The organism is Puia dinghuensis, assembly GCF_014642875.1.
In the GTDB taxonomy this organism is placed as follows: Bacteria; Bacteroidota; Bacteroidia; order Chitinophagales; family Chitinophagaceae; genus Puia; species Puia dinghuensis.
This window is the reverse complement of record NZ_BMJC01000002.1, coordinates 1089301-1146971: the sequence shown is the minus strand read 5'-3', so window position 1 is coordinate 1146971 and position 57671 is coordinate 1089301. Positions and strand designations below refer to the sequence as shown.

The 57671-nt window shown below is 54.3% G+C and carries 44 protein-coding genes (1 of these 44 running past the window's edge); 13 read left to right on the top strand and 31 right to left on the bottom strand.

What is annotated here, in order from left to right; translation table 11 throughout:
- The 3 genes in view from IEY39_RS12865 to IEY39_RS12855 are tightly spaced (at most 12 nt apart) and all read left to right on the top strand, a layout consistent with a single transcriptional unit that may run on beyond the window.
- Positions 1 to 1025, top strand: partial view of a SusC/RagA family TonB-linked outer membrane protein gene (locus IEY39_RS12865; RefSeq protein ID WP_229688892.1) — the 3' end only. 2365 nt of this gene lie to the left of the window's left edge; 1025 of the gene's 3390 nt are visible here — the last part of the coding sequence; the start codon falls outside the window, past its left edge; the stop codon is at positions 1023 to 1025.
- A gap of 12 nt (positions 1026 to 1037) precedes the next feature.
- Entirely contained in the window at positions 1038 to 2468 is a 1431-nt protein-coding gene (locus IEY39_RS12860) for a RagB/SusD family nutrient uptake outer membrane protein (protein WP_188932065.1), read from the top strand.
- A gap of 6 nt (positions 2469 to 2474) precedes the next feature.
- Positions 2475 to 3617: a TlpA disulfide reductase family protein gene (locus IEY39_RS12855; RefSeq protein ID WP_188932063.1), complete on the top strand. Its 1143-nt coding sequence runs from the start codon at positions 2475 to 2477 to the stop codon at positions 3615 to 3617.
- 132 nt (positions 3618 to 3749) lie between these two features.
- Here IEY39_RS12855 and IEY39_RS12850 read toward each other — a convergent pair whose 3' ends face one another.
- From IEY39_RS12850 to IEY39_RS12795, 12 genes are all read right to left on the bottom strand, one after another.
- A complete protein-coding gene (locus IEY39_RS12850; protein WP_188932061.1) occupies positions 3750 to 4523 on the bottom strand; it encodes a polysaccharide deacetylase family protein in 774 nt (257 codons plus the stop codon).
- A complete protein-coding gene (locus IEY39_RS12845; protein WP_188932060.1) occupies positions 4471 to 5322 on the bottom strand; it encodes a glycosyltransferase family 2 protein in 852 nt (283 codons plus the stop codon). Before IEY39_RS12845 ends, IEY39_RS12850 begins: the two co-directional genes overlap by 53 nt.
- 99 nt (positions 5323 to 5421) lie before the next feature.
- On the bottom strand, positions 5422 to 6483 hold the full coding sequence (locus IEY39_RS12840; RefSeq protein WP_188932058.1) for a DUF4249 domain-containing protein: 1062 nt from the start codon (positions 6481 to 6483) through the stop codon (positions 5422 to 5424).
- The gene (locus tag IEY39_RS12835; RefSeq protein WP_188932056.1) at positions 6473 to 9172 is read right to left on the bottom strand and encodes a TonB-dependent receptor; all 2700 of its coding nucleotides are present in this window, start codon (positions 9170 to 9172) and stop codon (positions 6473 to 6475) included. The genes IEY39_RS12840 and IEY39_RS12835 overlap by 11 nt, the downstream gene beginning before the upstream one ends.
- The gene (locus IEY39_RS12830; protein WP_188932054.1) at positions 9169 to 10212 is read right to left on the bottom strand and encodes a FecR family protein; all 1044 of its coding nucleotides are present in this window, start codon (positions 10210 to 10212) and stop codon (positions 9169 to 9171) included. The genes IEY39_RS12835 and IEY39_RS12830 overlap by 4 nt, the downstream gene beginning before the upstream one ends.
- Before the next feature lie 98 nt (positions 10213 to 10310).
- Complete coding sequence (locus IEY39_RS12825) at positions 10311 to 10895, bottom strand: RNA polymerase sigma-70 factor (protein ID WP_188932052.1); 585 nt, start codon at positions 10893 to 10895, stop codon at positions 10311 to 10313.
- A 3-nt stretch (positions 10896 to 10898) separates the two neighbouring features.
- A complete protein-coding gene (locus IEY39_RS12820; protein WP_188932050.1) occupies positions 10899 to 12134 on the bottom strand; it encodes an RNA polymerase sigma factor in 1236 nt (411 codons plus the stop codon).
- Positions 12135 to 12140: 6 nt separating this feature from the next.
- Positions 12141 to 12500, bottom strand: coding sequence for a YciI family protein (locus IEY39_RS12815; RefSeq protein WP_188932048.1), 360 nt, complete (start codon positions 12498 to 12500; stop codon positions 12141 to 12143).
- A gap of 131 nt (positions 12501 to 12631) precedes the next feature.
- Positions 12632 to 17359 (bottom strand): PKD domain-containing protein, encoded by a 4728-nt coding sequence (locus IEY39_RS12810; RefSeq protein WP_188932046.1) that lies wholly within the window; start codon positions 17357 to 17359, stop codon positions 12632 to 12634.
- Positions 17360 to 17496: 137 nt separating this feature from the next.
- Positions 17497 to 18870 (bottom strand): efflux transporter outer membrane subunit, encoded by a 1374-nt coding sequence (locus IEY39_RS12805; protein ID WP_229688891.1) that lies wholly within the window; start codon positions 18868 to 18870, stop codon positions 17497 to 17499.
- Positions 18857 to 21994, bottom strand: a complete 3138-nt coding sequence (locus tag IEY39_RS12800; RefSeq protein ID WP_188932042.1) for an efflux RND transporter permease subunit — start codon at positions 21992 to 21994, stop codon at positions 18857 to 18859. The genes IEY39_RS12805 and IEY39_RS12800 overlap by 14 nt, the downstream gene beginning before the upstream one ends.
- Positions 21995 to 22014: 20 nt before the next feature.
- Positions 22015 to 23166, bottom strand: coding sequence for an efflux RND transporter periplasmic adaptor subunit (locus IEY39_RS12795; protein WP_188932041.1), 1152 nt, complete (start codon positions 23164 to 23166; stop codon positions 22015 to 22017).
- 76 nt (positions 23167 to 23242) lie between these two features.
- On the opposite strand from IEY39_RS12795, the gene IEY39_RS12790 reads away from it, so the two are divergent.
- Together IEY39_RS12790 and IEY39_RS12785 are read left to right on the top strand one after the other, a co-directional pair.
- On the top strand, positions 23243 to 23947 hold the full coding sequence (locus tag IEY39_RS12790; RefSeq protein ID WP_188932040.1) for an START domain-containing protein: 705 nt from the start codon (positions 23243 to 23245) through the stop codon (positions 23945 to 23947).
- 45 nt (positions 23948 to 23992) lie between these two features.
- The gene (locus IEY39_RS12785; RefSeq protein ID WP_188932039.1) at positions 23993 to 25936 is read left to right on the top strand and encodes a KUP/HAK/KT family potassium transporter; all 1944 of its coding nucleotides are present in this window, start codon (positions 23993 to 23995) and stop codon (positions 25934 to 25936) included.
- A 13-nt stretch (positions 25937 to 25949) separates the two neighbouring features.
- Here the strand turns inward: IEY39_RS12785 and IEY39_RS12780 are convergent, their stop codons facing one another.
- The 16 genes from IEY39_RS12780 to IEY39_RS12705 all read right to left on the bottom strand — a co-directional run bounded on the left by IEY39_RS12780 (position 25950) and on the right by IEY39_RS12705 (position 46286).
- Positions 25950 to 27359 carry a hypothetical protein gene (locus IEY39_RS12780; protein WP_188932038.1) on the bottom strand — a complete coding sequence of 470 codons (1410 nt, stop codon included), beginning with the start codon at positions 27357 to 27359 and terminating at the stop codon, positions 25950 to 25952.
- Positions 27343 to 27963 carry a DUF8184 family protein gene (locus IEY39_RS12775; RefSeq protein ID WP_188932037.1) on the bottom strand — a complete coding sequence of 207 codons (621 nt, stop codon included), beginning with the start codon at positions 27961 to 27963 and terminating at the stop codon, positions 27343 to 27345. The genes IEY39_RS12780 and IEY39_RS12775 overlap by 17 nt, the downstream gene beginning before the upstream one ends.
- Positions 27954 to 32054 carry an RHS repeat-associated core domain-containing protein gene (locus IEY39_RS12770; protein ID WP_188932036.1) on the bottom strand — a complete coding sequence of 1367 codons (4101 nt, stop codon included), beginning with the start codon at positions 32052 to 32054 and terminating at the stop codon, positions 27954 to 27956. Before IEY39_RS12770 ends, IEY39_RS12775 begins: the two co-directional genes overlap by 10 nt.
- A gap of 12 nt (positions 32055 to 32066) precedes the next feature.
- A complete protein-coding gene (locus tag IEY39_RS12765) occupies positions 32067 to 33884 on the bottom strand; it encodes a type VI secretion system Vgr family protein (RefSeq protein WP_188932034.1) in 1818 nt (605 codons plus the stop codon).
- A gap of 52 nt (positions 33885 to 33936) precedes the next feature.
- On the bottom strand, positions 33937 to 34326 hold the full coding sequence (gene tssD / locus IEY39_RS12760; protein WP_188932032.1) for a type VI secretion system tube protein TssD: 390 nt from the start codon (positions 34324 to 34326) through the stop codon (positions 33937 to 33939).
- A 47-nt stretch (positions 34327 to 34373) separates the two neighbouring features.
- The gene (gene tssD / locus IEY39_RS12755) at positions 34374 to 34766 is read right to left on the bottom strand and encodes a type VI secretion system tube protein TssD (RefSeq protein ID WP_188932030.1); all 393 of its coding nucleotides are present in this window, start codon (positions 34764 to 34766) and stop codon (positions 34374 to 34376) included.
- A gap of 436 nt (positions 34767 to 35202) precedes the next feature.
- Positions 35203 to 36579, bottom strand: coding sequence for a DUF5458 family protein (locus IEY39_RS12750; RefSeq protein ID WP_188932028.1), 1377 nt, complete (start codon positions 36577 to 36579; stop codon positions 35203 to 35205).
- A 57-nt stretch (positions 36580 to 36636) separates the two neighbouring features.
- On the bottom strand, positions 36637 to 37083 hold the full coding sequence (locus IEY39_RS12745; protein ID WP_188932026.1) for a type VI secretion system contractile sheath small subunit: 447 nt from the start codon (positions 37081 to 37083) through the stop codon (positions 36637 to 36639).
- Positions 37084 to 37115: 32 nt separating this feature from the next.
- Complete coding sequence (locus tag IEY39_RS12740) at positions 37116 to 39392, bottom strand: ATP-dependent Clp protease ATP-binding subunit (RefSeq protein WP_188932021.1); 2277 nt, start codon at positions 39390 to 39392, stop codon at positions 37116 to 37118.
- Between the two features lies 1 nt (position 39393).
- Complete coding sequence (locus IEY39_RS12735) at positions 39394 to 40416, bottom strand: PKD domain-containing protein (protein ID WP_188932018.1); 1023 nt, start codon at positions 40414 to 40416, stop codon at positions 39394 to 39396.
- A 9-nt stretch (positions 40417 to 40425) separates the two neighbouring features.
- Positions 40426 to 40956 carry a type VI secretion system TssO gene (gene tssO / locus IEY39_RS12730; RefSeq protein WP_188932015.1) on the bottom strand — a complete coding sequence of 177 codons (531 nt, stop codon included), beginning with the start codon at positions 40954 to 40956 and terminating at the stop codon, positions 40426 to 40428.
- Positions 40957 to 40971: 15 nt separating this feature from the next.
- On the bottom strand, positions 40972 to 42207 hold the full coding sequence (gene tssK, locus IEY39_RS12725; protein WP_188932013.1) for a type VI secretion system baseplate subunit TssK: 1236 nt from the start codon (positions 42205 to 42207) through the stop codon (positions 40972 to 40974).
- A complete protein-coding gene (locus tag IEY39_RS12720; RefSeq protein ID WP_188932005.1) occupies positions 42176 to 43051 on the bottom strand; it encodes a TssN family type VI secretion system protein in 876 nt (291 codons plus the stop codon). Before IEY39_RS12720 ends, tssK begins: the two co-directional genes overlap by 32 nt.
- Positions 43052 to 43077: 26 nt before the next feature.
- Positions 43078 to 44013, bottom strand: coding sequence for a type VI secretion system baseplate subunit TssG (locus tag IEY39_RS12715; RefSeq protein ID WP_188932004.1), 936 nt, complete (start codon positions 44011 to 44013; stop codon positions 43078 to 43080).
- Positions 44000 to 45817 carry a type VI secretion system baseplate subunit TssF gene (locus tag IEY39_RS12710; RefSeq protein ID WP_188932001.1) on the bottom strand — a complete coding sequence of 606 codons (1818 nt, stop codon included), beginning with the start codon at positions 45815 to 45817 and terminating at the stop codon, positions 44000 to 44002. Before IEY39_RS12710 ends, IEY39_RS12715 begins: the two co-directional genes overlap by 14 nt.
- A gap of 34 nt (positions 45818 to 45851) precedes the next feature.
- The gene (locus IEY39_RS12705; RefSeq protein ID WP_188931993.1) at positions 45852 to 46286 is read right to left on the bottom strand and encodes a GPW/gp25 family protein; all 435 of its coding nucleotides are present in this window, start codon (positions 46284 to 46286) and stop codon (positions 45852 to 45854) included.
- Positions 46287 to 46509: 223 nt separating this feature from the next.
- Between IEY39_RS12705 and IEY39_RS12700 the strand changes: the two genes are divergently transcribed.
- Entirely contained in the window at positions 46510 to 47469 is a 960-nt protein-coding gene (locus IEY39_RS12700; protein WP_188931991.1) for a hypothetical protein, read from the top strand.
- Here IEY39_RS12700 and IEY39_RS12695 read toward each other — a convergent pair whose 3' ends face one another.
- Positions 47470 to 48420 (bottom strand): phosphotransferase, encoded by a 951-nt coding sequence (locus IEY39_RS12695; protein ID WP_188931989.1) that lies wholly within the window; start codon positions 48418 to 48420, stop codon positions 47470 to 47472. It lies immediately after the preceding gene.
- Positions 48421 to 48461: 41 nt separating this feature from the next.
- Complete coding sequence (locus IEY39_RS12690) at positions 48462 to 48893, bottom strand: MarR family winged helix-turn-helix transcriptional regulator (protein ID WP_229688890.1); 432 nt, start codon at positions 48891 to 48893, stop codon at positions 48462 to 48464.
- Positions 48894 to 49061: 168 nt separating this feature from the next.
- Here IEY39_RS12690 and IEY39_RS12685 point away from each other — a divergent pair, with 168 nt between their 5' ends.
- The 5 genes from IEY39_RS12685 to IEY39_RS12665 all read left to right on the top strand — a co-directional run bounded on the left by IEY39_RS12685 (position 49062) and on the right by IEY39_RS12665 (position 51379).
- A complete protein-coding gene (locus IEY39_RS12685; RefSeq protein WP_188931981.1) occupies positions 49062 to 49217 on the top strand; it encodes a hypothetical protein in 156 nt (51 codons plus the stop codon).
- Positions 49218 to 49832 carry a hypothetical protein gene (locus IEY39_RS12680; protein ID WP_188931979.1) on the top strand — a complete coding sequence of 205 codons (615 nt, stop codon included), beginning with the start codon at positions 49218 to 49220 and terminating at the stop codon, positions 49830 to 49832.
- Positions 49833 to 49973: 141 nt separating this feature from the next.
- Positions 49974 to 50501 carry a hypothetical protein gene (locus IEY39_RS12675; protein ID WP_188931977.1) on the top strand — a complete coding sequence of 176 codons (528 nt, stop codon included), beginning with the start codon at positions 49974 to 49976 and terminating at the stop codon, positions 50499 to 50501.
- 107 nt (positions 50502 to 50608) lie between these two features.
- Positions 50609 to 50764, top strand: coding sequence for a hypothetical protein (locus tag IEY39_RS12670; RefSeq protein WP_188931975.1), 156 nt, complete (start codon positions 50609 to 50611; stop codon positions 50762 to 50764).
- Entirely contained in the window at positions 50765 to 51379 is a 615-nt protein-coding gene (locus IEY39_RS12665; RefSeq protein WP_188931973.1) for a hypothetical protein, read from the top strand.
- An 84-nt stretch (positions 51380 to 51463) separates the two neighbouring features.
- Here the strand turns inward: IEY39_RS12665 and IEY39_RS12660 are convergent, their stop codons facing one another.
- On the bottom strand, positions 51464 to 54676 hold the full coding sequence (locus tag IEY39_RS12660) for a TonB-dependent receptor (protein ID WP_188931971.1): 3213 nt from the start codon (positions 54674 to 54676) through the stop codon (positions 51464 to 51466).
- Positions 54677 to 54775: 99 nt separating this feature from the next.
- Here IEY39_RS12660 and allE point away from each other — a divergent pair, with 99 nt between their 5' ends.
- Positions 54776 to 55516 carry a (S)-ureidoglycine aminohydrolase gene (gene allE, locus IEY39_RS12655; RefSeq protein ID WP_188931969.1) on the top strand — a complete coding sequence of 247 codons (741 nt, stop codon included), beginning with the start codon at positions 54776 to 54778 and terminating at the stop codon, positions 55514 to 55516.
- Positions 55517 to 55687: 171 nt separating this feature from the next.
- Positions 55688 to 57529, top strand: coding sequence for a glycoside hydrolase family protein (locus IEY39_RS12650; RefSeq protein ID WP_188931967.1), 1842 nt, complete (start codon positions 55688 to 55690; stop codon positions 57527 to 57529).
- Positions 57530 to 57671: the final 142 nt, after the last annotated feature.

Genomic DNA, 57671 nt, shown 5'->3' with positions numbered 1-57671 from the left:
GTCCCATCTCCGGCACCTACGATGGTAAGCTCGGGCTCGACCCCACCGCCAACGCCAACCCCAACCTGAAATGGGAGCTCGACCATGATAAGGAGATCGGGCTCGAACTCGGGTTCTTCAAGGACAGAGTCATCATGGAAGGCAGCTATTATCACAACGAGTCCGGCAATCAATTGGTAAACCGACCCATTGCCAGCACGACGGGTTCTACTGCTATTACCCTCAATTCGGATGCGGTGATCCGCAACAGCGGTTGGGAAATGTCACTCAGCACCACCAACGTAAAGACCAAAAACTTCACCTGGTCCACCCGGTTCAATATGACAATCCCCACCAGCAAACTCATCAAATTGCCTACGATGGCCAACCAGAATACCAGCTACATGGTAGGCAAACCCCTCACCGGAATTCTGCTATACAATTATGCCGGCGTGGATCCTGCCACTGGCACTTTCAGCTATACCAATGCCAAAGGCGTCACCAAGGATTTCACCTACGGCAGCCTCACGCAGACCGATAAGACCCAGTTCGTCGATCTGGCGCCCAGGTATTATGGGGGATTCTCGAATTCCTTCAGCTATAAGCAGTTCACACTGGACGTGTACTTCACCTATATCAGCAGGAAAGGGTATAACTCCTTGGCGCAATCGGGTTTTCTCTTCGGGTCTTTCGATATCAACAGCACTACGCAATGGCTTCGCCGCTGGCAGAAACCGGGCGACAGGACGGATATTCCCAAGGTTACCAGCAGCCTCCTTAACAATTACTTCGGCATCATGAACTTCAAGGCCAGCACAGGCGCCTACACCGACGCCACCTATGCTCGCCTGCAAAACCTCAGCTTCCGCTACAAGCTTTCACCCGGCGTGCTGAAGAAGATGCACCTGCGTGAATGCACGATCTATCTCCAGGGGCAAAACCTGCTGACGATCTCCAAATTCGGCGGACTCGACCCCGAAAACCTCAATGCCACCGTTATACCTCCATTGCGCACTTATACGGCCGGCATCAACCTCACACTTTAAAAGATGATAACAATGAGAAAAAAGATCAACTTCCTCCTTATACTGCCCCTTGTGCTGGCGCTGCCCGCCTGCAACAAGTACCTCGATAAACCCTTACCCGCAGGCAATATCAACCAGCAGAACGCCTTTATCTCCGACAATGCGGTTTCCGCTGTCGTCACCGGCAATTTCCTCAATCTCGTCAATGGGGGTATATTCGGGAGTGGGTCGGGCGATATGCCCTGCGAGACCGGGCTCTATATGGACGAGCTGCAAAGCCTCGGTACCAGCAGCAGCAATAACGTGGCCTTCTATGGAGACGCCATTCAATACAATAATGTCAGCACGTGGACCGATACTTATAGTAAATTGTATGACGTCAATTCCACGCTCGAAGGTATTCGCAATACCACCGCCGTTCTCTACTATAAGGACCAGTGGCTGGGAGAATGCTATTTCACCCGGGCCTTCCTGTATTTCTATCTCACCAATTTCTATGGCGACGTCCCCCTGGCCCTCACTTCCGATTACACCATCAACGACAAGCTGAGCCGGACGCTCCAGGCCCAGGTCTACCAGCAGATAATCGCCGATCTGTGGCAGGCGCAGGCTCTGCTCAACTCCAGCTACACCGATGCCTACGGCGCAACCACTAAGCACCGTAACCGGCCTGACCGCTATACGGCAAGCGCCCTCCTGTCCAAGGTATATTGCTACACCCAGCGGTGGGACAGCGCGGAGATATGGGCGGACACGGTGATTGCGCACTCCGACTATGCCCTCGTACCCACCAGCCAGGTCTTCACCCTCAACAACAAGGAGATCATCTGGTCGCTGGCTATGGCGTCTACCAATCCCAGCCCCATCCAATACGGTCTTTATTACGGCGGTATGCCGGCCCCCATCCCTTCGGGCAATTCACCACTCACCTATAATGTGCTGGTGAGCATGGACACTGCGCTGGTCCATGCCTTCGAACCCAATGATAACCGCTATACTAATTGGGTGCGGCTCGATTCGATAGCCGGCGCAAAACCTTCGATCACCTATTATTTTCCTAATAAATATACCTCCTCGACATCCAGCGGGGAAAATGACGTCGTCCTTCGCCTCGCCGAACTCTATCTCATCCGGGCCGAAGCAAGGGCCCATCAGAACAACATCGCCGGCGCCCAGGCCGATCTCAACGCCGTAAGAACAAGGGCCGGTCTTCCCAATACCACTGCCGCTGACCAGGCCTCCCTGCTTGCCGCCGTTGCAAAAGAACGTAGGGTCGAACTGTTCACGGAATGCTGCAACCGCTTCTTCGATCTCAAGCGCACCGGTACTATCGACTCGGTGATGACGGTCTTTGCGCCGCAAAAACATGCGACCTGGAGTCATTATATGCAATTGTTCCCCCTCCCGGACAACGATCTGATCCAGGACCCTAACCTAACTCCTAATCCCGGTTACCAACAATAAATCAAGATGAAGACTCTCCTTTATACATCGCTCGCTATTGCACCTGTGCTGGCCCAGGCCCAACAGGCAAGCTATCATTTGACAGTCAAACTGTCCGCGGCAAAAACCCCGGCCAAGGCCTGGCTCGTCAGTGGCTACCGCATGACCAACCAACAGGTGCTGGATTCCGCCAGTCTGCACCATGGCGTTTTCTCTTTCAGCGGCGCCGCCGATGAATCCCCGGTGAAGGCCACCATCGTCATCGATCGGGAAGGCGAGGGACTCGACCACCTGGGCAAAAAGGCCGATAGCCGCGTAGTCTGGCTCGTCAGGGGCCATACGCGCGTACGTGCAATGGATTCCCTATGTCATGCCATGGTGACGGGCACCCCGCTTAATGTCGAATACGCTGCTTACGATAACACCGTGCTCGCTTCGGTAGCAAAAGCAGAGAACGACATCAATGCAGACTTTGCCGCGGCGCCGGAAGACAAAAAGAAGGATACCGCCTTCCAGCATAGTCTGATGACGAGGTATAAAGCCATCGTAAAACACCGGGACTCCCTGACCCGCGCCTATATCCCGCAGCACCCGGACTCTTATCTGTCCCTGTCCCTGCTGAAAGAACTGGCCGGTAAGGATATCGACGTCAGTACCATCGAACCGATGTTCAAAAACCTTTCCCCCCGTGTACGCAGCACGCCGGAAGGCATCGCCTTCGCCAAAACCATGGACGAGGTGCGGAATACTTCCATCGGTGGTATGGCACCCGACTTCGTGCAGAATGATGTGAACGACCAGCCGGTGCGGCTTTCCGATTTCCGGGGCAAATTTGTCCTACTCGACTTCTGGGCCTCCTGGTGTGGCCCCTGTCGCGCGGAAAATCCCAATGTGGTCAAGGCTTACGAAAAATACAAGGACAGGAATTTCACCGTCCTGAGCGTGTCGCTGGATCAGTCCGGCAGGAAAGCGGCATGGCTCGCCGCTATTAAGGCCGATGGATTAAGCTGGACACAGGTATCCGATCTGAAGTTCTGGAACAATGCCGCCGCCAGGCAATATGCCATAAGGGCGATTCCCCAGAATTTCCTTGTCGATCCATCGGGCCGTATCATCGCGAAGAACCTCCGGGGCGATGCACTGGAGAAAAAACTCGAGGAGGTGCTGTAGGTCTTTGGCCGAAGCCTCTATGGTTCTCCTTCGAGCGCCTACGCCCCCGCGGCTGTATGCAAAGGCCTCTGGCTCGATCGCCGGGGGCTTTTTGTTTTGGAACCAGGCCTCCGGCTCAGCTGCCATGCGTTTTTACGCCAGGCCCTTCATGCGAGCGGCCAGCCCCTGCATCCCAAACAGCTTCTTCCCAAATGCCACGCTCATGCGAAACCGGAGGAAAGATTCATTTCCCCGGATATCCAATCGCTGGATCAGGAATTTCTGTCGGAAGGGGAGGGGATTGATGCGGTTGCCGATGCGGAAGGCGAGACGGATGCCTTTTTGCTCCAGGAGTTTGAAGAACCCATCCTGTGCTTCGTCCTTGCGCCTGGGCCAGGCGCCAAAAGGATAGGCAAGACAGGGTTGATAAGGAATGCCCATCTGCTGCAGGCTGTACAGGCAACGCTCGAGATCGGCTGCTATCTCGGCAGGCACGAGGTCGGTATAATTGGAATGGGCGTAGGAATGCAGTCCTATCTCCACCAACGCCGGATCGAGTCCCTCGATATCTTCCGGCTGAAGACAGGGCTCTTCCCGATATCTTCCCTGTTTCATGAAAACCGGGACGACAAAGAGATTGATCTTGATGCCATATTTCTTCGCCAGGGGATAGGCGATGCGGACATTATTCAGCAACCCGTCATCGAAGGTGATGAGCACCGGGTTGGGTGGAAGCGGTTTTTTCCCATCGCAGTAGGCAATGAGATCGCTGAGCAGAATGGCCGTATATCCTTTACGCCGGAGATATTCAAACTGCTGCTCCAATTGCCGGCGGCTGACGGTAAGGCGATCTCTTTGCCCGTCGGCCGAGATGCTATGATATAGTAAAACGCGGAGGCCGCGCATGTAATTCTCTGATCTTTGCATATTTTATAAAATGATAATAAGAACATAACACGGCCCAGTAAAAACCCTCCAGGCCATTGAGGAAATTTCTTTCCATAAAGTAGTAACGCAAAAAATAATAGGGTACGGACAAAAACAGGGCAAATACGGATTTACACTTACCTCTTTTTACGGCTTCTTCCGCGCCCAGGGTAGAATACCGGTCCATTTTGGCAATCCAGTGGCCGAGATTGTCATAGCTGAAATGTTGCAGGGCGTTTTTCATTTTGCCCGTGTCACCCCGCAGCTCGATGCGCTCATGCACTTTCGCCTCATTAAACCTCCCCCTGGTCTTGCGGAAAAGCCGGAGAAAATATCGGCGGCTTTCCTTCCCGTAGCGGAATTCCCGGCCCAGAAAGACCAGATTCATCGGAAATTGATAGCCGGAAAAAGCGGGCCCCCGTTGGAATTCCTGATCGATCTCCACGATAAGCGCCTCGGAAAGCACTTCGTCGGCATCCAGGCAAAGGACCCAGTCATTTTTAGCCAGCGTCACGGCATGTCTTTTCTGCGCGCCATACCCTTCGAAATGCTTGAAATAGACCCGGCATCCGAATTCCCGGCAGATGTCCACCGTATCGTCCGTACTAAAGCTGTCCAGGATGACGATCTCGTCACACCAGTAAAGGCGGGAGAGGGTTCGCCTGATATTCCTGGCCTCGTTATAGGTGATGATGACGGCGCTGATCTTAACTCTGCCTGGTCCCGGATAAGTAAAAAGGTCCCTCCTTCCCAACGGATGTTCCGGAGGGACCCTGGGTGTTTCCCGTATGGTTAGCATATTTCGGCCTTCGCTCTTTTTAAGGTAAAACGCAGGATGCCACCGGCACCCCTATGGCGGGAGGAAAAAAATTCCCCTTCTCCCGGCGGGGGCGGGCCCTCAGTTGAGATCGTCAAAATAATACGTCCATTGGCGTTTGCTGCTGCCGCCAAAGATGCCCAGGCCGTTTTGGATATTCCCGGGTGGTGAATAGAGCTGGTCGGGGGGAAGAGTGGCTATATTCGCCTTGTATTGTTCATACCAGAACAGGTAGTTGTATAATTCGGGGCTGACGGATTTTACCATCAGCAGCACCCTGCCGGGACCCTGTCCGCCGGCCGCGCGGAAATAGGTGCGGTCGACATAGATGGTCTCCGTATAGGCCTGACCGTTAAATACCTTGTCAGGCAGGAAGATGCGCGCAAAGGGGCTGTCCAGGGTGCTCACCTGGGCATTGTCCACATTCCGGTCGTCGGTATAAAGCGAAAGCCGCAGAAATTTATTGGTGGATAAGGTATCAGTGCGCAACCGGACACCGGGCTCATTCTTCACCTGTTCGTAAAGGTTTTTCCCCGCCTGGGTGCTGTAATCGTAGGTCTTCCCCTGCCAGGTGAACACTCGCTGGAGGCGTAAGAGTTCCTTCAACGCTTCGAAGACATATTGATTGGTAGTATCGGGTGGGTCTTTTAAGAGGACGCGCATCTTAAGCACGGGCAGGCCCTTCCGGCTGTCGCTGCTCGTATCCATCCTGATGAGGTGCGGACGGGACGGAATGGTCGTTTGTGCGGTGACAGTCCCGGTGAGCGGGTCCGCTACTTTCAGATGATAGGTGGTATTGGGTTTTGGTTTTTGCTGGCTGGTATAGATGGACGCGGGGTCCGTGGAATAGTCGGTGGAATTGTTGAGCCAGCAGATCCAGGAAGCGCCGCCGTTGTCGGGAGTTACCGTTACCTTGGCAGTCGTCACCTTGTCGAAAGTGATGACGCCACCGGTGCCCACCTGGATGCTTTTGCTCACCGGTATCTTCAGCGGGTTGTCGGCGGTGATCTCGGCCAGTACGACAAGTTCGTTCTGCACGCCACCCACCTGCTCGGGGTTCTTCTTGCAGGCGGGTGTGAGCAGGCAACAGGCCATCGCAAGACCCGGAAGAAGAAAGCGTGCTATGGCAGGATTAGTAATCAACGGTCATCGAGATATATGGCGTGATATTAAACAATTTTTCTTTTGAAACAATGATGATGCTTCTGCTGTGCAGGGTTCCCGCCAGGCCATAGCTATATTGACTGGGCGAGCCGAACACATTGTATACCCCGGCGGTCCAGTTGAACCCGAACCTGCGCTTCCGCGGTGGATGATAGCTCACCGAGAGATCGAACCGGGAATAGGGCGGGGTACGATACTGGTTGACACCCGAAAAATGATAGATGAACCGGTAATTCTGCAGCAGGTCGCCGGGATGCAAGATCTGTTGGGCATTATCATAGTCCGGATAGATCCGTTCGGGGAGTGAATATACGTCACCCGTGGCAAACATCCACAAGGCGGAAATATCCTTGCTCTTGTCCACCTTATACGTGGTGGCGAGATTGATAACATGCCGCCGGTCGTATTTAAAGGGAAATTCCCTGCCATGGTTCACCTGGTCGAATTGCCGCCAGTTCCAGGATAAGGCGTAGGAGAGATGGATATTGAGTTTTTGCCCGGTCTTTTCCCCCATCAGCTCAAACCCATAGCTGCGGCCTTTGCCCGTCTCGATATTCTGTTCCCACAAGGAATCCGTATTGATGAAAAAGCTCTTGCCCTCCGCATAGTTGGTTACATTCTTCATTTCTTTCCAATACACATCCACGCCAAGGGAATATTCCCCCGATTTCTTATAGGAATACCCCAGGTCTACAGTCTGGCTTTCTTCGGGTTGGAGGGATGGCGTACTCGGTACCCACAGGTCGCTGTTGATGCCGAGTGAAGGGTTGGTCACCAGGTGAAGGTATTGGGTCATCCTGTTATAGGCGGCGAACAGCTGGTGACTGGTGCTCAGCCGGTAAGTCATGTAAAACCGGGGTTGAAAGGAATTGAAGGCGAAATCCCTGAAATGGAAGGAAGAAAAATGTATACCCGGGCGCAGCAGGAAACGAGCACCCGCCCGGATCTCGCTCTCGGCATACAGGTCGAATTCGTGGTAGGGTAGGGGCACACTACGCTGAAAGGTGGACGGGTCTATCGCTATCGTCGAATCCACCTTGCTTTCGAAGGGCTTTATCTTCGCGAAAGCGGCTTCTCCACCGTATTTCAGCGTGACATCGTTAGTGACATTCACCTCAAACTGGGTGCGGAGATTGAAATGGCTGATGGAAGAATAGGTGTTGAAAGAGTGGTTCGTCACCGGCAAACCGGTGGAGTCATTATAAATGGTGTAAACGAATCCGGCAAGATTGTAATAGTGGCTCACGTTGACGGAGGTGGTGACGAAGGATTGGGAGCCGAGTACATGGGTCCAACCGATGGAGGCCATCCGGTTGCCCCATCGTTGACGGTTGTTCAGGTTCTGGTCACTGGTCTGGAGGTTCAGGTTGTCTTCGCCGGAATAGACGTTCATGGTGAGTTTGTTATTCCGGTTGAGCAAATGGGTCACCTTGAAGTGAGCGTCATAAAAATTACTAAAGAAATCCTTCTCAAAGAGGTTTAAAACAAAATTGGGCATGCTGTGGCGGAAGGAGGCCATCACCGCCGTCCGGTCTTTTTTCAAGGGCCCTTCGATCGTCGTCGATGCCGCAAGGAAGTTGACATTGGTCTCTCCGCCCCATTTTTGCATATTCCCATCCTTGGTGTATACATCTATGACGGAAGAAAGCCCACCGCCAAACCGGGAGGGGAAGTCGCTTTTATAGAACTGGATGGCCTTTAGGGAAGTCTTATCGACAATGGATAAGGCGCCCAGCATATGGGTGGGATTGAAGATGGGGTTTCCGTCCAGCAGGAAGAGGTTCTCGTCCTGCTCGCCGCCTCTCACAAGCAGCCCGCTGGAGGCGTCGGTGACATTTGTTACTCCCGGCAGGATATACAGGCTGCGGATAGCGTCGTTCTCCCCAAGAAAATTTGTAAAGGGGTCATATTGGCCCGGCACGATCGTCTCTCCCCCATTCCTCTTTGGGCCTTTTCTACCTGAAACGATCACCTCAGGGATGTCCTCCCTTGGGGTCATGGCTGCATCGGTTCGCTGGTCCCAATGCAGGTCTATGTCGATGATCACCGGGTTATACCCGGTGTGGGTTATCTCCAGCCGGTGCCTGCCCTCCGGTAACGACAAGCTGTAATACCCATGGATATTACATACCGTTCCTTTTCGGGTGGCCGGTTCCCAGACAACTGCATCGGCCATCGGTTCCCGGCTGCCTTCTTCCCCCACGATGCCATAAACAGAATATTGCGGCAGCAAGGCGTCTTCGGGCAGTGGACCCGGAGAGGGGATGAGAATTATCTTGTCATTCTTTTCAATGGCCTTAACGTGTTGCCCCGCGAGGATGGTCTGGAGCAAGGCGCCGAGGGTGGCGATCTCGCTGCCGGCGGTGACCTCCTTGTCCAGGGGAAATATCCCGCTGGCATATTCTACGGTGATGCCGCTGCGGGTGTTTATGTCAGTGAGAAAATCGCCGATAGTTCCCTTTTGCAAATGAGAATGGAAAGGGCGGTAGAGGATGCCCTTTTTTTGTGCAGCCAGGGGCATCCAGGTAAGGGAGAAGATCGCAAGCCATAAGAATATATGCGGGAAATGCACTATCGCGAAAGTAGCGCATTTCCCGCAAAAGGCTAATGTCTGGCCTTCGGCCGACGGACCTCCGGTCCGTCCGAGGTATAACCGGAAGGGGCTCATTTGCGAAAAAAGACCAAGGTATCTTTTTCCTGCTTAATGGCAAGGCCCGACATTAATTTGATCTCTTCGAGTACTTCTTTTGCCTGCTCGGTATGGGCAAACCGGGCGGTGATGCGGATCTCGCCGGCCCGGGGCCGAAGGTCCGGCGACAGGGCAATGTGTATCCCGTACAGGTCCTGGACATCGGCCACCACCTGGTCAAGCGGGGTCCCATTGAATTCCAATATGTTCGTCTTCCAGGACAGGATATTCGCATCCGACTGGCTGTTTTTGATAAATCCGTTTTCGGTGAGCATCGCTTTCTCCCCCGCTGCCAGGACGATGCTGCGGGCGGATTCGGCCCTTTCGGTGCATTTCACCATGCCCGTGATAACGGATACTTCGTCTACCGGCCCGGCCTGCCTGACGACAAAGCTCGTGCCCAGCTCTTCCACCACCGACCGGTCTGTTCTTACCACGAAAGGACTGGCTGCATCATGCCCTACCTCGAAATAGGCTTCACCTTCGAGTTCGACCAGCCGCTGATGGCCGGAGAACCTTGCCGGGTAGGTGAGCGCCCCTCCTTTCCGGAGAAAGGCCACAGACCCGTCAGGCAGATCGATCCGGCGGTTTCCGTCCCGCGCAACAATGGATTCCGTCCGCACCCCGCCGCTGCTGGCCCGATAATACCACCATCCGGCGCCGGCCAGCAGCAATAGAACTGCGGCGGCAGCCATCCACCGCCGGGCGTTGAAAGGTCTCACCGGCCTCGTTTCGCCGGGAACCGCGGACTCCTGCTTCGGCGCACCAGCAACCACTGCCGGTTCCTCCACCGGCCTGATCCGGGCTCTCATCTTGTCCCAGGCGACACTCCTGTCGAAGGTATGGGGCTGCAGGACGGGCAGGCTGGCTTCCCAAAGGTTAGCCAGGGCCTCGTATTCTGCCTGGTTGGCCGGGTCGGCGTCCAGCCAGGACTGCAGTTCGGCCTGCTCGGCCGCAGAAGCCTCCTGTCGAATCTGTTTCAGGATGAGGCTTTCGATATGTTCATCAGTGTTCTTCATACATGTGGTGTCAGCTATCATTAAAACGTTAAAATTGTTTTTACCCCTACGGCCTCAACGAGATTTGTGCGCGAATAGGGCTATCCGTCAAACTAGCCCTATTCGCCCAAATGGCTAATGTCTGACCTTCGGTCGAGCCGCTTTTCGCGGCTCATGGTTTCAATCCCTTTTTTCTTTAGAAATTCCCGCATCGATCGCAAGGCCTTACTGAGTTGATTCTCAACTGTTTTTATGGAGATTCCCAGCGTTTCAGCAATTTCCTTGTACTTCATATTGCCGAGCCTGCTCAGCACAAAGACCTCCCGGCATTTAACCGGCAGTTCGTTGATCGCCTCGACCAGCAGCTGCTCATCATCCAGCTTGTCCTGCCCCTCCTTTGGCGGGACCACCGGATAGTCCCCGGATTCGGCATCCTTTTCGGTAAACGCCACGGTACCCGAACTTTTTTCGCGGCGGAGATGACTGATGCAATTGTTTCGGACGGCGGTGAAGAGATAATACCGGATACCATCGGTGTGGAGAAGGTCCTTACGCCGCTCCCAGACCCGGGCGAACACCTCCTGTACGATGTCTTCGCACAGCTCCGGGTCTTTTACAAACGTGAGCGCATAGTGGCACAGCGGCGGGTATAGATCGGCAAAGACGGTCTCGAATTGCTGATAATGGCGTTGAGAAGTATCCATAGATTAACTTCCCGAAAGTAATGATAGTTTTTCTACTATCACCGCCTTCTCGGCATCCGTGCCCGCCAGACCCAGCGCCGTCTCAAAATGCAGCATCGCTTTCGCCGCATCCACGCCGGTGTACAGCTCACCAAGCAGGCTATGATAAAAGAGATTGCCCGTTAGTGCCAGCTTTTCTGCTTCCGGGATGGCTTTTTCGTTGCCATATACGCGGGCGAAAACATAGGCCCTGTTCAGTGCGGCAATGGGCGAGTATTCGAGGACGAGCAGACGGTTGTAGAGCATAAGGATAGTCGGCCATTTTTCCTCGCTGTCCTTTGTCTGGGTATGCCACCAGGCGATGGCTGCTTCAAAATGATAACGGGACAACAACCCCTTGTCACAGGCCTGGACAAAGAAATAGTTGCCCCGGTTGATCAGCTCCTGGTCCCAGCGGCTGTTGTCCTGCTGATCGTAGAGGATGAGATCGCCGGCATCATTCATCCGCGCATCGAAACGCGAAGCCTGGAAACACATCAGCGCCAGCAGCGAGTACACATCGGCCCGCAGAATATCCCGGTTCTCCGTCAATAAGTAAACCAGCCGCATGGCTTCCACGCAAAGGTCCTTCCTGAGGACGGTAGAAGGACTTGCAGAATAATACCCCTCATTGAAAAGCAGGTAAAGGGTGAGCAGCACTGCATCCAGCCGCGCGTCCAGCGCGGCGCCGGCCGGCAGGTCGAGCCGTACTCCCTCCGCCCGCAGTTTTTCCTTTGCCCGGTAGAGTCGTTTGTTGATGTTGGTCTTTGTTGTCAGCAACGCCTGTGCTATCTCATCGATGGTAAATCCGCAGAGGACCCGGAGAGCCAGCGATACTTGCGCCTCCACCGGGATAGCGGGGTGGCAAACGGCAAAGAGCATCCGCAATTGACTGTCGGTGATGCTTTCCGGCGAAAGGTCCAGCTCCGGCTCGACTTCGTTCGCGCCGCGTTGCAGCAACACTCCCTTCACCCGCTGCCGGAACACATGGTCGTGCTTTAGTCCGTTGAGCGCATTGTTTTTAGCCACTTTATACAGCCAGGCCACGGGATTATCCGGCACCCCTTTCATTCCCCACGTCTCAGCGGCGGAGAGAAAGGTCTCACTGACGATGTCCTCCGCCGCATCCATCTGGTCGATGCCAAATCGGGTGCAGAGGAGGGACACCATCTTGCTATACTCCCGCCGGTATAGATTCGGTATGAGATCGGGTTGATCCATCAACTTTTATTGGTTATTATCCGGGGTAACCAGGGGGCGGACTTCGACCTTTCCACCGCCGCCCAAGATGATCGGACATTCCTTGGCCATCTCTGTCGCTTCATCGACCGACTCTGCCTTGACAATAATATAGCCGTTGATAAACTCCTTCACTTCGGTGTAAGGACCATCCGATACCACCTTGTCCGGGCCTACCCATTTGGAGCCTTGTACCCCGAGCCGGCTTCCATTGCTCACCAGCTTGTCCCTGGCGGCAATGCCACCCATCCAATTCATCCAACTGGTCATCCGTTGCTGCATTTCGGCAGGCGAAACCTGGGTAGTAGGATTTTCCTTTACGCGGAAGATTAATGCGAACTCTTTCATAAACAATGATTTTTAATGTTATTAATGCATTGTAGACAACCGAGCTTTCCCCGATAGGACAAAATAAACAAAAAAAAGAACGCCCCCGTCAGGGGGCGCCCACTATACAAACTAACAAACGGTTGATTAAATCAATTTTTCAATACCTTGAACAACACCGGAGCCTTCCCCGCCACCTGCACCTTCAGCAGATAGACTCCTTGCGTCACCGGGGGCAACACCACCTGCTGCTCGAACAGACTCGCATTCTTCGTAAACACATTTTCCTGCAGAACCCTTCCGCTCGCATCCAGCACCGAAACGATCACCTTGCCCATATCCCCGGTCCGCGCCGTGACCGTCACCCTGCCGGATACTACCGGGTTGGGATATACTTTCACAAATTCTCCGGCCGCGGCGTCCAACCGTACACCGACCCCACTCACCGCCTGTGTCACCACTCCGCTGTTGAACGGCCCGCTGCCCACCTTCTGTGACAACAGGAACCACTCGAACACATTCAGACTGTCCTGGGTCTTCCCGCTGCCCCGCACCGGGCTGCTGCTGCCCGCCGAAGACGTGATCGCAGGGCAGCCGTTATCACAATTGGCCGTATGGCCATAATAGTTCATCAGCGGCCGGTAGGTCGTATCATAGACAAGATTCCAGGTCGAATCGACCCCGCCTATCAACGTCAGCTTATCCGCCGGGGTCGGGCTCAGGAGATTGACACTGTCATGATATCGGATCTGCACCCCGAGCAGCCCATCGCCATCTCCGGCCACCGTCAAGACGCGTACACCATAACTCTTGCTCGCGTACCGTAGCTGCCCCTCTACCTGCACATCGGTGAGCCCGTTCACCCCATCCGCCCCGAAAGAACTGGAAGTGGCGGCCGCCGCTATCTTCTTGATAAAGCTGCTGTCGCCGCTGCCCAGGCAGGTGAACACGCCATCCCCGCCGGCCGCATGGCCGGTGAAATAGATGCGCGTCGTATCCACGCGATACCGCGAAAGGATATTGGGCAGGATATATTTCAGTGAATTATAATTGGGGGTAAAGTTGGGATCCTGCGGCGCGACGACGATAAATTCATAGGGAGTCCCCGTCCCCGGCGCGACGGCATAGGGATTCCAGCCGCCGGCGATCTTATACGGTAACCCGGCCGTGATAAGTTTGGTCACCGCCCCGCGGCCGCTGCCGGATTGTTGGTAGGTGTGCAACGAGACGATCAGCGGATAGGTCTTGCCGGGATTGCCCGCATACGTAGGCGGCAGCCAGGTGAGACCATAATCCAGGTCGCCGGATTGATCATTGGGAAAGCTATCCACCAACATCCGGCCGACGGTCGTGCCCGCCGCCTGTACGTTCACGGTCACCCTTGCCGAATCGGCCCCGCCGTTCAACGACAACTGGAATACATATACGCCCTGGATCAAACCCGTCACCTTGGTAGTGTCATTCGTGGGCGTGGCAAGCACCGGCGTATTGGGTCCGCTCACCTCCGTCCATAACCACGAACTGATCGTCCCCGTACTGCCACGGCCGTCCAGCACCACACTGTCCACCGGAAGCGTGATCGTCTGGTTCGGACCCGCTTTCGCTGCCGGCGGGGTCCCGCAATTGGTGGAATAGGACACGGGATGGCCGGCATTGCCCGTATAGACCAGGATACTCTGGCCTACACTGCTGGTATTGCCACAGATGATATTGCCGGTGGATTGCAGGCCGGAGAAATGGTCCTCTATCTGGATGGCCGACTGATTATCCGTCGTCGATGTATAACACTTGAATCGCCCGATCACATTATTCTTGATCCAGAACTGGGTACTATCCTTTCCATGCACGGCCGTACCCGCCGGGTTATCCGTCGTATAGACCCGCTGCCGCGTATCCACCCAGATGGCATAGGGATAGGTCAGCGGGTTCGGATAGGTCGGCTCCGTTGCCGGGTTGATAAAGGCACGGGACGTGGTGTCCAGATGATAGCTCGCCAGATAACCCGAGCTGTCCGTATGGTTATTTTCAATCCGTAGCGGGATATTCGTCCCGCAGGCCCCGATGGAGGCAATGGCCCAGGTATAGGTGTTGGAAATGGTATTGTCATGGATATAGGCATGCGAGTACAACCCGACACTGATCCCGGTGCCCTGTGCATCGTCCCCATTCATCCCACTATGCTTAACCGTATTGAAGGCGATCTCGCTGATCCCGCTGTCTGCATCGGAGAGCTGGATGCCGCCCCTGCCTGTACTGTCCACATAGTTGTTCCAGATCTTCGTATACCCGTTCTTCATCGGGATAGGATAGACCGTAACGTTATTACAGGTCACCGGCCGGTGATCATACGGAGCATTGTCGGGCGAGGTATTACCGATATACATCCCCTCATTCCACACCCCTACGATGCGGTTGTCATGGATGAACATACTGTCCAGCACCCAGTTGGGATAGTCGAGGCTATCGGCGCAATCCGGGTCGGTCTGTATCTGTATACCCAGCCCGGTATTGTGGATGCTGATGCTATCTATCTCGACATGCTTCGATCGGCCGGTCACCGACAAGGCAAAAGGACCCTGCGGCCGCAGGCTCGGATCAGCACCCGTGATCAACCACCCATATTTCTGACCGGCGACCCCACTCCCCGTCAGCTTTACATAACTCGAATTACTGATCGTGATCGTATTCCCGCGCACCCAGGTCTGGCCACCCTCGTTGATCATCACCAGCGGACAGGCCGCATTTCCCTGGAATCCATCCAGCGTGATATAGGTCCAATAATTACCAAAGGCGTTTGTGGCTTTGAAGGCCAGCGTATCCCCTGGCTGGAATTGCGAAATATCAGGGTTGCCGCCGGCATGGGCCCAGAAGGCCGTGTCGCCGTTGGGCGTGATTTCCCAGCGATGACGCGATCCGCAGGGCGCTGGCGGAGGGGGCGGCCCGGCAGAATCCACCGTCACCGTTACGACCGCGCTGTTCTTTTGTTTGTGGCTGTCCAGCACCGTTACTTGGAAGGCTTTCACGCCTGCGCCAAGATGGGTCACCTTCGTATTCTGGGCTGCCGGGGTGGCAATAATGGCGGGCGATGTCGCCACGTTCTGGAACATATTCGCGCCCACCACCTGTCTGAATAATTGGAGATGTCCCAGGTCGTTGAAATGGATGCTGTCGCCGGCATCGTAGGCAGGTATCTTGTACGTCGTTCCGGGCTGCACCATATTGTCATAGAAATCTATAGCATGCGAGCCAAACCGATTGAGGATACTGTCCCTCACCACCTGGAGGAATTGCTGCCTGGCAGGAGTACTGAATGCCTCGTCCGATCGCGGCTGCGTAGTAGTGATATACCAGGTGATGCCCAACGAGTTTAGCGTGTCGGCGAGATATTGCAAGGGGAACATGATCTCGGGCATCGTCAGTACATCATAGCCGTTGGTCGGGAAATTGATCAGCACATGGGTCGGATGACGCCGCAGCAGCGCCGTGATATTGTGCGCCGTGTCCGGGACGTCGGAAGGCGCCAGTTTCGTGGTCACATCCGCCGGCGGCACATAGCCCGTGGGCATGGCCTGGTAAGGATTGTAACCAAACACCGCCAGGTCGATGACAGAGTCGATGATGCCGTAGGGAATATAAAAAGCCCGCAGCCTTCCCACATAGCTGCTATCGAAATTGTCGGCTCCGCCGCCCGCGCTGGTCGAACTGCCAAGCACACCCAGGCGGCTAATCGACTGCCCGGAAGTCTTGAACTTCGTCCAGATGGTAGAGGTCAGCGTCGCCCCGGTTACCGTGTTCGATGAGGTGAGGGAGACGGAGTCGAGGGGCAACGCGATCGTCTGGTTTGCCCCTGCACTCACCGTTGGCGGAGCATAAGAAGTGCCGCCACCGCCCGTGCCCGAAGTGGATGCGCCCCGCGAAAAAAGCAGGAACCATTCATACAGGTTTAGACTGTCCTGCGTAGCACCGCTGCCTTCCACCGGGCTTCCGGGATGGCCATAAGGCGGCCCTACGATGGCAGCCGGGCAGTTGTTGTCGCAATTGGCCATACTCGTATAGGAGTTCACCATGGGCCGGTAAGTGGTATCATAAAGGGAATCCCAGGTTGCTGTCGTCGGCCTCCAGGGTGTGGTTCCGTGTCCAAAACTGTCGATGATCGTCAACTTGTCCGGTACAGTGGGGCTCAGCACATTGAGACTGTCGTGATATTGCAGGTTGATGCCAAGAAAACTATCAAAGTCGCCGATGATGGTCCAAAACTGCGCCCCATATTGTTTAGTGGCATTTTTGAAGTTCGCTATCACCTCGAAGTCCATTAGCCCGTTGACCCCATCAACGCCCGCGCTGCTAAAGGTAGCAGCCGCGGCGATCTTCTTTACAAAGTTGGTGTCACCACTACCCACACAAGTGTAGACCCCATCGCCCCCTGCGGAAATGCCCGTAAGGTAGATGCGGTTGGTGTCGACCCGGTATTTACCCAGCACGTTGGGCAGGATATATTTCAACTGGTCGTAATTGTAAGACCAGGATGGGGCCTGCGGCGACACCACGATAAATTCATAGGTCTGACCATCCTTCGGGTTGACGGCCACGGGCTGAAAGCCGGCCGCTATCTTTTTGGGGATACCCTGGTTGAGCAGGGTGCTCAGCCCCGAGATGCCGGTGCCGGCTTCCCCGGCGCCATGCAGAAAAACGATCAGCGGATAGCGCTTGTTGGGATTGGAGGCATAGGAGGTGGGCAGCCAGGTGAGGCCGTAGGTAGAGTCGCTGTATTGATTTTTTGGGAATCGATCGACATTCTGGTTGCCGATCACGGTTTGCGCGTGAAGGAGTTGGTTCAGGCAAAGCAATGCCTCAACCAGCAGGAGAAGGTTTTTTTTCATATATAAGGTAGTTAGCAGTAGTGAGTGTCGTGCAGGGTAAGGAAGGAGTGATCAGGGGGGGAGGGATAAGACAATGTCCGACAAAGAGAAAGTATTGTTTGCAGAAAAGCAATACTCCTGCTGTTATTTAACTGTTATCATCTCCACCCGCCGCCCAGGTCGGCATACAGGTTAACCACCGCCTGCAGTTGTTGCAGCCGGTCTTCCACACTCTGCAGCTGTGCGGTGAGCAGGTTTTGCTCGGAGGTGAGTACATCGGTATAATTGGCTTTGGCGTCGGCTCGCATCAACTCTTTGGTATAGTCCACCGCCTTTGTCAGGTAGTAGATCTGCTGCGTCCGCGTCGCCACTTTTTCGGTTGCCGTTTGATAACTGAACAAGGCGTTGGACACCTCCTGCCCCGCCGTCAGCAGCGTCTTCTCAAAACTGAGTAAGAACTCATGCTCCTGGTTACGCACCACTTCCAGCCGTTGACGGTTGATCCCATTTTGGAAGATAGGCTGTGTAAGCCCACCGACCAGGTTGCCAAAGAAGGCCGAAGCATCGAAGAAATGGTTGAGGTTACCCGAAGAAAGGCCGCCTTCCCCGGTGATGGTCAGGGCCGGATAGAAATAGGTGCGGGCCACATTGGTAAGTTCGGAATAATAGCGTAATTGCCATTCGGCTTCCTGAACATCGGGCCGGTTGGCAAGGAGTTGCACGGGTAGGCCCATACGAAGTGTGGTGTCTACAGGTTCGTTATACAGGCTGTCGCGCGCTATCGGCCCGGGGTTGCGGCCCAGTAAAAGACAGATAGTGTTCTCCATCTGCCGGATGTTCTGCCGGATGTCGGGGATGGTCACCTCGACGGAATAAAGCCCGGCCTGGCTCTGCATAACGGCCGCGCCGGTGAGCACGTCGGCATTCTTCAGATCCTGCGTCGTGATCACGTCCTCCTTCCGGTTCTCTACGGTGGCCAGGGTGATCTGCAACTGCTGATCAAAAGCCATCAGCGCATAGTAGTCGATGGCGATGCTCGATACCAGTTGCGTTTGCACGTCACGGCGAAAGGCATCACTTTGCAGCAGGGCCGCCAGCTGGGCCCGCCGCGTACTGCGTAGTTTGCCCCAGATGTCCACCTGCCAGCTTGAATTTAAAAAGGCCTCGTAGTTATGCGTGGACGCCAGGCCCGGATTCTTCTGGAGGGAAGCCTGGGCATTGGCATTGAGACTGGGGAAGAAAGCCAGGAAGCTCTGTCGGAAATTGGCTTCGGCCTCGTGTATCCGCGTCACGGCAATGCCGAGATCGAGGTTGTTGTTCAACCCTTCCTCGATGAGGTGTTGCAACACCGTGTCGGTAAAGAACTGTCGCCAGGGGATGGCGCCGATGGTCGTCGTGTCGGTGATAGTGGTATCCCGGTAGAGGCCATTGCCGGCAAGACCAGCTGCCCGCCGGTAGGGCGTAGTTATCTTACAGCCGGCCACAACGAGAGCCGCCGGCAGCAACAAAACGATCACTTTACGCAGCTTCATCGTCATATTTTTTATTTTTCCTTACTTTTTCCTGCAGGCTCTGGAAGATGATGAACAGGGTAGGGATCACAAATACTCCCAGACAGGTGCCGAACAGCATCCCGCCGATGGCCCCCGTCCCGATGCTGCGGTTGCCATTAGCGCCGACGCCGCTGGAGAAGATCAGCGGCAGCAGCCCGAAGATGAAGGCAAAGGAGGTCATCAGGATGGGCCGCAGTCGCGCCTTTCCACCCTCGATGGCCGCTTCCAGCAACCCCATGCCCTTCGCCCTTCGCTCCACCGCAAACTCCACGATGAGAATAGCATTCTTCGACAACAAACCAATAAGCATGATCATCGATATCTGCATGTAGATGTTATTGTCCTCCCCGAACAGCTTGGCGAACACAAAAATGCCCGACAAGCCCACCGGCAGGGATAACAGCACGGCAAATGGCAGCAGATAGCTTTCATATTGCGCACAGAGCAACAGGTATACAAACGACAGACAGAGCAGAAAGATATAGATCGTCTGGGAGCCCGCGGACTGCTCTTCCCGGCTGATGCCCGAATACTCGAAGCCATAACCCGCAGGCAGCATGTCGGCGGCGGTCTGCTGGATGGCCAGCAGGGCCTGCCCCGTGCTGTACCCGATGTTCGGCGAGCCACTGACGCTCATCGAATTGAACATGTTGAAACGCGACATCGATTCCGGTCCGAAAATGCGTTTCAGCGTAATAAACTCCGTGATGGGGATCATCATGCTGTCGCTGCCCCGTACATAGATCTTGTTTAGCCCTGCCGGCGCGGCGCGATAGTTCGTGTCCGCCTGGATGAGAACCTGGTATTGCTGGCCGAATTCCGTAAAATTGGAAGCATAGGCGCTGCCATAGAACACCTGCATCGCATTGAGGATACTGGTTACCGTTATTCCCGCATCCTTACATTTGGGGACATTGATATCCATCTGGTATTGCGGGAAGTTGGGGTTAAAGGAAGTCTTGGCGTACTGTATCTCCGGCCGCCGGTTGAGCTCCGCGAGAAAGCCCTGTGCCACCTGGTAGAACTCCTGTGTGGTATGGCCACCCTTGTCCTGCAACTGGATGGTAAAGCCGCCGCTGGTGCCAAAACCTGTTATCGTCGGCTGTGACATGAACACGATGTCGGCGCCGCGGATATGTGCCGTTTTCCTGGTCAGGGTCTGGATCACAGTCTTGTTGGTCACCCCCGGCCTGTCCCCCCAGGGCTTTAGCCGCACCGTGACCATCCCATAGGCGCTGCCGCTGCCGCCGATGTAGTTCGAACCCAGCGTACGCATGGTATTGGCAACCTCCGGTACGCTTCTGCAAATGCTGTCCAACTCGTCCGCGACCACCTGTACGCGCTCCATACTGCTGGCAGGCGGCAGGCTCACGTTGACGAAGATGGTGCCCATATCCTCTTCGGGGACAAAGCTGGAAGGCGTGGCCTTCATCAGCATATAGAAGAGAATACCGAATCCCGCAATGATGACGACCACCAGCCACCTGTTCCTCGAAAGAAAGTTCACACTCCGGCCGTAGCTTTCGGTCATGTTGTTATAGCCCCGGTTGAACCATACGCCAAATCGTTGCATCACTGTTCGCTTCTCCGCTTCCTTACCATGGTCCGGTGGCCGCAGGAACATAGCCGCCAGCGCCGGGCACAGCGTCAGCGCATTTATAGACGAGATGCCGATGGCGATAGCCAGCGTGATCCCGAACTGCCGGTAGAAGACCCCGGAAGACCCCGTGACAAAAGACACCGGCACGAATACAGAAGCCATCACCAGCGTAATGGAAACGATCGCCCCCGAGATCTCGCTCATCGCGTCGATGGCTGCCTTTGTCGGGGATTTGTAGCCGCTTTCCAACTTCGCATGCACAGCCTCTACGACTACCACCGCGTCGTCCACGACGATGCCGATGGCTAGTACAAGAGCGAACAGGGTCAGCAGGTTGATGCTGAAGTTGAATAAATAAAGGAAGAAGAAGGTCCCTATGATGGCCACCGGTACGGATACCCCATGGATGATGGTAGAGCGGACATCCTGTAAAAAGATGAAGATAACCAGGAACACCAGCGTAAAACACTCGAACAGCGTATGCAAGACCTTGCTGATGGACTCGTTGAGAAAATCGTTGATGTTGACAAGGTAGATGATCTTCACCCCTGCGGGCAGGGTAGGGATCACCTGGTCGATCACCTTCTGGCAATCATCGATCACCTGTTTGGCATTCGAGCCGGGTGTCTGGCTGATAGAAATGCCGACGGATGGTTTCCCATCCGTCGCGTTGCTGCCGGTGTAGCTCTGGGCGCCCAATTCGATCCGCGCGATATCCTTCAGCTGCAGGTATTGCCCCCTGCCCAGCGACTTGATAATAATGTTGCCAAATTGATCAGTAGAAGTCAGCTGCCCGCTATACCGGATGACATATTGGAAGCTCTGGTTATCGTTCTGCCCGAACTGCCCCGGAGCCGCCTGCACGTTCTGCTCCGCAAGCGAGGCGGTCACATCCGAAGGAGTGATCTTATAGACGGCCATTACGTCGGGTTTCAGCCAGATACGCATCGAATAGGTCATGGCCGAGCCCGTCACCACGGCGGTGCCTACGCCGTTCACCCGTTGCAGTTGAGGCAGGATATTGATAGCCGCATAGTTTTGCAAAAAGGTCTGGTCGTAACCCGGTTTGTCGCTGTAGAGGGAAAGGATCAGCACATTGCTGCTTTGCGATTTGCGTACATTCACGCCGTTTTGCGTGACGGATTGTGGCAAGATGCTCATGGCCGCCGACACCCGGTTCTGTACGTCGACGGCGGCGATGTCCGGGTTGGTGCCGACGCTGAAATAGACGCTGATATTGGCCGACCCTGTGTTGTTGGCCGAAGAGGTCATATAGGTCATACCCTCCACTCCGTTGATCTGTGCTTCCAGCGGAGTGATCACGCTCTTGAGCACGACATCCGCATTGGCGCCGCTATAAGATGCCGAGACCTGCACCGTTGGCGGGGAGATGTTCGGATATTGGGAGACGGGTAGTTTCGCCAGCCCCAGCACGCCAAGCAGAACAATGATCACGGAGATAACAGTACTGCGAACCGGGTGGGTGATAAAGCTTTTTAACATGGAGGGCTATTTGATAGGAGCTATTGGTTACCGTAAAGACTGTCGGCATTCGCCGGCCGGGGAATCACCACCGTGCTATCCCGCAGGTTGAAGCCGTTGAGCAGAATCTTGTCCCCGCGCTTCAGCCCCTGCGTCACTACCAGATACTTCCCGTCATTCGTCGCCGAACCCGCAATAGGAATGGAGATTATTTTGTTGCCTTCGAGCAGGAGGTAGACAAAATGTTTATCCTGCAGCTCATAGGTGGCCGACTGGGGCACCAGCAGGGCCGTGTCGATGGTGCGGGGGAGCCGTACGATGGCGCTGGCGCCGCTGCGGATAAGCCCCGTCGGGTTGACAAATTGGGCCTTGAGGCTGATGTCCCCGCCGCTGGTATTGATAAATCCGCTGGCCGTCTCGAGTTTGCCCTTCTGCGGGTACTGGCTGCCGTCGGCCAGTACGAGCGAGACGGCCGGAAGATGATCCAGTTTGTCCTGCAGTGTGGCGCCGGGAACGCTGTGGGAGAGATTGAGCAGCTGTTTTTCCGTGATCGCGAAATAAGCATACACCTGGTCGATGCGCGAGATACTGGCCAGGGGACTCTGGGTCGTACTGCTGATGAGATCGCCTATTTTATAGGGAATCGTCCCCATGACTCCCGTAATAGGGCTGCGCAGCGTCGTATAACCCAGGTTGGTCTCTGCATTCCGCAGTGAGGCTTTGGCCTGGTCGAGGGCCGCCTCCTTGGATTGCAAAGTATACTGTGCGGCGTCTAATTCGTACTTGCTGACGATATCCTTTTCCACCAGCGGTCGAACCTTTTCTACATTCATCCTGGCTGTTTCGACATCAGCCTCCGCACTTTGGATCGCGGCTTTGGCCGTGACCACGGCCTCTTCATACACGGGGTTCTTTATTTGAAAAAGCAATTGCCCCTTTTTGACATCGGAGCCCTCCGGAACATAAATTTTTTCCAGGTAGCCGTCCACAAAGGGCCGGAGCTGCACGATCTCGATACCCTCGATGGTGGCGGGGATGTCGTTGTAGATGGTGGCGCTGCGGGGTCCGAGGGTCAACACGCTATAGGTCTGTGGTTTTGCAGGGGGGTGGACGTTTTTTGTATCGCTTTGACAGGAAGCGAAAAAGAACAGGACTGCGGCCGGCACGGCAATACTCCGGTTGTGTAGTGGCATAATATTCGATCGGTTGCGGTAAATATATTTATTTTTCGGGTTAAACCATTGGGGCGCCAGGGTTGTTTTATCCCCTATGATCCCCCGGCTAACCTCCTGTTTTTCTATAGCTTCCCGCTTCATCAGGGCTGCCAGCCTCATCGCCATCGCCGTCCTGCTCCTTGCGGCGGGAATTACTGCCCATGCCCAATCCGACTGGGAACTCCGCACCGAAAAAAAAGCCTTAAAAGTCTATACCCGGACCTTTCCGGGCAGCAAGTTCAAGGCCATCAAGGTCGAACTCGAACTGGATGCCACCCTCTCCCAGTTAGTGGCCGTCATCCTTGACGTCAAAACCGCCACCGAATGGGTGTATGCCGCCAAGTCGGCCGTCCTGATAAAACAGGTCTCCCCCGCCGAATTGTATTATTATTCCGAGGTTCGCCTTCCCTGGCCGCTGAGCAACCGGGATTTCATCGCCCGGCTCATCGTGTCCCAGGACCCGTACACCCGGGTCGTGACTATCGACGGCCCCACCGTTCCCGACCTTGTACCCGAAAAAAAAGATATCGTCCGGGTAAAGCAATCGGAAGGCAGGTGGATCATCACCCCCGTGGCGAAGAATCATATCAGGGTGGAGTATACGCTGCGTACCGACCCCGGCGGCGACATCCCCGCCTGGCTTTTCAACCTGTTCGTGACCCGGGGGCCCGTCGAGTCCTTCGAGAACCTCCAGCAACAGTTGAAAAAGCCTGTCTATAGTAATGTAAAGCTCCCGTTTATCGTGGAATACCTGGAGTAGCGTGTACTGTCGCCCGAATGCTTTAATTTGTGGTAACTTTGACTTATGGATGCTCATTTTAAGCGTGCAACGGGCGCCGGCGTACTGATCGCCCTGGGGATCATCTATGGCGACATCGGAACCTCTCCATTGTATACACTGCAAACGTTGTTCAACGAAGGCGGCCAAATCAACAGGGCGCTTGTATTCGGCGCCATCTCCTGCATCTTCTGGACACTCACCCTCCAAACCACCTTCAAATATGTGATCATCACGCTACAGGCGGACAACCATGGGGAAGGCGGGGTCTTCTCGCTCTATGCCCTCGTCCGCCGTTATGGACATCACCTGGTATACCCCGCCATCATCGGCGCGGGCACCCTGCTGGCCGACGGCATCATCACCCCACCCATCACCGTTACCTCCGCCATCGAGGGCCTGAGTATGGTCAAAGGGCTCAACCAGCATATTATACCCGGGAATAACCTGGTGGTGGAGATCGTCCTGGTCATCCTCCTGCTGCTCTTCATCTTCCAGCGATTTGGAACAAAGGTAGTAGGCGGGTCGTTCGGCCCCATCATGTTCCTTTGGTTCACCATGCTCGGCTATGCCGGGATACGCCAGATCGTCCAGTATCCGGACATCCTGGAGGCCCTGAATCCCATTTACGGGCTGCGCCTGCTGTACATGCACCCCCATGGCTTCTGGCTGCTGGGCGCCATCTTCCTTTGTACGACGGGGGCGGAAGCACTCTATTCCGATCTGGGCCACTGCGGCAGACCCAATATATATGTCAGCTGGACCTTCGTCAAGATTGCCCTGGTACTCAACTACCTTGGCCAGGGCGCCTGGGCCCTCTTGCGCCACAAGCCCAGCCTCGAGGGGCTCAACCCCTTCTTCGCCATCGTCCCCGATAAATTCGTACTGGTCAGCGTAGTCATCGCCACCGTTGCTTCCATCATCGCCAGCCAGGCCTTGATCAGCGGGTCTTTTACGCTGATCAGCGAAGCCATCAGCCTGGGTTTCTGGCCAAGGGTGAAGGTGAAATATCCCACCACCATCAGGGGCCAGATCTATATCCCCAGCATCAACTGGATCCTCTTCATCGGCTGCGTCGGCGTCGTGCTCTATTTCCGCACCAGCGAAGCGATGACGGCGGCCTATGGTTTTTCCATCACCGTGGCCATGCTGATGACGACCTTTCTTGTCTCCTATTTCCTGCGCTTTATAAAGAAATATCCTTTCTGGATAGTGGGCGCCATCATCACCGTCTTTGTCCTGGTGGAGTCCTCCTTCTTCGTGGCCAACGCCGTAAAGCTGCTCAAACGCCTGTTCTTCCTCGTCTTCGAGATCGGGCTCATCGGGACAATGTATGTCTGGTACAATGCCCGCAAGATCACTATCCGGCTGTTGAAGTTTACCGACATCACCCCTTACCTCACCCTATTTGAAGAACTAAGCCATAACACCAACCTCCCGAAATATTCCAGCCATCTCGTCTACCTGACAAAAGCCGGCCGGCATGAGATGGAAAAACGCATCATCGATTCCATCTTCGACAGCCCGCAAAAACGCGCCGATATCTACTGGTTTGTCAATATCGAACGCATGGATGATCCCTATACCGTCGAATACGATGCCGAGGTAATGGTGCCGAACAAGGTGGTAAGAGTGAACTTCCGGCTGGGTTTCCGTATTCAGCCGCGCATGGGTATCATGTTGCGGAAAGTGGCGGAAGAGATGGCCGCAAGCAAAGAGATCCCCTTTGCCGGCCGGACAAGGGATTTTAAATTCGTCATCCTCGAACGCTTCCTGTCTTATGATAACGAATTCTCCGCCCGGGATGGCTTTATCCTTAACAGCTATTTCAGCCTGTTGCGGCTGGCACGGTCGGATAGCCGCGCTTATGGTATCGACACCGATCAGGCCGTCATCGAGAAGGTGCCGCTGGTGGTGACGCCGGTAAGCAATATTTCCCTCAAACGCATCCACCGGAAGCGAAGCAGCTGATGATCAGGTTCACTCATCTGCCATCGACTGCGCTTCCACTTGCCGCCACAGGACGCGGAGCGTCCTGGTCCGAAGGACAGACATTAGCCTTCTGACGGGTATAATTCTTTTCCAACGCTTCAACGGTCTCCCGCCATTCCACCCCAAACGCTGCAAGCATTTTTTCCTCCACCATAAGCCGCAAAGCGCCATCTTCCGGATTCCCTTCCTGCACAAAGGCAAGCGCCATAAACGGATACTCCCCCGCCACGATCTCTTCGGCGCTCAGCCGGTCCGTCAACCCCATCGCCCGGCTCATCGCGGCGGCTTTCTCCTCATCGAAATGCTTATATCTCGCAAAAACAAATGCCTTGTAATATGCAGACAAAGCCTGCGACCAGTAACCGAAATCTTCCGCCAGCCTCCCCATCCGCATGAACCAGTCCAACGCCTCCTTTCGCTGCCGCCGCAGCTGACAATGCGAACCCCGGTAGGCATAATACTGCAACAGCAAGGACCGCATCGCCTCCACCTGCTGGTCGACGCCCCGCCGGCAGACCCTGAAACCACCATCCAGCAAGCTCTCTATCTTCTCATGGGCCTTGAAGGAGAACAGCATCCCCGCATAAGAAAGAAAAGCCGTAGCAAGCAGGAGGTCATCCCCGCTCTTTTTCCCCAGGGCAAGCGCCTTCTCCCCCCAATCCTCCAATCGCGGCCGGTCCTTTGCGGCTGCGGCTGCGCCCATTTCGAAAAGACATTCCCGGAAGGCAGCCTGTGGGTCGGTAGCCGCACCGGCCGTGGCGATTTCTCTAACGGCCTGCTCCATCCTGAGATCATGCAGCAGCGTGCAACTGTACTGCTTGTACTCCTCAAATGTCTCACCCAGGAAATTGCCCTGGACATGGTCGAATAGCAGTAATTGCACCCGGTCGGGAATGTCCTGCTTCATCCAGGTCTGCAGCCACATATTAAATCCTGCGGGGGAATGCATCTCTTTCGGCAGCAATGCCAGTACGAATCCGGAAGAAGGCATGCCCAGCCATTCCCGGTAACTCCGGATCATTGGCAAAAGCAAGGCATCGCACTGCTCATACCTGTTTGCAGCTACGGCGTTGCGGAAGGTGGCTACATTCCATTCGCCTTTGATGCCGGCTTCAGTGATTAATCTGCGCTGCTCCGCATTTTCATCATATTCCTGCAACCAGTTCCGCATCAGGGCATGGCTGTATTCCCCGGCCGATACGAACGGGGTGTAAAAGAATACAAAGAGATTATCGAGGGTTCCGTGGGGAGATGCTTCCAGGCGGCAGAACCCTTCATACATGCGGCTCTCTTCCGGCTTCAGCATCCACCGGACCAGGCGGTATTCCGGCTGCACCTTTTGCTGCCAGAGCCGGGCCATTTCTCCCAGTCGCTGCATCACCGGGTTATGAGGATGTATCATATTTTTCGTTTATCAGCCGGCTTAGGAGATTCCAGATATATTCCTGGTCGTTGACGGAATAGCTGAACTCTTCTGAAGCCGACCTGCTAATGATGCGGTTATCAGCGGCAACGACACTGTTCAACGGTATTTTGGCATATGGACCTTGTTTGATCAGATAGAAGACGCCATCTTCTCGGATGATGGTCAGTGAATCCACCAGATTCATGTCGACGTGCTTATACATATAGACTTGGGATATGGCGCCCTGGTTGAAGATCAACTCGATCTTGTCCTTATCGTCGTCCCTGAATGCGAAGTCCGAATCCGGGATACCAGCTATCGTCCTATACAGGGTCTTATCGAAAGGGTATTCGCTCAAAAGTTTAAACTGGGTGTCTTTGTTTCGGTAGACCGCATCGAATTCCATTTCGGAAAAATCGGCGCTCAGCTTAAGGTTATTGATCTTTGTAAGCTTGGGTTCTCCGTGAGGGTTTTGGTCCAGTTCAAATTGATGCGTGTTACGGTTAAAATAAAACTTCAGTTCCGAGACCAGGGATAACTGCTTCCCTCTCGGGTTATAAAAGAAGGCTGATTCTGTTGGTTTAATAAGTTTTAACGGCATGTTCCATGTTTTTTCAATACTTCCCAGGCTGCGTCTGATTTTTGTCTGTTGGTTCCGGGGCCGCTTCTGATCGTCTCCAGTTCGGAGCCTACAACCCCGAATTTTTCCCTGGGTACCGTGACGGTTCCCAATACTATATTCCCTTTAGTGATCGGCATGGTGACGCTCTTTGCGCCACCTCTTTGCAGGATGTCGAACATGTCGGTCCTGCAATTTGTACAAACTCCTACGGGCTTGGTATTGGAAGGATTGAAATCCCCCATTACATTACTGATGGTGATATCTTTTTGATCCATCAGTCCCCTGTTGGCAAATGAGTTCAGGCCATTTATTTCGGCATGTCCCGCGGGGGAGCTCGTAAAATTCTCCGGCTTCCCCCCATTCGAGATATCGGCCGATGCGCCGTTCATGAATTCCCAGGGCATCAACCCCAGGGGATCGATCCTTTCATTGGTGTCCCTCACGTATCCATACGATACCAGTCCGCCGTTCAGTCCGATGGGGTCCTGATTTATATAGGTACCTTCCCGGGGACTGTAATATCTGAACCGGTTATAATACAAGCCAGTCTCCACATCCTCGTATTGACCCTGGTAACGGAAAGGTACATCCCGCCTCTCGCCCGCTAAAGTTCGTACTCTTCCATAAATATCCAATGCGGCTTCCCAAACTTTCTGTCCGGTGTCGTCATACATTTCCTGTGGCGTGCCCAGGTAGTCGCTGACGATGCTATAAGCCTTCCCGCCCGCTATTTTGGCGGCGGGTATATAACTGTCCGCATCGAATATCCAACTGATGAGGTCCTGTATGGGTTCCTCCCTATCCTGACGGATCCCGCCCCATTCGTCGATGATGGCCCTGGGCCGCTCTTTTTCTTCGTAGGTCCATTCGTGCAATAAGACATTGCCATCCCACAGAAAGCGGGTTACCATGCCCTCGAAGACCTTTTCGATTCGTCGCCCCAATGCATCATACGCAAAGCAAACGGCTTTTCCATCGGGTCTTGTCATCTTGCCCAGCAGGCCTCCTGCAAGCCACTGGTAGCGCCATGTCTTTCCGGTGGTTTTTTCGGTCCGGCTGATCAGGTTGCCTTCTTCATCGTATTTGTAGGAATGCTCCCGGCTTTCCAGCAGGGCGCCCGCGCTGCTGTATGTACGATCGGACTTGTCCCTGGTCTCGTATATATTGCCCGTATCGTCCGCAGTGCGGTATACAATACTGTTATCCGCATATTGTGCAAAGACCAGATTGCCGGATGTATCCTGCCTGAAGCTGGTGGAGGCTTTTGACAGGACATTAAAGATGCGGGTGAGCCTGTCCCCTGCGTCCCAGGTATATTTCTTCCAGCTTTGCAGCACTCCGTTGCGGGTGACCTTGTGTTCGCCGGGCCGTCCTGCGTGGTCGTAATTCCGTTCACTCTTTATGCCGCCCGGGAGCAACCTTTCGATCTCGCGGCCGGCATTGTTGTATTTTAAGCTGCAGTGCCAATCGGCAGCCTTCAGGCTCACCGGCAGGCCCGCTGCATCCCGTTGCATTTCGATAGTGGTTCCCAGGGAGCTGCTGATCCCGATTCTGTCACCATATTTATCATAGTCGCTCTTCACGGAATAGTTGCCCTGCCATTCCGTCTCTATCCTGCCTATCTTGTTGCGGGTGAATTTCACCGTGCTAAGATCATTCGTCGCCTCTATCAGGCTGCCATTGCTGTCATACCGGAATATCTCCCAGGTGCCGTCATCGTGCCCGATCCGGATGATCCTTCCCCCTCCGTCATATTCGTATAGGGTGTGATGCCCTCCCGGTCTTTCCACTCTGACCACTTTGCCTGCTATGTCCCTGTCGTATTTCCGCTGCATTCCGTCGAAGCCGGTTTCACTAACGATCTCTCCCCGTTGGTTGTATCCAAAACGATAATATTTTCCCGCCTCGTTTACAACGGCCTTCAGGCGATCCTGGGTATCATATAGGAAATTAAGCTCGGCATTGTTCTGCTTCCTTTTCTTCAGCCTGCCGAGGGGAGTATATTCAAACTCCACCCGGCCATTGTTTGCGGTAGCGCCGGTGACTTCCTCATAGGCGTTGTATTCCAGCTCTATCCTGTTGCCATCGGGTAGGTACATATGATGGAGTCGCCCCAGGGCATCATAGTCATAATGTCTCAGCTGACCTTCGGGGTTGACGGCCTGGAGGCAGCGACCCAGTGCATCATATTTCCATTTCGCCGTAGCACCGGTGGGTAATAGTACCTGGATCAGGTTCTCATCCTCATCATATTGGAAAGCCGTCTTCTGACGGCCGTTCTCTATCACGGCAGAAAGTTGGCCTTTGTCATTGTATTCATAGCCGATGGTTTTCCCGTTGGGGTAATTGATGAACCGCAGTCTGCTTTCTGCATCATATCCATAGGATTCGCTATTGCCATCGGGGCCTATAATGAGTTGGGTTTGGTTCAACTCGTTGTAATGGAATTGTAAGCTGGAGTTATCCGGAAAAATTTTTTCCTTCAGCCGGGCCTTGTCATCGTAAACGTACCCGGTGACATTGCCCAGCTCATCGATCTCCCGGTAGATATCAAAGTCATCCGTGTACTCCGTATAACGGTGATTGCCGTAATGGTCCGTCACCTGTATGCAAAGATTGTTCTCGTCATACCAGTAGGTTGTATTCTCACCCAGGCCGTTGAGCACGGTATTATGCCCATCTCCGTAGTCGATCCAGCCTTCCAGCAGTCCCCCGTCGCCCCAGGTATGGACACAACGCCGCTGCTTATCGTATTCCCAATAAAAGCATACTTCGTTACGGTCGGTCTTCTGCACCATCAGATGATCCTGGTACTCGATGTGCGTGGTCTGCCCCATGGCATCCGTAATGCCGGTGAGGTCACCTTCTTCGTTGTAGTCGTAGCTCACCAGGACCTGGGCGACGTCTTTATGTCTGACTTCCACTCCTATGATATGCCGATTTTTATCATAATGCAGCAGCAGCTGTCTGCCTGCGCTGTCCGTCATGGCGTGTAACTGTTGTCCGCTGCCGGTATAATGGAACTGAATACGATGACCGTTATAATCCTCGATAAACGAAAGCCAGAATATAGTTGCGTCCGATGCGTGATTAAAATGAAAATAAAGCGATGCGCCAAAATCATCCAGGAAGAAATGCCCATTCTCCTTACGACGTAGCAGCAGCTTCTCGGGGCGATGGTAATATTCCTCTCCTGGTTGAAGCAGGGGGAAAACGGCCATCCGACCGTCGGCAAGCGATAGCGCTAATGCTCCCTCTTCGGGGAACAGCTGTATGAAACGATCATAGCACAAATGGGTTCCATGGCCCAGGAGGCCGTCACGGACGGCATCGCTGTCCCAGTTTCTCGTCCATTGAATGGGGATGGGTCCGGGCAATTCAAAATCGATGCCGGCATAGTTCACCCGGCCTGTGATCAGGTCGACAGGCTCAAACCCCATTTTACACAAGGCCCCTTTTAACTTGGCGCTGAGTCCGGTCTTACCTGATAATTTGCTGCTTAATTTCTTCAGCAATTTGCCGGCGGCCATTCCCAGCACTTTCAGGAAGCAACCGAGGACGAAAGCCTTTAGAAGGGCCATCAGGCTGAAGTTTGGAACGAGGGGCCCGCCGACGTGGACAGGTTTACCCCATTGCAGGGGGATACAGAAGGATGTCGGCAGGTAGAGGGATGGGATGGGAATGAATTTTCGGCCCGGGCGGAAGCTCAGCGGTATCCCGATGTCGTTGCAGGTCATCAGTATATAGCCGGCGCCGCTCATGGGAGCACCGTCCACCATTACCTTCTTGCTGCCGAAGAAGTTCTGGCTGTTGTGGCCGATAATGGGTGGGATGGTGAATCCGGCGCCTTCGGGGATATGCACGAAGGTAATGATCATGCCCATAGTGTCCGTATTGCCGCGGGGCACGCCGTTGACCTTTACCGTAGCGCCGATAAAAGGAATATAATCGAAGGGATCGAAGACCAGACCTATATATGGATGGGGTAGGGGTACGAAGGGGAAAGGCAGGTTCACGAAGTGAATATCAATCCCAAGAACCGGTTTTAAATGTGTGTTGGCGACGTACATATACCAATATGATTATGTATTCAGGTTGACCATGCCGCCACGGATATTGGTGGCGGAATTACCGTTGACTTCTATGTGGACAGAATCGACCCCGATCTTGGTCTGGCTGCTCAGGTTCACCTCCGTCTTTGCGATGGCTTCCACCTTGTTTTGCGACTCGAGACTGACCATCGTGTCGGACGACACCGTGACATTGTTCTTACCATAGACAGTAGCCGTCTCCGACAGCTGGCCATTCAGCACCTTCGACTGCATATAGATCTCGTTCTCGGCCAGCATCGTTATCTTCTTTGTATTAAAGATGATCTCGTCCGTGGCATTCAGCGTCACGGTCTTGTTGGCAGTGACGGTGATATTGCCCGCCCCATCGATCAGCACGCTGTTGCCGTCCTTGTCCTGTACAAAGACGCTGCCCGCCGCATCGTTCATGATCACCTTGTTGCCACTGCGGGTCTGCAACGCCTTAACATCGTTGCCGGCATTGCTGAATGTATTATTTGCGGCCCCGTGGTATACGGTTCCGATGACGTAAGGCTTTACGGCGCTGTCGCCTTCAAATCCTGCAATCACTTCTTCGCCTATTTCCGGGATAAAGAACATGCCCTTGCCGCCACCGCCGTGGGGACTGGTGACGCGGATCCAGGGGGTCTTTTCGGCGCCGTTCATCCAATAGAATTTTAACCTTACCCTTCCCAGGCCCTTGGGGTCGTGGTTGTCCGTCACCAGCGCGCTTTGCGCTTCACAGGGCGGCGCCAGCGGAGTGGCGACGGGTGGTACCCGGATGCTGGCCGGAATGGCGACGAAGTCGTTGTTGTAATTGCCCTGCCCATCAGCATAGTGGTTGACGGAGATGACGGTATACTCGCCATAGCTCTCGTTGCTTTGGCTAAAAACATTCGTTCCCTGTACGCTTACTTCCCCACCGACGCTGACACCGGGGTGACCGCTCGATCCGTTGAAGCGAACATGGTTGCTGCTGTTCATCGCGGACTGGATGTTGACGACATCATCCAGCTGCTTTTTATTTGTCAGGAAATGGTTGTTCCAGATCTTGGGTTGGGCGGCGTAGACCGTCTGGCTGGCCTGGAGGGCCGTCTTGCCAAGATCGTTGAGTCCTGCCCGGCCTTCGATGCCGCTGGGAGTGCTGGTATACACCTGGTGGTTCATGTAGTCATAGGCCATCATTTGCAGGGCAGCCGGTCGCACCTGGAGGGCCATGGTAAACCGGCTCAGGTTGCCGCCGAAGGTGAGTGCGGTACTATTGCCGCCGGACGGCTCGCCGATGACAAGATTCCTGCCATCATAGAAGAGCCATTCTCCGTAGGTGGCGGAGAGGCGGAAAAGGAATTGCCAGGCGGTCTCCTTATACTGGACAACGTAGGCAAGCGTCTCGGGATATTTTGTCGCCACCTTTGGATTCAATAAGTTTTGCGGGAAATGCTTCAGCACATCCTGTGCGATGTTCTTCACCGCCTTCTTTTCCCAGCTCTTGCAATGGCCGCCGTTGTCGAGGATGATGGTGGGACTGTATCCCGTAATAATGACATCCCCGTTGTAGCTGTTGAAGCGAGAGGTCTCCACCTGCGTGACGATGCCGCTGAAGCGGAGCTGACCGCTCATCTCCACGGAATTGATCTGGGCTACCAGGTTGGCGCCCATCAGATTTTTGCTTCGGTTGAAAGCACTGCCGGTGCTGCCGTCGATGGACTCGGCGGGGCAAACCAGCCTGAAGACATGATGGGAGAAGATCCCCTGCGTCAATTGGAAGGAAGAGAATTGCGGTATAGGATTGCCGGCAATGGTAATGGTTGTGTTCACTAACTGGGCCATAAAAAAATTTATCGTTTATGGTAGTAGCGCCGGAGAGGGAGGGTAGGGCCCCTTATTCCGGCCAGTTGTTTTTAAAGTTCGATCCATTCAGTTTTATTTCTTTTGCACTCAGCACCAACCCGATCTGCATCGGATACTCCCCGTCATGCTGATAGACCTCGTTGTAATCCACGCAATGTGCATCCGTGAATTCGAGGGTCTTTAATTTGCTCATCGTATCACGACGGTAGAAGGTGATCGTCCCGCTCTTTTTCTGGGTGGGACTGATCATCCAGTCGAAGAGGTCGACCTTCCCGGTGCTTTCCACCGTCAGGTTGACGGTGCCGCCTTGTGGGACGGAAGAGGGCCTGCCGGTAGTGTCCGTCACCTGGGAGAAGCGAAAGCCGCAATACAGGATATTGGCTTCTTCTCCATCGATCGTTAGCTTGGCCAGGAATGACATAAAATAAAGGTTTTAGGTAGGGGGGCAGGGCCGCCCCCCATAATGACTTACATTTTTACCCACTCGTTGGAATGCTTTCCGCTGCCGGCCGAGATCTCTCTCGCGCTGAGTGTAAAGGATTCCGTCACGGGGTTCTCGCCGGTGGCATCGAAGTTCTCCCTGTAGTCTACCAGGTAGGCCTCAGTGAACTTCAGTTGCTTCATCGTCGCGTCCGAGTCGCGTTTGACAAAGGTGATGGTGCCGTCCTTCCGTTCGAAGTTGTTGGTCATCCATTCGAAGAAGGTTGTGTCGCCGGTGGATTCGACAGTGAGGTTGATCTTACCTCCACGGGTAATGGAAGAGGGACGACCGGTAGCATCCGTTTCCTGTTTCAATGCATAGTTGCAGTTGAGGACATTGACTTCCTTACCGCCCACGCTTAGTTTTGCCTTGAATGACATAACACTTTGAGTTTAAAAAATGAAAAAATGGTATAAGACCAAAAAATAAATAGACAAAAGGAGTCCTGTACACCATCTATGATGGCATAACACAAAAACATTCAACTGCTGCTGATGCAGGCTACCGAGCCAAATAATGGGAAAAGGAAAAAGGGGAAACTACGTCTTGCGGGTAACTACAATATAATAAGTAATTGAAGGGGATAAGGTCTTGCAGAGGAAGGAAGGATTTGATAATTGTCAAACAATATTAAAAAGAAATCGATTAACGCGCAAAAAATTCCGGTGAAGTTTTATCGCAATAACCAAAAGTTAACGTTGCTCACGGTGCGGCCATACACGTCCATCCCTCACGCGTCCACTCGGAACGTGTTCACTACCCACTTACATGGATAGCCGCCGATGAGCCGACGGAGGCAGGCTCGTCCTGCACATTTTAGGCTTGTGCATATTCCGACATCCACTCCGCCTTCTCGGCCTCTTCTCCCTTCTGTCCCTCCAGTTTGATAAGAAAGGTCTTTGCGGGGAAATAAGGTTTCAGGTGAATATCGAGATGTATCTTGTCTTTCTGCAACGGGTCTTGTTCAAATCGTTGGATAGCAAAATTTTCGATCAGCTTCCCTGGTCCCGTGATACTGTCCAGGAATTTTACGATCTGCCCCATCAGCTCCTTACGCGTGCTGGCGTTGAAATTTTCGAAAGCCCTGCGGTTGAGGAAGTCCATCATCACCTTCGCGACATAGTCGAAGACCCGGACGACGGAGTAGGTTTGCAATCCCAGGTTGTCGCCGTTGAACAATGTTTTGGCGGAAAAAGCCATCACTTTCCCATACTCCTTTACCATGGGAACAAGGCCCAGTTTTTCGAGGCCGGCGATCTCGCTCTTCTTCAGATCGAAGCGGACTCCGTCGACTTCATTCATTCCGCCGTATTTCTTCCCCGCCGTCACCTGCGACATCAGAGTCTGATAGATCTTGCCGCCAAGGGCCGCTGCGGGGGGGACAAACAAATGGTCTTCTTCGCCGATCTCGGAGTGCTTACCTCTTCCCACCAGCCAGTTGCAGGTCATGATAATATTGCTGCGCCAGATATCGCCGCCGGTGAGGTTGGCCGCTTCAAAAAGCTCCATGACATCATCGGGAGTGTCGAGATGCTCGAAGTCGGTGATGAGCATCACTTTGTTCTCATAGGCGATCTTGGCCCATTTCTCCACCACTTTGTTCGAACCCAGATAGCCGGGAAGGATGAGAAGGCTGTAGTTGTTGCGGAGGTCGAGCCGGTCGTAGTTATGGATCAGTTCTTCATGAATGGCGTCGATGAAGCGGGTGTTGTCCAGGTCTTTCAACTGGTCGGGCTCAGCATTGATGATGGAGATGTTCTTTACCTTGAGGCTTTCCGTATTCTTAAAGAACAGGGCCACCGACCGGTAAGACCGTTCGAGCTCTTCCGTTTCCTTCACCGCGAGTTTGAGGTTCTTGTTGAGGGTCTCCTCGGCGGCTACCGCTTTTTCATTGCTGAATTCGATCATTTCCCCGAGATCGTCGCTGCTTTGCAGCACTTCCGCCCACCATTCCAGGGTCTTTTTCAATTGGGCCCTTTCTTCCTTTTTCGATGGCTCTTCGAGGAAGATCTTACGTCTTGCCTTGCGCGAGGGATTGAGGTTCTGGACGTCATCAATCGCCGATTCGAGGAGATCGTACCCGCCATACCGGGTCAGCCCGGATAGTTGCGATTCCAGCGCTTCCAGTGGTGCCTCCGCTTCTTTCAATTTGGTTTCCGCTTCACCGGTTGTTTTAACTTGTTCTGCTGACATATAAGAATTTTAGTGTTTTATTGATTGGCCAAACCGGCCGGAGGCCGGTTCAAGTCATTATGATTCCAACTCGGTGATCAAGGCCTGCAGGCTTCGGATAAGATTTTCCTTGGTCTCCTTGTTGGCCAACACCTGTTTCAGCAGTTTGTTGGTTTTCAACTGCCGGATGATCTTATGATACTGCTGCTGTTTTGCGTTGAGCTCGTTGAGAAATGGGCTCTGGCCGGTGATGCCTTTCGGACCGAAATCTTCCAGCCCGTGAAAATGCAGTGCTTCCCGCCGAAGCGATCCTTCCTCGGTTTCGAACTCCAGGTTCACCTCCGGACTGAAATGCTCGAACACCGCAGCGATATCCGTTAGCCCGTTAATGATATCGGGTTTCACCGGTGGGTCCTTTGTCAGTTTTTCTGCCAGCAGAACACGGTTTTGCGGAATGTCGGCGAAGGCTTCGAAAGCGTCGGTTCTCACCTCGACACCGCCAATTCCATAAGGTTCAATAGCCATAAAGCGAAAGTTTAAATATGAAGAAAATGGTTTTACCTATTCCAGACCAGCCGGCCGTCAACCAGCTCTAGTTGAATATTACTTTCCGCCAGCAGTTCCCCACTCACGATCATTCGGGCCAGCGGTCTCCTCACCTGTCCCCGGATAACACCCGCTAACGGCCGGGCTCCATACTCCTGCGAAAAACCTATCTCCGCAATATATTGCGCAGCCGCAGGCGTTATTGTCAGCTTCACACCCTGCCCTGCCAACAACTGATGCAGCCCTTTCATTTGAATAGAAAATATCGCCTCCATCATCTCCGGCCGCATCGGACCAAACGGAACGATCTCCGTCAGCCGGCCGAGAAATTCCGGGCGGAAATGGCTTGCCATCTTTTCCAGCAGGGTGGAGTGGGTCGGGGTCTCTCCCCGGGCAAAGGCTTCCGTTACCCAACGGCTGGCGATGTTGGAAGTAAAGATGATCAGCGCGTTGGAAAAATCTCCCTGGCGCCCGAGCTTGTCGTGCAGCTGCCCTTCATCCATCATCTGCAAAAAGATATCGAACACGGAAGGATGCGCCTTCTCTATCTCGTCAAACAATACCACGGCATAGGGCTGCTGCCTGATCTTGTTTACCAGCAACCCGCCCTCTTCATACCCTATATAACCGGGTGGGGCACCGTACAACAACGCCGCCGAATGCTCTTCCTTGAATTCCGACATGTCGAAGCGGATCATCGATCGTTCGTCCTCGAACAGCAGGGCCGCCAGCGCCTTAGCCAATTCGGTCTTACCCGTACCCGTAGGGCCCAGGAAGAAAAAGCTGCCGATGGGCTGACCCGGCCGGCTAAGACCTGCACGCGATTCGAGGATGGCTTCGCAGATGGCATGGATGGCCTGGTCCTGGCCCACCACTCTTTGCCGCAGGGTCTCCGGCATCAGCAGCAGACGCTCTCGTTCATCCGACTGTAATTTTCCGACGGGGATACCCGTCTTGCCGGCAACGATAGAATGGAGATCATGAATATCCAGTTGCCGGCTTTCTTCTTCACCCATATCCACGGCCAGCCGCAGGGTCGCCATCGCCTGATCCACCAGGTCGATAGCCGCATCGGGCAGCTTCCTGTCCTGGATATAGCGTTTGGCCAGCCGTACAGCCTCTCGCAACGCGGCTTCATCTGCTGCCAGGCCATGATGTTGCTCATAGCGGGGTAACACCGTCTGCACCATACGGAACGCCATCTCCGCATCCGGCTCTTCGAGATCGAGACCTTCGAACCGCCGCGCAAAGGCCTCATCCTTTTCGATATGCTTTCGATATCCTTCAGGGGTGGTAGCCCCGATGAGGGTGATGGTGCCTCTGGATAATTCAGGTTTCAACAGATCGGCTACCCGCTCCTTATCCAACAGCGTATGTAGCTCGTCGATGAATAAGATCGCCTTGTCAAAACCTTTTATCTCCTGTAAAATAGATTTCAATCTTTCTTCCACCTCTCCTTTATATGCCGCACCGGCAATCAATGCTCCCTTGTCCAGTTCGAAAAGGCGGGCGCCTTTCAAAAAATCCGGCGTCTGACCCTGGCCGATGGCCAACGCAAACCCATCCACCAGCGCCGTCTTGCCCACCCCGGGTTCGCCGATGAGCAGCACATTGGGTTTGCTGCGCCGGCTGAGGATCTCCAACATCCGCCGCAACTCGCGCTCCCGCCCGATGATGGGGTCCGTCGACCCCTGCGTCGCTTCCAGCACCTTATCGCGGCAATATTTCAACAAGGCCTGCCCGCCGCCTCCGTTGACCCCCGCCGTGGCATTCCCCTTCACGCCCCCGCCACCAGCTGCCACCCCGGTACTGCCATTTGCCCCCGCCGTCTCTCGCTCCGGCTCCTTCACCGCGTCACCTGCCTGCAATAATTCATCCCGCTGCAGCGGAAAGGTTTTCAACTGCTCGAAGGAAAAGCCCACCCCCGGCGTGCTCAGCGCGATGAGCAGGTGCATCGGCTCCACTTCTTCTTCATTTTGCAACACTCTCACCGTATCCGCCTCTTCCAGCACCGCCAGCACGGCCTCATCATTGCGGATAGTAATCTTTGGCGCGGCCGCTTTGCGATAGCCTTCCATTCGGGTATCCGCCCAGTCGGCTATATAATACACATCCTGGTCCATCTGCCACAACCGCGGCTCGAGTCCGATATCCTTATGCAGCAAGGCCTTCAGCAAATGGGCCGCACCCACAGCAGCATGCATCTGCTCCCGCGCCAGCGCCTGGGCGATCGTGAACACCTGCTGCGACCCGGCACTCAGCCGGACATCCATTTGTACTGTACTCATATCAGAATATTTTGCTGAAAAACCCTTCCTTTTCTTTTAAGTTGACAAAAAGCGCAATGATACAATTCGTCTTGTCGTTCTTTACCAGCTGCACCGTCAGCTTCTTTATCTTCTTTTCACTTTTCAGGGCGCTGAATTTGTTACACAGTTCGGTAAAAGGCATCATCTGCCCGTTGAGATTCGCTTCGACATTCAGGTTGCCCCCAAAATAGGGGGCAAAGCTGTCCGCCGTCTTTTGCTTGTTGGCCACGGCCCGCAACTGCGTCTCGAATTGCTCGTTGGTCACGTCGGGCGCTTTCACCACCGGCGGCTCTACCTTCTTCGTCGAATCCGCAGCAGCCGGCCCCGGCGCCGGGCGGTTCTGCACGATGATGACGGGACGATCACCATGATCCTTCCGTTTTGGCGTGGCCGGCGGGTTGACATAGATCTTGGCGATACCCATCTGCCGTTCGTCATTGTTGATCACCAGCGTCACCGTTTTCAACCCTGGTGTGGTATAAGTATACTTAGGACTCCGCTCTGTTGCATCGACGGTGGCCGTCTCCCCGAAACGCCATTCCCATTGGGTAGCCCCTGCCGTAGTGTCGGTGAAGGCGACGGGTTTGCCTACTTCTGCCGACTGTGGATAGGTGAAAGTGGGGGTCTCGGGGTTCTCAACTGGTGGTGCGGATTGGATGGTGATGCGATCGTATTCGGTGCATTCCCCGTCGGCCGTCAGGGTGATGGTATAGTTGCCGGGCGCATCATAGGAATGAACGGCGGAAGAGATCTTGCTGTCATTTCCCTGGTTGTCCCCGAAATCCCAATGCAGGGTATGGAAATGCCCGATATTACTTTCAAACCGCACCACCTCCCCGGTGTAGTAATGTTCACTCCGGGCGGTGACCCTGAAATTCTCACAGACGGTGTGATTGGTAAAACGCCAGGCCATGACAAGCAGGCTCACCACCGCCACGATGATCATCGTGATGATGGCCCGGTCGTCTACGCGCCTGTTGACAATATATCGGTTGTTGTTCATATCGCACTTTTAAAAGGTTCCCTGCCCGGGAGGGTTGTTGCTGCGCCGCAACACATCCAGGTCGCGCCGCGTATTGTCCAGGTCGCGTTGCGCCTGCTCGTATTTCGCTTTATAGTCGTCCAGTTGCCGCGGAAGGTCACCCATGCTGACGGCTTTATTGGCGGCGTCCTGGTAGCGCAGGAAAATATCCAGCACGTTCTTGTTCAGCCGGCTGTACATGCTGCTATCCTTGTATTGCAGCTGTGCCAGTTCGCGGATCTTGGCCGCAATGAGTTGATTCAGGTATACGCTGTTACTACCCGGCCGGCTCAGCGAGTCGATGAGGGCCTTGGCTTCGTCCATGCTGCGGACAAACTTCTCCTGGGCATCCGCCTGGGTCTTATAGGCGCTGATCTGTTCGCGCATTATCGCATTGTCCTTTGCGGGGATACGCGTGTCGAAATACACTGCGCTCACCACCAGTAGGGTAGAGAGCAGGAAAAAGGCCAGGAATTTCCAGAAGGCCGTGTCCCGTTCTTTTGTGTTGACAAGATGTGCCATGTATATTGAGTTTTATTAATCTGCCAGAAAGCTTCTGCGCCGTGCCGGCAACTCTTCCGCCGGGACGACAAGATGTTCTTTTACAAAAATGCCGGCCTCCCGTTTCTTGCCGATATATTCCAGCGCCGCGAGACTCGCGAAAAGCCGCAGGGTAAAACCGGTGAAGGCATCCATCTGCCGCAGCGCCGCCCGGATATCAGCATGATCATACCGCACCGTACTGGCTGCCGTCATCACCGACTCCCATTCGCCTTGCTGGATGGTACACCATTCGGCAAAGTAGTTGAGCAGCTCGTCTTTCAGCCCGCCGGTATAGACATCGAGGCGGTTCTTCAACAGCCTTGCCAGCCCCGCCACCCCGCTTACCATGCGGACGGGTGGCTGCGACCGGTATTCCAGCAGCACGCGCTGATACTCCCCGGCGAGATAGGGACCCATCGTCGTACAGAGGTCTCCGACTACGGCGGCGAGGTCGTTCTGCTGATTCTTCTGCACCGTCTTTTGCAGGATACGCAAGACATAGGATTCCATCAACCCATAGAATTGCTCCAGCCCGGCATGCCATTCGGTCAGCGCCGGGTGAGCGGCGACGCTGGTGCAGGGTGGGATATAGTCCTCGTCCGGCAGGACCCTGCCCTCACTGACCCTGATCCTGCCCAGGGGAAGAAAGAGATCGCCCGCCTTTTCGCTACGCACTCCATCGCTACGCACTCCATCACTACGCCCCCCTCCACTACGCATATCGCGACACTCCACCAGCTGCAGTTCGAATGCCGGCGCGGTGAAGGGTGGCCGCAATTGACTTTCTTCCACGTCGGGCCTGCCCGTGGGCACCCGGTGATAGGGATTTACAGTGAGTACAATAGCATATTCCGCATCTGCCGCGGCCAGTTGCGCATACGGCATGCTCAACCCGGGGATGGTGGCGGTGATCCTATCCTCCGCCGTGACGGAGTCTTCGCGGACATAGACCAGGTGGCCGCCGGGGGTGATCGCCTGGCAGGCCAACAGCCGCATCGCCACCTGTTGCTGGTTGTCAGTGGTGATGACGATGGGTCTCATCGGCTGCGGTTCCCCCGTATAGAAGAGTCCGTAACAAGTCTCGCTCAACAGGGCCCGGGAATGCATGGCTTGTTGCCAATGATTAGCATGCTGATCGGCCCGGAAATGATCTTTGTTGATCTTCATACCATCGGCCCAATTCACGGGCAGATACACCTCAGGAGACCCTATTGCAGATGATGACGTCATTTTCTTTTATATTGTTGATGAAGACGGTTTTTTCTGAATCGATGTATTTGGTGGACAGGTGATACCATTTCGGCTTCCGGTAAAAGACCCATCCATGCAGATCGCCCTGGTTGTCGGCAAACCGGATGGACGAGCCACCGTGCCGGTCGTTATAGTCGTTGATGAAATAGTAGAACAGCTCACCGAATTCCATGTCCACCGGCGCCTTGGCGCGGAAGTTGGTAAAATACCGGTCGGTCATTTGTTTTTGGAATTCAAAGCTGATCACCAGCAGGTTTTTCATCTTGGCCTCATCCAGATCCGGCTCCCGGCTATGCACCGGATAATACCACTGTTTGTACACTTTGGGTGGAATGGCCACGCTACGCTGATAGGTCTTGTAAACAAAATAGGGGACCATAAAGAACAGCGCAGCGGTGGACATGGCGATCTCCGCGCCTTCCCGGTTGACGATGCGATAGGTCATGATCATCCCCACCGCACCCAGCAGCATGATCACCAGCAGGTGGAGCAGTTCGGGCCAGAAGGCGCCCGGCCCCATCCATTTCAGCCATTGCCGCGAAACAAGAACATGAACGATGCCAACCCCCAGGTAAAACGCCTGGAAAAAGATAAAGGCATACAGGTACTGGCTCCAGAGGGGCAGTGCGATGCAAAAGCCGCTCAAAGCAAATACCAGGACAAAGGAAAGCGTGTACAATATCGTACGCTTGCTAAAGGCCTTGAAGCCTCCCCTGATGCGGTTGATCAGGATACCCATCAGAGCGGAAAGGCCGATGGTGCCGACTCCCAGTACCATCATCCAGCGACCCATTTCAGGATATAACCATCTTTCTGCTGTCATATCATTTGGTGTTGTCAGGTTTTTTGTTAGGTTAAGATCGAGGAATAACCCAGCACGGGCTCCCTTCCCGGCTCCAGCTGCATCTCCAGGGTGGCTCTGTCGATCTCGAGCTCCGTCTCGGTGTCGGCCTCCGCGGGGACGAAAAACCGGTTGAAGGTTTCGATCACGGCATACCGGTCGCCTCCCGGCAGATAGGCGGTTACTTCAGTGGCCGCCAGGGGACCGATAACATATTTATATACCGGGTATTCTTCCAGGAAAGTGTTGCCGCATACCGTGTCGTCGCCAAGAGCGGACGCACCCAGACCCTTTTCCAATTGCCGGTCGATGCGGATCGGCTTTGGCTGCACCAGTTGTATGGCCGTCTCCTTCCCCAGCAGTAGTTGCAGGCTTTGCTCCATCAGCGGCAGGCAACCCGTTATCCGGTAAGCATGCGGGATCAGCAGGTTGAAAAAACCGGCTGCCGCATCGTCCACCGCATCGGGTATCTCCCAGAAGGCGCGGAAAAACCGGTGCAGCATGCCTTGCTCCAATCCCAGGGCCCTTTCTTCCTCTTCGAGCTGCAACAGCTGGTAGAAGCCGGCATGCTCAAAAGGTTGAAAGAAATTGCGTATCCCCGTTTCCCGGTTCCTGTTCCATCGGTGCAACGCGGCCATCTCCGTCACGCCCATGGCATTGTTGTATTCGGAACCCGCAGGCTGGAAGAAAAGCCCTTCCGGCAGCAGATCGTAAAAACCGGGGCGGGACAATTGCAGGTGGACCCGGCCGTTATGCCATTTATCCAATATCCAGTCAGCCGCCGTCAGGTCATTAGCGTACGCCCTTTCGAAAAACCTTCCCGTTGCGATGGTAAAGGCCTCCCGGGGATAGCCACCCGCAACGACATGCGCAACCAGGGCCTCCGCCTTAAGATGGAGGGCGTGATCTGCAAGGGCCTTGGACAGCTGATCAGGCGATAACATGATTTATTTTTTCTTCTCTTTCAAAAAATACTCTGAAGGGCATAAAAGCCATCGATCGTTCGCTCAGTCCCGACTGCAGTGTTTCCTTCCAATGATCAAGCGTCCCCGCCTGTTGCAATAAAGCAAATTCGCGGTTGTCCAGCCGGATGAGCACGTCTATCGTCTTTACATATCCTGCCTGCCGGCCCTGTGCGATCATCACGCCTTTCTTTACCTCCACGGTCCGGGCCTTTGCGCCCAGCTCCCGGATGCAGAAGAGCCGGATATCTTCGGTGCTCATGATCCTGTCTTTGGAAAGCACGGCGCTCTTATAGGCAGGGATGCTTTCATGCGGCGCCAGCCGGTCCCTGCCGCCCTGTGTCGGGGTCACCAGGAAGATCTGACCCTGCCGCAGGCCGCCATTCTTATACGCCATCAGCGGCGTACCATTGCGGATACCATTGGCTTTTGCCCCCTGGGTGCTCCAGTATTCCACAACAAGATGGCGGTTGACGATCTCGCTGGTGGTGGTCACTTCCAGGTAGGGGACGGGGTCGGCAGTGGGGATAGCTTTTTCCATTTCCTGGCTGAGACGATTGATCACCTGTTGTACCTGCTTTACTTCGGCAGTGATAAAATCCCGGTTGTAGAAGGAGAAGGCGGCGCTCTCATCACGCAGCAGCTGCAGCAGATGTTCGGTGACGGCTCTGGCGTCGCGTTCGTCAAATCGCCCCGTGCCTCCCCGGCGTAAAATAACCTTCGGATCACCGGCATCTGCACCACTGCCTCGCTCTCCGGAAGCCAGCAGGGGATTCCGATCCTGATCGATCACCGAATGCAGATCGAAGAATTGTCTGCCCTGTTCGCAGCGGAGGGGAATGATATTGATCCAGTCTTTCAGCCGGTAGGTCAGTTCGTGCAGCTGCCGGTTCACCACCGGGAAACAGTTCGTTTGGCAATGCAGGTTTGCGAGTAGCGAACCATGGATATTCTCAGGAAAACTGATGTTGATCCAGCAGATCTTTTCCGGGGTCTCTGCAAACGGCGGCACAACATCCGTCTTTGATAATCGGGTGTCAGCCGTAATGTGCAGAAACCGATGACGGTGGATATTGCGCACCATCCGGGTTATTGCCGCACCGATGTGATGCGGCGCCCGCAGCCAACCCGTCATCTCATTATCGAATGGGTTGGGCTGGTTAAAACCGGCAGTTGTCGACAGCTGTTCTCCGCCATAATACCATTTTGTTTCGGGCAGGTGATGATAGAGAACGGCGGCCCCGGCATCCGAACAGTCAAAATAAAATTGGGCCCCGCGCAAGGCCGTGGCATCCCCGGTTAGCCCCAGCCAAAGCTCATTCGGAAAAAGCGGGTCTGCCAATGTCGACCAGGTCTCCCTTTCTCCCGGCGCCGTATAGCGGAAGAGACGCCGGCCGGCCGCCATATATTCTACACGGGTATCCGTGACGCCATAATTGCCGGCGGGCGAGAACCATAACTCCGCACCATCCTGGGGATGTGTGCCGACAAACTGCTCCCGTTGCTCCAGCAAAAGGTGTTCTTCCATGCTTTGCACAGAAAGGATGGCAGAGGCGGGGATAGGAGCCGTCAGCACATCCGGTGCCATCAGCTGCACCATCTTTTGCAGGACGCGTTCGCGGCTCATGCTGATCTCGTTGGATATTTTTTCCAGCTCGGCCGCATAGACTTCCATCAATAGGGAAAGCAGGGGGTCGAAATCCGATTCCTTTATTTTGTCTGCATAGCCCCACGCAGCCGATGCGGCCTTTAACATCCTGTCTTTTATGTGTGCTTTGGTCTCCATCTAATTGTACTTTCCTGCAGCCATGGCCGTCCCCTTAATTGTACGACAGCGGGCTGATAAAAAAATGATCCCGGTAAACGATCGGCTCGTTGGTCCCTTTCAACACACCCGACACGGTGATATCCAATCGGTTCTTGATGCGGCGGGGAGAGCCCGCAACAGCAAGCTCGTCCTGGTGCAGCTGTAGTTCAGTACGTATCTTCTCCAACCGCGGCTCATGCGCCCGGATGGCTTCGTCAAGCGCCTGCACGAGACTGTCCTTCAGGCGGCTGCGGCTGGAGAGGTTGTCGAAGTCCGCATCCCAGAGGCCACAGCCGAATTTGTCGTTGCTGGCCAGTTCACCCAGCGAAGTAGTGAGAATGAGATGAATATGATGCGCAATGGATTGCCGGGCGGTGCAGGTTGACAACAAGCCCCGCTGCGGAACCATATCCAATTGCAATGGAAGCGAAAGAAATCCGGAAGACATGACCCTGTAGTTAAATAGAGGTGATTGTCGGAAGTCAGGGTCAAAAGAGAATTGTCATGACGACTTAGCCGAGAGTAAAATGTTATATTGAAAATAAGTACAAAAAAGATGCCAGACAAAATAAATTATACACATGGATACACCTATATAAAAATGATGTACCTTTATTTCACTCCCTCCCCAACCGTCTTACGTCATTGCCTAACCGGTAAAGATCTTGTCCATGACCAATCCAACAATTCCCTACGTCGTCGTAGGAATAGACGGTACCAGTTCAGCTTCCTGGCGCAAACCCGATGGCAGTAACAGCCATGTATACCAGTTCGTTCGGGACTTCCAATATGGCGCCATGGGTGTCGACAAGCTCTTTCTCGATGGCCCCTCGCAGGTGATACAGGGCCGGGACTCCGAACCCATCCTGCAAAAGGCGCTCGACTTCGTGCAGCGCCGGCTGCAAGCCCTCTTTCCAAAGCAAATGGCCGATCCCGCTCACCCGGTACATCCCCTGGATATGTTCGATGTCAATGCCTGCACCCGGACACAATATTATAGCGAGCAATACGGTGATGAATATGGACTGATGCCGCAGGCGCAGCAAACCCAGGCGCGTGTGCCCGTACAGGTGAATGCCACGATGCTTGCCCATCAGCCCCTAAGCACCGACCAGGTGCGTGTCGTGGTGGTAGGTCACAGCCGGGGCGGGCTCATCGCTACCGTTCTCGCTCATATGCTCAGCCCGGCGGTACGCGTATACTTCCTGGGACTTTACGACGCGGTTGGCCGTGAGCCCTGCCTGGACGGGGCAACCATCGACAATGTAAAGATCGTCTTCCACGCCCGGCGAAACCCTGATGTCGGTTCGCGTACCATATTCGGCAATACGGCTACCATGCATCGGGTAGAGCAATATGAGGAATCTTTTTTCTACACCTCTCATGGCGGCATCGGCGGGGATTTTGTTGCCGATGCGAGCAAGGTAGGAACGTTCGGCGATGACTCCTGCACAGCCCGTCCCGATACGATCGTGGTCAACAGGGGCAAGGCCGGCATGGCCACCATCGACAACCGCCACCCGCTGACAAAACGATTCGGCAAGCCCATCGAGCAGATCTGCGCCGAAGGTCGCGACAATGCGGATGCCTTTATCCGTAATGGTGCGCGGCGGTTTGGCCTGCCTATATGATCAGCTCCATACAAAGTAGAGTGATCGTTGAAACCGTGGCGATCGGATATTGTTGATCCCTTCCTGCAGCAGGCCGCGGCCATAGGCTGCCTGTTCCTCCGCCGAGGCAAGTGCCAGTTTCCCTTCACCCGTCCGCATAAGTATCAGCGCACCATAGATAAGATAGCACAGCTGTCGCATGATGAAGAGCTGGGCAATCTTATAATCCCCAACTGCGCTTTCAAAATAGGCTTCCAGAAAAAAGCGGGCCTGTTCCTCGTCCGCTACAAAGAAATTGGCCGCAATAGCGAGATCGACATACCGGTCGTTTTGAAAAGCGGCGTCCCAGTCGATGACCCATATTCTTGTTCCGTCACAGAGAAGATTGTTCGGGTTCAGGTCGTTGTGGCTGGGCACCATGTCCGATCCTCCCATGGGGAAGCCCTCCCTGATAGCGGCATAACAATCCGCTACCTCGGCATAGAGGTCCGCCCCGATGGTCCGCGATGCGGCCAGCTGTTTGAATATCCCGTCCGCGATCGCCACCATATTATTTTGCTTTGGAAGCAGCGGCATGGCATGTATCGACCTTATCGTTCGGGCCAGCTCTCCCAGCAACTTCTGCGGCGAATCGAACACCTCCCGCAACGGCCGGGTGGCAATGAATCCGCTGATGGTTACGCCTTCCGCCGGGTCGAGATAATAGATCGGCGGCGCGACCCCGGCCCTTGTCGCGATCTCTCCACAGGTCAATCCCTTTCCGGCAGCGGTGATGCCCGGCGCGGATGGCTCCAGTTTTAACAGGTAGTCCTTGCCGTTGAGGGCGATCTTATAAGTAGTGGCTCCGGAAAGCCCGCCTGCCAGGATGTCGATGGTTGATAGGGCTGTCGTACCAAAAGTGTTGAGCAGGGCCCTTTCCACTGCGGGAATCCGGCCGGTAGGGATAAAGGTTGATAAGGATGGTGAAGACATAATTGTGGGATGTGTTGGTTTGCGACGAAAATCCGGTCCGGTCAAAAGCCTGGCCCGGCCAATTCGTCAAGCAGCTCGGACAACGTTTGGAGATTTTTTATCTTCCCGACGGGGATGATCTCTTTTGCTATTAGATTCGCGGTCGTCTTCGCCTCTTCGAAAATTCGTCGGCCTGCCTCCGTAAGGACGACAAAACTCACCCTTGCATCCCTTTCGGTGGATTCGCGGTTTACAAGACCCGTTTTTTCCATGGGGATGAGGATGCGCGTGACCCCCGAGGCCGTTATCCCGATCTTTTCCGCCAGGTCGATGCGCCGCATCCGTTCGCCCGTCGCCTGGCTCAGCAGATAAAGGATCACAAAGTCGGTGAACCCGATGCCATGCATGCTCAGCCGGTCGAGCCGCCGCGAGACCACGGCCTGCGCCCTGGTGAGGTTCATCAGCATTTTCAATGATGGATTGATTGTTGACATATGCTTGAGTTATCAAGTGATGCGCAAAAATAATAAAGCTTTTTGAGGTTTCAAAATGCAACCTCAAAACCCCGAAAGTATGCGACTTGTCCAATAATATTGATAAATATCAATTTGAATATTCGGAAACCTCCTATCTTTGCAGTAATAAATTCAAAACCTTATTATATGACAGAAGAACAAATTGAAGAACAAATACGGGTACTCCACGAAGTAGGCCTAGAAATCCGACGCTCAAAGAAGACCGCCCGCCAATTTCTCATCGACGCGGGGATCATTCTCCCGGACAAGAATAAAAAGAAGAAGGCTAAAAAGAAGAAGTAAGTGTCCTACCATCAACCTTTTCAGATCACCGGTTTCCACAGCTGCGACCGCGAACTGGGTCTTCGTCTGCTCAACGGTTCCGATGAGTTGAGACCGAGCAATAATCCATGGGATTGGCTCGGCCCCGGCGTTTATTTTTGGGAGCAGAACCCTTATCGCGCCTTATCCTATGCCGAAGAAGCTGCTCAAAAACATCAGAAGTTTGCAGGGCACATAAAAAACCCGTTTGTTGTTGGGGCCATCATCGAATTAGGCAACTGTTTGAACCTGATCGAGCCTCATTCTATCAATATCCTCAAAAAAGCCCATGCCGAACTGTCGGCAGCCGCCCAGAAGACGGGCGAACGACTGCCCATAAACAAAGGTGCTAACCGCCAACTCGACTGTGCCGTAATCAAATACCTGCACCAAACCAATCAGAAAAGAGGTCTTCCCATTTACGACACCATCCGCAGCCCCTTCCACGAAGGCGGCCCTATCTACGCAGGCGCCAACTTCACCGATCGCCTGCACATCGAGATCTGCGTGCTCAATCCCCAACGCATCAAAGGTTATTTCCTTCCAAGGCCGGTGGAGATATTCAATCCCTATCTGCACAACGAACGTAGAGCGTGATCAAATAGCCCTACCGGCAATTTGGTATACGCGCCTACCGTCCTATTGGTATTGAAAAAACCGCTTAGCCTGGCTATGTTTACAACATGCCGGGCACATCATTCGTCCTGCATATAACTGAAGTAACCACCCCAAACCATCATGAAAACATACATCCCGCTCTTTCTCCTGGTCATCCTTTTTGGAGAATGCAAAAAAGCAACTCCCCTGACACCCGCCCGAAATCTATCGGGCACATGGACAACCCCCAACCCTGTGACGCTGTATTACAGCAGCGACGGTTGCGGCGGCTATGCCAGGTATGCCAAATTCACGGCCACGATCAAATGGGAGATTACCACACTCGGCGACAGCTCCGTCAGCATCACCCAAACCCTGCTTTCCTACAGCGCTGCTACATCCATCGGAAGCAATTGCGGCCTTCCGGCGCCAACGCTGCCTGGCATCACTGACTATGTAGCCATACTCTCCAGCAGCGCCTTTGCCCTGGATGAGTCACAAATGTTGTACAATAGCAGCGGTGGCGCCATTGGGCTTGGCAATGTCAGGATCGGCATTCTTAATTACACCACCGACAATATTACCGGCACCGTGACTGAAAAGGATTGCCCTGCTTATTGCTCCGGCTGGAGCAGCGACGCCAATGGGTTTATCCTGACCCGTAATTAAAGGCCGGTAAGCGGAAAATTGAGATTTGGTCAATAAGGTTGATAAATATCATTTTTGTTATGCGAAAACATCCTATTTTTGCAGTATCAAATTCCAAACCTTATTATATGACCCAGGAACAAAGAGACCGTCAAATACAGGTTCTCCGTGAAGTCGGCGAAGAACTTCGGGGCAACAGGGAAGCTTCACGTCAATTCCTCATTGACGCAGGAATCATCCTTCCAGACAAGAAGATAAAGAAGGCTAAGAAGAAAAAGAAGTAAGTGTCTTACCTTCAGCCTTTCCAGATCACCGGTTTCCACAGCTGCGACCGGGATTTGGGTTTACGTCTCCTTAACGGTTCTGACGAACTGCGCCCGAGCAACAATCCATGGGATTGGCTCGGCGAGGGCATTTATTTTTGGGAGCAAAACCCGTATCGCGCATTATCCTATGCGGAAGAAGCGGCCCGGAAGCAGCAAAAGTTCGCCGGTAAGATCCGTATACCCTTTGTTGTCGGGGCGATCATAGAATTGGGCAATTGCCTGAACCTGATCGAGCCAAATTCCATCGATGTCGTCAAACAGGCGCATACCGAACTATTGCTAACCTTACAGGATGGTGGCAAACAACTACCCATAAATAACGGCCCTAATCGCCAACTCGACTGCGCTGTCATCAATTTCATGCATGAATCCAACGGGAAGAAAGGCTTCCCCGCCTACGATACTGTCCGCAGCCCTTTCCCCGAAGGCGGCCCCATCTACGCCGGCGCCAACTTCACCGATCGGCTGCACATAGAGATCTGCGTGATCAACCCTAAATGCATCAAAGGGTACTTCCTTCCCCGGCCGGTGGAAATGTTCAATCCCTATCTGAGCAAAGAATATAGGGCATGATCAGCCAGCTCAAGAAAAAGGCGCCGGAGTCTCCCCCGGCGCCTGCAATATAATACGCGCAAGCAGCTCTAAATATAAGCCGTCCTAAAAAATATACCTCACCCCAAACTCCATCTGCCAGCGGCTCGGCAGGTCGGGGCTCGATGTAAACGTCTTCTTCTGCGAAGGATCGAACTGGTACTCGGCCTGGCCGGCTCCATTGTTCCCCACATACGATATCGGCTGGAAATAGCCCGACGTGCTCGCATACTTGCGCACACCCCAGCTGCTGCTGATGAGGTTCCCCAGGTTGACGATATCGAAACTCAGCTGGATGCGCTGTGTCTTGTCCAGCTTGAAGTCCTGTAATATCCGTGCATCCACCTCGCTGAACCAGGGCGTCTGTCCGCCGTTGCGCTCCGTATACTGCCCGCGGTGCTTGTTCAGGTATTTGTCCTGCTCGATGAATGCCTCCAGGGCCGCCTGCTGTACGGCAGGACTCTGCACCACGCCCTTCACGTCGGTATAAGGCGTGAACAGCATATTCGGGATCTCCGCCTGCGTGGGAACGTATAACAACGCATTGATGCCCGCCGGGCTGCTGTTGGTGAGATCGCCGGCATACGTATAGGAGAACCGGTTGCCGCTGGTCCAGTTGGCAAACAGCGAGAAAGCAGTAGCCCCCCATTTGTAGTCCAGCCGCTTGATCCCCGCGAGCACAAACCGGTGCGTATTGCCATACAGCGAATGCGTCACCACCGGGATGTTGGGATTGCTGACGACGGGGTTGCGGTCGAACGCATCCCCCGAGATCTCCGCCGAGATAGAGTTGGCGTCCATGGCCACCTGGTAGTTGTACGACCCCGTCAGGAAAAGCCCCATCGGCAGGTTTTCCGTCACCTGCAGGGTTGCATTGTAGGAATATCCCTTGCCGTTGTTGCCGAAAACGTAGGTGCTCACGCTGCCCTTATTAGTAGTGTCAGACAGATAGACCGCCCGGTGATCGGCCGTACCCGAGTTCAAGACCCCCGTCGGCGTCCCCAGCCCATAATCCTGTACCATCATCGCATGGACATCCTTGGTATAACCCAGATCGACAGTTATGACGGTGGTGGGATTGAGCTTGTAATCCACGCCGACGCTTGTCCGCCAGATCTGCGGCCAGTGGAAATTCCGCGCCGTCACGTTGAAATATCCCGTAAAGGGGTTCTCGATCTGGTTCCCTATCCAGACGAAAGGGAAGCGGCCCGTGAACAAACCTGAGCCTCCCCGAATCTGGATCTTGTTGTCACCATTGACATTCCAGTTGAAGCCGATGCGCGGTGAGAAAACCGGCGTAGCCTTGGGGAATTGTGAGTTGTCGATTGCCGCGAGGTTATGCGCCCGCGCACCGGTGAGCGGATCGAAGATCCTGAGCGAATCGGTATTATGCACCGTGGGCATCCCATAGGAATAGTTGCCGCTAAAGGTTCCATCCGCATTCATCTGCGGGCTGATAAAGTAATTAGACGATCCATAGAAGTACACCGGCTTGTCGACCCGCAGTCCATAGGTGAGCTTGAAATTGCTGGAGACCTTCCAGGCATCCTGCGCGTACAAGGCAGCCTGACCAACGGTCAAATACGACCAGGTCCATTTGTCCGCCGCCGCGGCATTCTTCGCATAGGTCACATCTCCCGCTGCCGGATAGCCGCCTGCCAGGAAGGTTGCCAGATCGATCTCGTTAAAGACATCGAATCCATACCCCGTCAGGTTGAAAGAGTTCTCAAACCGAAATTGCTCATACGAGCCGCCGATGGTGAGGGTATGATTCGGCAGCGCCACGGTAACGTTGTCTGTCAGCTGAAGCGCGTTTTGGTTCAAAATATTATGAATGCTAAACGGCTCTTCGCCCGCGATGATGTAAGGGACATTGTTCTTCGTTATGTTGATAACCGGGAAAGGCGTCGAGAAGGGGTTTCGGAAATCATGGAATATCGTGTTGATCACCCTGAGATTGTTGGAGACCGTGCTGTTGAAGTTGGTCTTTAGCTCAAGGCCGAAGTTCTCCAGGTGGTTGTTCATCCGGTAACCCGAATTCTGGAATTGCAGGGTGATCGCATCCGGTCCCCGGCGGTTGATGGCGCTCGGGTGAGCGGGCTTGTCCTGGTAGGCGCTCAACCCGTTATAGGTGAAGGTCAGCGTGTTTTTGTCATTGATCACCCAGTCCAGTTTGGCGATCCATTTATAGCTCACCGTGTTTTGAGTAAAATTCTGATATGGCCCGGTGACATAACCATAATTCTTCGACAATAGCGAACTCACTGCATCCAGGTCGGACTTCAACACACGTGATGTCGTGATCTGGCCCGTATTTTTACCATCGTTGGCCACATAAGCGCTATTTGCATCGTCGCGTTGTTGCGTTTCAAAATTTATGAAGAAAAAGAGTTTGTTCTTCACTAACGCGCCGCCAAGGGATGCTCCTCCCTGGAAATCGTGCAGGGAAGGCACGTTGAAGGAATTGCCTTCCACCCTATGTCCCGTCAGCGCCTGGTTGCGGAAGAAGCCATAGATGGTGCCAAACGTTTTATTCGTACCGCTCTTCGTGACGGTATTGATACCCGCACCGGTAAATCCCGCCTGCGTCACATCATAAGGCGCGATGTTCACCTGTATCTGGTCGATCGCATCCAGGGATATCGGCTGGGCGTTTGCCTGCCCGCCGGGCGTCGGCGCATCGAGGCCAAAGGGGTTGTTGAAGACGGCGCCATCCAGGGAATAGTTGTTGTACTGCCCGTTGCGGCCTGCAAAGGATACCCCATTATAGGTGGGCGAGGCCGAAGGCGTCAGCCGCGTATAATCGTCGGCGCTGCGGGAAATGGTCGGCAGCTGCCTTATCTGCTGGCTGGTGATATTCACCGAAGCGCCCGTGCGGTTCTCATTAAACAACCGGTTTCTGGTCACCGTTACGGCACTGAGGTTCACCGCCGCCGGCTCCAGCTTGAAATCAACCGTGCTGGTCTGCCCCAGTTCGAGATTGATATTGCTCTCCGTCTTTGGAGTGAACCCCGTATAGCTCACCGTGACGGTATACGGGCCGCCCACCCGCATGTTGGGCACAAGAAAACTGCCGCTGCTACCGGTAACGACATGTCTTTTTATCCCTGCGTCGGGGAAGCTGATCTCTACCGTCGCCCCGGAAAGCGGCTTCCCTTCATTGTCGGTTACGGTACCGCCAATGGTGGAAGTTGTCACCTGGGCGGTGAGCCGCAAACCGGTAAATAAGAGGAGGGAACAAAAGAATAGGGCGACGCCCCGAGATTTGTTGTTTCTCATTCAGTTTCGTTTTGGTTTAGATATGTAGTGCTATACTCAATTTAACGCAAAAACTCCGATTTTGGAGTTTTTGCAATCGGTATTTTGTAATTTCCATCCATGGAAATATCCGCACTAACCCGATCGGTTGTTAAAAACAGCCATGCCCTGATAAGCCCCGACGGCTATATTCCCAGCACCATTCCCGGCTGGACTGGCTGTACGGTCAACGTACTCATCAGTAAAGAGATGGGCGCCCGGTTCTCTCAAACACTCATCACCTGCCGGCCAGATGCCGCGATCACCGGTTATACCTCCCAGTTACAAAGCTTCTTTTTCGTGATAAATGGGGAGATTCGGGCAACCGCCAACGGGGAAACGCGAACTCTTACAAAGGGCCATTATGTTTATATCCCCGAGTGGCGGGAATATCGCCTCGACAGCCCCGTCGCAGGCACCCAATTGCTCAGCTTTCATAAGGTGTACGAACCACTGGAGGGCGCCATCGTCCCTAACACCCTCTTCGGTGACGCCGCGGACATCCCGGCAAGTGACATTCTCGGCGACCCGGCTGTTCGCAACCAGGTTCTCCTGCCCGGCGACCTCGCCTTTGACATGGCCATAAATATCCTCACCTATGACCCGGGAGGACACCTCCCCATGGTGGAAACGCATATCATGGAGCATGGCATCTTATTCCTGCAAGGTCAAGGCATCCAACGCCTCGACCAGGACTGGTACCCCGTAAAAAAAGGCGATTGCATCTGGATGGCGCCCTACTGCCAGCAATGGTTCACTGCCATCGGGAAAGAGCCCGCCGTATATATCTATTATAAGAACATCAACCGCCATCCGGCTTAACATTTTGATAAAGGCAAAAAAAGTTGGCGGGAATACAATTGTTCCAAAATTGTATTAGCTTTACTATCTCCCTCCTGTCGCTTATCCGTTACCTTCCCTCATAACAGAATACTGTCCCCCCGCTTCCCAGTTGTGCCGGCAAATCATTTCTTAACCATTAAATGTAATGCTATGCCTACAACTACAAGAAAACGGACAGAATCCGAGTCCGACGCCGTCCTCGCGCCCGGCGGGTCCATTCTGCGTAACCGCGTCACCCAGGTGCAGCCGGAGAAGGTGCTGCAATTCGATCGCCTGGGCAACCCGGTGCTGATCCCCCGAAAGCAGCTCCCTTCCAGGCCCGAACTGCGCGAACAAATGGTCGCAAAAGGATTCGCGCTCACGCCCGGCGGTTATCGTCCCTCCTCTCTTGTGCAACGCATCGAACAAGGCCAGGCGCTCCACCTCGGCCCCATAACGGGGGATGGCACAGGCGAACCAAGGATCGTCGAACTCACCACTAACAACGTCATCAAAAAGATCGCCCAGCCGTCCTTGCAGCCTTCCGAACTTCCCGCACTGGGCAGCGGCTGGATCACGTACGCCTATTGGAACAACGGTACCGGTCATCCCATTTCCGACTTCAAAACCACCTGGCGGGTGCCACCTCCACCCGAGTCGAAACAAAATCAGACGATCTTCCTCTTCAACGGCATCCAGAATTACGGCGCCAATTTCGGCATCCTTCAACCCGTCCTCCAATGGGGCCCCTCTGCCGCAGGCGGAGGTCAATATTGGGCCGTCGCCTCCTGGTATGTTACCTCCAACGGCTATGCCTTCCACTCGCCGCTGGTACCCGTCAACCCCGGGGATACGCTCATAGGCGCTATGAAAATGACTGGTCGCTCGGGGCAGCTATTCAATTACAGCTGCCTGTTCGAAGGGCTCAACCCAACCCAGCTGCAGGTGTTCGGAATTGCCGAGCTGCTATGGTGCAACGAGACGCTGGAAGCTTATTCCATCGAGTCCTTCTCCGACTACCCGGCTGCCTATAACACCCCCCTCCGGGACATCAACCTGCTCACCGGCAACGGAACTCCCTCCGTGAATTGGACACCCATTGACGCCGTCACCGATTGCGGGCAGCATACCATCATCGTCAACAACTCTTCGGTCAACGGAGAAGTGGACCTCTACTACCGGTTCAAAGAGATACTCAACGATACGGCCATCAATGCGCCGGGCGCCGTTGAATTCGGCAACAGGCTTGTTGTGGCCTGGGCCGGGACGGACCCCGAACACCATCTCAACATCATCCAGTCACCGGAAGAGGACGTCTGGTTCGACAAGCTGACACTTAACGACACCTCACCGGCAGGGGCTACCCTCTGCGTGTTCCACAACAGGCTTTACCTTGCCTGGTCGGGCAGCGGCAACCAGCAGCTGAATGTGATGTCCTCTGCCAACGGCATTTATTGGGAACAAAAGGTGGTGCTTAATGAGACCAGCGTGGGAAGGCCTGCCCTCACGGTGTATCGCGATCAATTGGTGCTGGGCTGGGTAGGCTCCGACCTCCAACGCCACTTGAACGTACTATTCTCCGGGGACGGCGTCAATTGGCACAGCAAGCGGACGCTGGGTGAAGAAGGTATCGATGCACCGGCCCTGGCCGCCTTCAACGACAGACTGTTCATCGCCTGGACGGGGACCAACCACGAACGCAACCTTAATATCATGTCTTCCTCCGATCAGGGCGAGTCCTGGCAGAATAAAGTCATTCTGCCCGAGACCAGCGTGGCGGGGCCAAGCCTCTTCGTTTACAGCAACCAGTTGTACCTCAGCTGGTCGGGCACCGACATCAATCACAGCCTCAACACCATTCTGACCAATGACGGGGTTCATTTTACCGATAAGGTCACGCTATGGGATTCCTCCGACTATACCCCCATCCTCAGTACGTGCTATGACGGCGACATGGGTGTGGTGTGGACCGGCAGGGACGCCTTCCATCATCTTAACCTGATGACGCTTTAAACCGTACACTCCTTCCCCCCTGGCCCACCGCATCATGTGGTGGGCCAGTCTATTATCGGACCCTTCCCGCCTCCGTTTTGGGTAGGCCGATCTTCCGAAAAATGGCTTGACGCCATATTGCATAATTCGATTTTTTTATATA

Coding starts and splice junctions, on each gene's coding strand:
- IEY39_RS12860 (WP_188932065.1), top strand. CDS start 1,038: ATGAGAAAAAAGATCAACTTCCTCCTTATACTGCCCCTTGTGCTGGCG.
- IEY39_RS12855 (WP_188932063.1), top strand. CDS start 2,475: ATGAAGACTCTCCTTTATACATCGCTCGCTATTGCACCTGTGCTGGCC.
- IEY39_RS12850 (WP_188932061.1), bottom strand. CDS start 4,523: ATGCAAAGATCAGAGAATTACATGCGCGGCCTCCGCGTTTTACTATAT.
- IEY39_RS12845 (WP_188932060.1), bottom strand. CDS start 5,322: ATGCTAACCATACGGGAAACACCCAGGGTCCCTCCGGAACATCCGTTG.
- IEY39_RS12835 (WP_188932056.1), bottom strand. CDS start 9,172: ATGAGCCCCTTCCGGTTATACCTCGGACGGACCGGAGGTCCGTCGGCC.
- IEY39_RS12830 (WP_188932054.1), bottom strand. CDS start 10,212: ATGAAGAACACTGATGAACATATCGAAAGCCTCATCCTGAAACAGATT.
- IEY39_RS12825 (WP_188932052.1), bottom strand. CDS start 10,895: ATGGATACTTCTCAACGCCATTATCAGCAATTCGAGACCGTCTTTGCC.
- IEY39_RS12820 (WP_188932050.1), bottom strand. CDS start 12,134: ATGGATCAACCCGATCTCATACCGAATCTATACCGGCGGGAGTATAGC.
- IEY39_RS12815 (WP_188932048.1), bottom strand. CDS start 12,500: ATGAAAGAGTTCGCATTAATCTTCCGCGTAAAGGAAAATCCTACTACC.
- IEY39_RS12810 (WP_188932046.1), bottom strand. CDS start 17,359: ATGAAAAAAAACCTTCTCCTGCTGGTTGAGGCATTGCTTTGCCTGAAC.
- IEY39_RS12805 (WP_229688891.1), bottom strand. CDS start 18,870: ATGAAGCTGCGTAAAGTGATCGTTTTGTTGCTGCCGGCGGCTCTCGTT.
- IEY39_RS12800 (WP_188932042.1), bottom strand. CDS start 21,994: ATGTTAAAAAGCTTTATCACCCACCCGGTTCGCAGTACTGTTATCTCC.
- IEY39_RS12795 (WP_188932041.1), bottom strand. CDS start 23,166: ATGCCACTACACAACCGGAGTATTGCCGTGCCGGCCGCAGTCCTGTTC.
- IEY39_RS12790 (WP_188932040.1), top strand. CDS start 23,243: ATGATCCCCCGGCTAACCTCCTGTTTTTCTATAGCTTCCCGCTTCATC.
- IEY39_RS12785 (WP_188932039.1), top strand. CDS start 23,993: ATGGATGCTCATTTTAAGCGTGCAACGGGCGCCGGCGTACTGATCGCC.
- IEY39_RS12780 (WP_188932038.1), bottom strand. CDS start 27,359: ATGATACATCCTCATAACCCGGTGATGCAGCGACTGGGAGAAATGGCC.
- IEY39_RS12775 (WP_188932037.1), bottom strand. CDS start 27,963: ATGCCGTTAAAACTTATTAAACCAACAGAATCAGCCTTCTTTTATAAC.
- IEY39_RS12770 (WP_188932036.1), bottom strand. CDS start 32,054: ATGTACGTCGCCAACACACATTTAAAACCGGTTCTTGGGATTGATATT.
- IEY39_RS12765 (WP_188932034.1), bottom strand. CDS start 33,884: ATGGCCCAGTTAGTGAACACAACCATTACCATTGCCGGCAATCCTATA.
- tssD (WP_188932032.1), bottom strand. CDS start 34,326: ATGTCATTCCTGGCCAAGCTAACGATCGATGGAGAAGAAGCCAATATC.
- tssD (WP_188932030.1), bottom strand. CDS start 34,766: ATGTCATTCAAGGCAAAACTAAGCGTGGGCGGTAAGGAAGTCAATGTC.
- IEY39_RS12750 (WP_188932028.1), bottom strand. CDS start 36,579: ATGTCAGCAGAACAAGTTAAAACAACCGGTGAAGCGGAAACCAAATTG.
- IEY39_RS12745 (WP_188932026.1), bottom strand. CDS start 37,083: ATGGCTATTGAACCTTATGGAATTGGCGGTGTCGAGGTGAGAACCGAC.
- IEY39_RS12740 (WP_188932021.1), bottom strand. CDS start 39,392: ATGAGTACAGTACAAATGGATGTCCGGCTGAGTGCCGGGTCGCAGCAG.
- IEY39_RS12735 (WP_188932018.1), bottom strand. CDS start 40,416: ATGAACAACAACCGATATATTGTCAACAGGCGCGTAGACGACCGGGCC.
- tssO (WP_188932015.1), bottom strand. CDS start 40,956: ATGGCACATCTTGTCAACACAAAAGAACGGGACACGGCCTTCTGGAAA.
- tssK (WP_188932013.1), bottom strand. CDS start 42,207: ATGACGTCATCATCTGCAATAGGGTCTCCTGAGGTGTATCTGCCCGTG.
- IEY39_RS12720 (WP_188932005.1), bottom strand. CDS start 43,051: ATGACAGCAGAAAGATGGTTATATCCTGAAATGGGTCGCTGGATGATG.
- IEY39_RS12715 (WP_188932004.1), bottom strand. CDS start 44,013: ATGTTATCGCCTGATCAGCTGTCCAAGGCCCTTGCAGATCACGCCCTC.
- IEY39_RS12710 (WP_188932001.1), bottom strand. CDS start 45,817: ATGGAGACCAAAGCACACATAAAAGACAGGATGTTAAAGGCCGCATCG.
- IEY39_RS12705 (WP_188931993.1), bottom strand. CDS start 46,286: ATGTCTTCCGGATTTCTTTCGCTTCCATTGCAATTGGATATGGTTCCG.
- IEY39_RS12700 (WP_188931991.1), top strand. CDS start 46,510: ATGACCAATCCAACAATTCCCTACGTCGTCGTAGGAATAGACGGTACC.
- IEY39_RS12695 (WP_188931989.1), bottom strand. CDS start 48,420: ATGTCTTCACCATCCTTATCAACCTTTATCCCTACCGGCCGGATTCCC.
- IEY39_RS12690 (WP_229688890.1), bottom strand. CDS start 48,893: ATGTCAACAATCAATCCATCATTGAAAATGCTGATGAACCTCACCAGG.
- IEY39_RS12685 (WP_188931981.1), top strand. CDS start 49,062: ATGACAGAAGAACAAATTGAAGAACAAATACGGGTACTCCACGAAGTA.
- IEY39_RS12675 (WP_188931977.1), top strand. CDS start 49,974: ATGAAAACATACATCCCGCTCTTTCTCCTGGTCATCCTTTTTGGAGAA.
- IEY39_RS12670 (WP_188931975.1), top strand. CDS start 50,609: ATGACCCAGGAACAAAGAGACCGTCAAATACAGGTTCTCCGTGAAGTC.
- IEY39_RS12660 (WP_188931971.1), bottom strand. CDS start 54,676: ATGAGAAACAACAAATCTCGGGGCGTCGCCCTATTCTTTTGTTCCCTC.
- allE (WP_188931969.1), top strand. CDS start 54,776: ATGGAAATATCCGCACTAACCCGATCGGTTGTTAAAAACAGCCATGCC.
- IEY39_RS12650 (WP_188931967.1), top strand. CDS start 55,688: ATGCCTACAACTACAAGAAAACGGACAGAATCCGAGTCCGACGCCGTC.